The sequence below is a fragment of the Colwellia maritima genome, assembly GCF_022669015.1.
GTDB classification, from domain to species: domain Bacteria; phylum Pseudomonadota; class Gammaproteobacteria; order Enterobacterales; family Alteromonadaceae; genus Colwellia; species Colwellia maritima.
In genome coordinates this window covers 1845487-1903157 of sequence record NZ_JAKKSL010000001.1, presented here as the reverse complement: position 1 = coordinate 1903157, position 57671 = coordinate 1845487, and the positions used below count along the sequence as shown (strand labels likewise).

Sequence of the window (57671 nt, the reverse complement as noted above, 5' to 3'; positions counted from 1 at the left end):
TTCACATAGCCTTTAACGATTTAAATTTATGACCTTATTCGATACCAATTTTATTAAGAAAGTCACCAAACTTGCTTGGCCAATATCCTTACAAAGTGTTTTAGTCACCCTACTTGGTATGGTAGATATTATTATGGTATCACACCTAGGTGACAGTGCCGTTGCTTCGGTGGGAATTAGTAACCGAATATTCTTTGTATTTCTCATTATCATCACAGGAATTGCCTCAGGCGTTGGCGTAATGTCATCGCAATATTTTGGTGCTTGTCAGTTAAGTAAAATCAAACGAACCGTACTGATGGCTATAATTTTTGCCATGGTTGTCGTGTTACCTATTGTGATACTTAATTGCTATTTTGCATCGAATATATTGGCGGGCTAGTGCTGACTCAACTATTATCATGTTAGGTGAGCAATATTTATGGATAACCTTTCCTAGTTTATTTTTTATTGCGGTTATCATCATTTTTGAAAATGCGTTACGAGGAACCGGGCAAGTTAAATTACCCATGGTATTTAGCGCCTTAGCCATTGCGTTAAATGTTGTATTAAATTACTGGTTCATCAATGGAGGCTTAGGTATTGATGCTATGGGTGTTAAAGGTGCTGCTTGGGCAACCACAATTGCTCGACTATTTCACTTAGTTGTTATTGTATATACATTGAAAAAAATAGCACACCCCATTTTTCCATCCCGTGATAGCTTTGACCGGCTATATAGTCTATCAAAATGGATAAAATTCGCCCGACTGATCTGGCCAATGATGATAAGTTTTGGTGTTTGGTCGTTAGGCACGTTTGCCTATCAATTAATCTATGGACAAATGGGTACGCAAGAGTTGGCGGTAATGAGCATATTAACCCCCATTGAAGGTGTACTGATCGCCTCTTTCTTTGGTTTTGCCTCCGCATGTTCAATTGTTGTAGGGCAAAAGCTAGGAGCAAACAATTTTAATGCAGCATGGCAAACCGCAATTATATTTGCTATCGGTGCACCAATAGTGACATTTTTTCTAGCGCTATTGTTATATTCATTTGAAGATCTTATTTTTCAACCTTTTCAGTTAATGTCTTCTGATACGTTAAAACTCGCGGCAGAAATATTTTTACTACTCATTTTTGGTACCTGCATTAAAGTATTTAATATGACACTATCTATTGGTGTTTTACGTGCAGGCGGTGACAACAAATATTGTTTGCTGATAGATTCTATTGGTATGTGGGTAGTCAGTATTCCATTAACATTACTCGCCGCATTCTATTATCAATGGCCTTTATTTTGGGTAGTAGTCACCGCGTATTCTGAAGAAATATGTAAAGCCCTGTTGTTTACATTGCGGATGCGACAAAAAGGTTGGCTAAAAAACTTAACAACTGAATAACTGAATAACTAACGCAAAAATCCGTTACTTCGCCGGGTTAATAGCGTCGTAACGGATTTTATTTCAGGGTATTAACTTCGAAGTATTAACATTGCGAGGGAATTAAGCTTACTTATAAAATACCAACTCCCCTTTTAATTGAATCCATTAATGGAAAAATGGGTTACTTATTCTCTTGATAGAAATGTATTAAGCCTTTAGTAGAGCTGTCATGGTTTTCATTGATTTGCCCTTTCTCTAGCTCCGCTTGAATATTGTTGGCAAGTCCTTTGCCTAATTCAACGCCCCATTGATCAAATGAACAGATTTGTAAAAGAATACCTTGTGTAAATATTTTATGCTCATACAACGCAATTAAGCTGCCGATAGATCGCGGTGATATCCGCTTCATTAGAATAGTATTGGTGGGTCTATTGCCTTTGTGTACCTTGTGCGGGGCAACTTTATTAATATATTCAGCGGTTCTGCCTTTCGCTTTTAAATCTTCACGGACTTGCTGTTCGTCAACACCTTGCATTAAGGCCTGCGTTTGTGCAAAAAAGTTAGCCATGAGTGTTTCATGATGACCTTTTACCGGTGTAACACTTTCAATTGAACCGATAAAATCAGCAGGCACAATATTATTGCTTTGGTGTAAATATTGGTAAAATGCATGTTGACCATTAATGCCAATTTCTCCCCAGATAGTCGGTACTGTTGGGTAATCTATTGTTTCACCATTCCAAGAGACAGATTTACCATTACTTTCCATTTCAGCTTGTTGTAAATAAGCGGATAACATATGTAGTGATTGATCATAAGGCAGTATTGCTTGTGATTGAGCCCCTAAAAATGTACAGTTCCACAAACTTAGTAAAGCCAAAATAACCGGGGCATTTTGCTCTAGAGGTGCTTCACAAAAATGATTGTCAATTTCATGCGCCCCTTCTAATAATTGAATAAACTGTTCAAAACCAAGATCAATCGCAATAGGTAAGCCTATGGCAGACCACAATGAAAATCGTCCGCCGACCCAATCCCACATATCAAAAATATTTTCTTCTTTAATACCAAATTCGGTGGCATTTTTCTTATTTGATGATACCGCAACAAAGTGTTTAGCAATAGACGACTCATCAAACGAAGCCGCAACTAGCCAACGCATGGCTGTTTTAGCATTCGTCATAGTTTCTGTCGTGGTGAACGTTTTACTCGATACAATGAATAAGGTTTTTTCCGGGTTTAAAGGTCTTAATACATTCGCTATTTGCGTGCCATCTACATTAGAAACGTAATGCACATTTATACTATGATCACTGTAAGGTTTAAGTGCTTCAGTTACCATTTGAGGACCTAAATTTGAACCACCAACACCGATACTTACCACATCAGTAATACGTTTTCCTGAATAGCCTTTCCAATGACCTTGGCGTACTTTATCAGTAAAGTTTTTCATTTTATTTAAGGCATTTTGTACATCTTCATTGATGTCGTTGCCCTCAAGTAAAATGGCTTTTTGTGAGCGATTTCGCAAGGCAACATGTAATACAGCTCTATCTTCGGTTGTATTAATACGTACACCTGAGAACATTTTTTCTCGCCACCTTCTAAATCACATTCTTTAGCCAAAGCTAACAACTTGTCCAAGGTGTGTTCGTTAATCAAGTTTTTTGAATAATCGAGCATAAAAGGTGACAGTTTTATAGAGAACTGGTCAAAACGTTGCGGACTCTTTTTAAATAAGTCACTCATGTGTTGATTTTTCATCTCTTTGGCGTGAGCAACCAGTGCTTGCCGCTGTCTAACGAAGTTCTAGATTGAGATTGCATATTAATATTTCCAATGTGGTATCCATTGCATGTATTAAGTGAACTACGGTTGATAGTAGTTCACCTACTTAATGAAACGGATTGTAATGTTAATTTTACTCGATTGATAACAACATTGATCAATCTAAACGGCTTGGTTTTTCTCGATAACCGATAAAGTTGTTGCAATCACTTTTTCAGTTGTAAAACCAAAATGAGTTAATAAATCAGCACCTGGTGCTGATTCACCAAACGATGTCATTGCGATAATCTCACCTGCTCTACCAACATACTTGTGCCAAAAATCCGCATGCGCCGTTTCAATTGCGACAACAGATATTATTGCTGCTTTGGTAATACGCTTTCTTGATAGGCTTTTGACTGTTGATCAAAAAGCGTAGTGCTTGGCATAGACACAACACGAATCTTTTTACCTTGTTCAGCTAAAGCTTTTGCCGCGTCAACCGCAATCCCCACTTCTGATCCTGTAGCAATTAAAATAGCATCAGGTGTTCCGCATAAATCAACGAGTGTGTATCCACCTTTCTCAATCGCTTTAACTTGCGTTGTATCACGTGCTTGGTGAGGTAAATTTTGACGACTGAAAATTAACGCACTTGGACCACCTTGCTTTTGTACAGCAAGTTTCCAAGCAACCGCAGACTCAACGGCATCGCATGGACGCCATGTTGTTAAATTAGGGGTCATGCGTAAGTTAGCGATTTGTTCAATAGGTTGATGAGTTGGACCATCTTCACCTTGTCCAATAGAATCATGGGTATAAACAAAAATATTTTGAATGCCCATTAATGCTGACATACGAACAGCATTACGTGCATACTCCATAAACATTAAGAAAGTACCGCCATAATTGATGAAACCTCCATGTAATGACAAGCCATTCATGATGCCACTCATTCCAAATTCACGCACACCGTAAAAAAGGTAATTACCATCAGCATCACTTGCCGAAATACCTTTCGAACCAGACCATAGCGTTAAATTTGAACCCGCTAAATCGGCAGAGCCTCCTAATAACTCAGGTAACAAAGAGCCATATACTTCAATTGCATTTTGTGATGCTTTACGACTGGCAATGTTTTGACCTTGTTTTTGGCAAAGGTTGATATATTGATCCGCTTTTCGTTCAAATTGCTCTGGTAATTTTTCTTCAATAACCCGACGAGTAAATTCTGTTGCAAGCTCAGGGTAACTGGCTTGATAAGCTGTGAATAATGTTGACCATGCTAATTCTGCTATGTCGCCTTTGCTTTTAGCATTCCAACCCTGATAAACATCTTCTGGAATATCAAAAGGTGCGTGTGGCCAGTTTAAAAATGCTCTCGTTGCTGCTATTTCATCATCACCTAAGGGGGCACCATGACAGTCGTGTGATCCTGACTTATTTGGCGAACCAAAACCTATGGTTGTTTTACAGCATACCATGGTAGGTTTATCGGTTATTTTTTTAGCTTCTTCAATTGCTTGATTAATGGCAACGGGATCATGACCATCAACACTGCGAACAACATGCCAACCATAAGCTTCAAAACGTGTGGTGTATCGTCGGTAAACCACCCTGCTACTTTACCGTCAATTGAAATACCATTATCATCCCAAAAGGCGATTAGTTTTCCTAAACCTAAAGTGCCTGCGAGTGAACAAACCTCATGAGAAATCCCTTCCATTAAGCAGCCATCACCTAAAAAGCAATAGGTGTAATGATCAACAATATCGAAATCTGGACGGTTAAAATGTGCTGCCAAAGTTTTTTCAGCAATAGCCATACCAACGGCATTTGAAATACCGGCACCTAATGGGCCTGTGGTTGTTTCAACACCAACAGTGTAACCATACTCTGGATGACCAGGGGTTTTAGAATGTAGTTGTCTAAAGCGTTTTAATTCATCAATAGGTAAATCATAGCCACTTAAATGTAATAGTGAATAAATTAACATAGAACCATGACCATTACTGAGCACAAAACGATCGCGATCTGACCAATTAGGGTTCGTCAAGTTATGCTTTAGATGATCATTCCATAATACTTCTGCAATATCTGCCATACCCATAGGTGCGCCGGGATGTCCTGACTTTGCTTGTTGTACTGCATCCATAGTTAAAGCGCGAATAGCATTAGCGAGATGCTGCCTTGAAGACGTCATGATGATTTCCTTTGATTTATATAGTGATATTAATATTGTAATTGCTCAGTGGATGCGTATGAACCACCAAGCAATAGGGTTGAATAACGCGTATTGCGCGAGTATTCATAATGCAATTTAGTGCTAAACACCTAGTTAACTAGTGCGTGTTAATTAGTGCGGTAACCATCTCTTCTAAAATGGCTTGGTCTTTTGCAAAATTACGAATGCCTTCAGATAATTTTTCAACAGCCATAGCATCTTCATTATGCTGCCACGCAAAACTAGATTCAGTCAGTGCGGTTATTGCCTCGCGCGACTGTGTTGGGATTTTTCTTGCATCTAACTTAGTTTCAAGACAAGCTTCAGTTGCTTGTAGTTGTGTTAGTAATGCAGGTGAAATAGTTAATAAATCACAACCTGCTAACTCAATAATTTCAGACGTGTTTCTAAAACTTGCTCCCATGACAACAGTTTTATAATCATAGGTTTTGTAGTATTCATATATACGAGTAACAGACTGCACACCTGGATCATCAGCGCCAATAAAGTCTTTCCCTTCTTGAGTGATTGCCTCTTTAGCTTTATACCAATCTAAAATACGACCAACAAAAGGAGAAATTAAGGTAACATTAGCTTCTGCACAAGCAACCGCCTGCGCCATGCTAAATAACAATGTTAAGTTACAAGCAATGCCTTCTTTTTCTAATTGCTCTGCCGCTTTAATACCTTGCCATGTAGAAGCTAGTTTAATTAAAACACGGTCTTTATTGATACCGGCTGCCTGGTAAAGGTCAATTAATTTACGACCTTTCTCAATACTTGCTTCTGTATCAAACGATAATTTAGCATCAACTTCTGACGAGATACGACCTGGTACATGCTTTAATATTTCGCAACCAAAGTTCACAATTAATTGATCACATACATTGTCAATATCTGTTTGGCCATCTACCGTTGATTTTTCAATGGCATCATCAATCAAGTGTTTGTACTGTGGTAGTTTTGCTGCTTGTAAAATAAGCGAGGGATTAGTGGTTGCATCAACGGGGTTTAACGCTTTAATAGAGTCTACATCTCCACTATCAGCTACAACTTTGGTGACGAGTTTCAATTGTTCTAATAAATTCATGTTACTTAACCTTAAATCGGCTTAATTAGTACTAGTGATAAAAGGATGCTAGTGATTATGATTAACCACTAGCAATCCTTACTGTTAGTTTGCTAAATTTGCTTATTAACCAGAATTCGGTTTATAAATTAAACGTAACGATTAACAATGTTTTCTAGTAACTCTTGACGACCAGAAACTTGTTTAGGGCTAATATTTTCTTCAAGAACTAACTTAGATAAACTTTCAAGGCTTTGCTCACCAGACATGATGCTTTGACCTAATTTACCTTTCCGGCCGAATTTTCGTAACGTTCGTCAACAAATTTAGTTAAAGGCGCATCTTCAATTAATTTAGCCGCGTTAACTAAAGCTTGAGCCATAGTATCCATACCACCAATGTGACCAATGAATAAATCATCACGTTCACATGATTGACGACGAAGTTTAGTATCAAAGTTAAATCCACCAGTGTCTAAACCACCCGCTTTAAGGATTTCGTACATTACTAACGTACATTCAGCTACGTCGTTAGGGAATTGGTCTGTATCCCAACCGTTTTGCATGTCGCCACGGTTAGCATCAACACTACCCATGATACCTTCAGCACAAGCAACAGCAATTTCGTGATGGAAACTATGACCTGCAAGCGTTGCATGGTTAGCTTCAATGTTTACATGTACTTCACCGGAATACCATGCTTGTGTAAGAAACCGGAAACAGTCGCTGTATCGTAATCGTATTGATGCTTAGTAGGCTCTTGAGGCTTAGGCTCAATTAATAACTTACCTTTAAAACCAATTTTGTTTTTATGTTCAATAACCATTTTAAGGAAACGAGCGTATTGCTCGCCTTCTTGCTTAAGGTTAGTGTTTAATAAAGTATCGTAACCTTCACGACCACCCCAAAGTACGTAGTTTTCACCACCTAAACGATGTGTAACATCCATAGCATGCTTAACTTGAGCAGCAGCATATGCGTAAAGATCTGGATTAGGGTTAGTTGAACCACCCGCACAAAAACGTGCATTTGAGAATAAGTTAGCTGTTCCCCAAAGTAATTTAACACCTGTGCGATCCATTTCTTTTTCAAAAATGTCAGCAATGTGATTAACATTTGAATGGAATTCTTTTAAAGAATTTCCTTCAGGAGCAATATCTGCATCATGGAAACAAAAATAAGGAGCACCTAGTTTTTCGAAAAATTCGAAAGCAACTTTTGCTTTTTGTTCAGCAAATTGTAATTGGTTACCTGTAGGTTGGATCCAAGGACGATCAAATGTACCTTCACCAAAAATATCGAAACCAGTTGAACAAAAGTTGTGCCAATAACAAGCAGCAAAACGTAAATGTTCTTTCATTGTTTTGCCAAGTACGATTTTGTTTTCATCATAATGACGAAAAGCTAGTGGATTAGTGCTGTTAGCACCTTCAAATTGAATTTTTTTACGTTGTTAAAAAATTGTTCACTCATGGTTTTCTCCTAATTAATACGGTCTAAGTGTGCTAGTTAAATAATTGTTTTTACAATATGAATACGGTTAAAAGTGTGCTTTTAAACTTTGATAAAGTTGTTGATATTTTTTGTGTTGAGCTGTGTAATAGTTTTGCATTGTACTGTCGGGTTCTATAACAAAATCTACTTCACTCGCGATACAAACCTCACTTGGAGCTAAGTTAGTAACACCAATTTTAGCAAGACGTGCGGCACCGAAAGCAGGCCCAACTTCAGCACCTTTTCGGTAGGTCAATGGAGTATTAAGTACACTTGCAAGAATTTTTCCCCAAAGGGCACTACGAGCACCACCACCGATAACAGAAACTTGATCAATTTTAGTACCTGCAGCAATCAAGGCTTGTTGCCCGTCAGCGAAAGCGAAAGCAACGCCTTCTAATACAGCTCGACCTAATTCAGCGGCACCCGTATTGTGGTCAAGACCAAAAAATACACCTTGTGCATTTGGATTGTTATGTGGCGTACGTTCACCTGATAGATAAGGTAGAAAAACCAAGTTTGATGGTGAAGTGAAATCGAGTTTAGCAACTTCGTCGAGTAAACTTTTTTCATCACTAAAACCCGTTAATTTTGTAACCCAGGTTAAACAACTGGCAGCACTCAATACCACTGACATTTGGTGCCAGGTATTAGGAATACAATGACAAAACGTATGCACCGCACTATCAGGGTTAGGGTTGTAAGTTTCATTTGCTACAAAGTAAACACCCGAGGTACCCAGTGATAGAAACGCTTCATTAGGATTAATAACACCTATACCTGCAGCGCCTGCTGCGTTATCACCGCCACCGGAATAACAGGTACTTCATTCATACCCCATTGCTTAGCTATATCCGCACTTAAGTGACCGGTGATCTCAGAGCCTTCGAATAATGCCGGCATTTGCTCAAGCGTTAAGCCCGTAGCGTTTAGCATCTTCGTTGACCATTGTCTTTTTTCAACATCAAGCCATAAGGTACCAAAGACTGTCTGACATATCAGAGGCAAAATCCCCCGTCATCAAAAAACGTAAGTAATCCTTAGGTAATAATACTTTAGCTACTTTATTAAAGTTTTCAGGCTCATGCTCTTTTAACCAAACAAGTTTAGGTGCGGTAAATCCTGGCATTGCAATATTACCCGTAATAGCTCGGCTATTAGGTTCAACTTGCTCAATTTCTTTACATTGCGCTTCACAGCGACCATCATTCCACAAAATTGCAGGTCTTATCACTTGGTTTTCATCATCTAATAATGTTGCACCATGCATTTGACCAGACAAACCAATCGCCTTTACTTGTTTTAAGTTTGCAGCATATTTACTTTGCAACTCTGCTATAGCTAGTTGTGTTGCTTGCCACCAGTCACTAGGGTTTTGCTCTGACCACAATGGCGCGACGGCTAACATCTAGTGCTGAAGAAGCTTGTGCAATTAAACAATCACTATCATCAAGAATGATAACTTTTACACCTGATGTACCTAAATCAATTCCTAAATACATAATTATTCTTTTGTTGTGTTATTTGTTAGCGCTAACATTATCATTGTGAATTTATCTTGGCAATGCTTTTTTGTCTAATAAATTACGCTTTCATCCAATAAAATTGGTTTTTATTACCCTTTTACGATGATTGATTTCTATAAAAAATTTTCATAAATAATTTTATTAAGTGATAAAAACATTGGCTACCCGACTGTTTTCAAAGTAATCTCAGACTATTAAATATATAATTTACATACGCTTTTTAAAAATAACCATACTAATTGGGATAACGGTATTTTTAATTTCCAATTATTAGTTGTTAAATGTAAGTAGGTTGTATTAGTATAGTTACATATTGTTAGCGCTATCAACAATTAAAATATAAGTTTACGGACGTAAGTTGCGTAAAAGTAAATGATTCATGCTTTTGTTATGTTTTTATTTTTGAAAGGTTGTTGTTTTTTATTCTAAATAGATAAGTTTTTTGAGTAGGTAATTAAAATGGGTGATAAGAAGATATTACGTTGGGGCATTGTAAGCACAGGAATAATAGCCCAAAGCAGTTCTGCCAAGATATGGCTTTTGTCTCTAATGGTAAATTGGCCGGTGTGGCGGCAAGAAAACTAGAAGATGCAGAAAGTTTTGCCCAAAAATACGACATTGAGAAAACGTATCAAGGATATCAAGCCCTGTTTGATGATCCCGATATTGATATTGTATATATTGCCACCCCACATAATTTTCATTACCAAAATGCTTATGATGCATTGAAAGCCGGAAAATCTGTTTTATGTGAAAAACCAATCACTATAAGTAGCGAGGAAAGCCAAAAACTATCGTTATTTGCTAAAGAGCAAGGCTTATTCCTAATGGAGGCCATGTGGACATATTTTTTACCTGCTATTCAGCAAGCCAAAAAATGGGTGAAAGAAGGACAAATTGGCAAGGTAAAACACATTAAAGCTGATTTTGGTTACCCTATGCCTTATGACAGCCAATCTAGAGCGTATAACCGAGATCTTGCCGGTGGCTGTTTATTAGATATGGGTATTTATCCTCTTGCCATTGCTAATTATTTTACCGATGAACCAATGACTAACCTACACGTTAAGTCACATTTCGCCCCGAATGGTGTTGATAATGATGTCATTATGTTAGCCGACGGTGAAACAAGATTAACATTAGCAACGTCATTTCAATGTAAATTACCTAATTTGGCCTATATTATCGGCGAAGATGGCTACATCGTTATCCCTGACTTTTGGCGAGCAAGTGAATGTTCCCTATATAAACTTGATGATGAAATAGATAGCTTTAGTGATCAAAGAGACAGTATTGGTCTCAATTATGAAGCAAATGCGGTAGGTATTGCGATACAACAACAGTTAATTGAGCACCCTTTAATGACTCATGAAATGAGCTTGCGCTTACAGAAACAGATGGAACAGGTTAAAAGTCACTTTTAATCTTAGTCACTTTTAATTTAAGTTAATTTCAACCTAAGTTAATTTAAATCTAAGTTAGGTAAAGACTATATCGCTGAGTTTTATGTTTAACCCATGAATTTTTAAACCATTAATATTAAAACAATAATAGAATCGACTCGAATGAACATAAAAAAAACAAAATCAATACTCGTTATTTTTATAACAACACTCTTTACGATAACAACGTTAGTGGGTTGTATGTCTTATGAGGTTACCTCGCACGACGAGAAAAAACAAAAAAAACAATACCCTTTTAAAAATACTAGTTTACCTATTAAAACGAGAGTAGATGATTTAGTCGATCGCTTAACTTTAGATGAAAAAATCGCACAGATGTTTGACAAATCGCCGGCTATCGACAGGTTAGGCATTCCAGAATATAAATGGTGGAATGAAGCATTACATGGCATTGCTCGGGCAGGTAAAGCGACAGTATTTCCTCAAGCAATCGGTTTAGCTGCCTCGTTCAATGAGGCACTTGTACTTGATGTTGCTACGGCAATTTCTGACGAAGGTAGAGCGAAACATCATGCTTTTTTGAAGGAAGAAAATAACGCTATTTATACGGGACTGACGTATTGGTCACCTAACATCAATATCTTCAGAGATCCAAGATGGGGTCGAGGACAGGAAACCTACGGAGAAGATCCTTTTTTAACTAGCCGCATTGCAACTAATTTTGTCAATGGCTTACAAGGAACAGATAAGCATTATCTCAAATCTGTTGCAACAATAAAGCATTTCGCCGTACATAGTGGCCCTGAGTTTTCTCGTCATAGTGATGATTATCATGTTTCGGCAAAAGACATGATGGAAACCTATATGCCGGCATTTGCACAGACGATTAAAAATACTAAGGTATCATCAGTAATGTGTGCTTATAATCGTGTAAATGGGGAGCCTGCTTGCGGCAGTGATGAATTATTACAAACATTACTACGTGATAAATTTAACTTTGATGGTTATGTTGTGTCTGATTGTGGTGCTATTGCTGATTTTTATGATGAAAAATCACATCATATTGTTGACAGCCCCGCAGAAGCAGCCGCAAAAGCTGTACAAAGTGGTACAGATTTAAATTGTGGTGACAGTCACGGCAATACCTTTGCTGAATTAAAATTAGCAGTAGCGCAAGGGCTAATTAAAGAAGAAAAAATAACCCAGGCAGTTAAACGACTATTCTTAGCACGTTTTAAGTTAGGAATGTTCGATCCAGCTAAACAAGTGCCTTACGCTAATTTAAGTTTAGAAACAGTCGGTTCAAAAGAACACTTAGCACTCACGCAAAAAGCGGCTGAACAGTCGTTAGTGCTGTTAAAAAATGATGGCACATTACCCTTAAAGAAAGACACCGTTGTAGCGTTAATAGGGCCAAATGCCGATAACAAAACTGTTTTAATAGGCAATTATTTTGGTAAGCCTATCGAAACAATTACCCCAAGAAATGCCATCACCAAGATGATTGGCAGTGAAAATGTACATTTTGCTACTGGCTCAAGTTTAACCGGTAAAGTTTATAGTCATCACCAACCTATTCCCGCTGAGTTTTTTTATCATAAAGACTACAAAGGAAATATTAAGCCCGGTTTAATGGCTTCTTACTATGATGCTGCTCATTTTAGTATTCAGCCTGCCCTTAAAAGAATCGATGCTAATATTGATCTTCATTTTAACAAATCACCAATTGATGGTAAGAACATTAATGAATTTTCAGCTAAATGGCAGGGAATTTTAAAGCCAAATCACACTGCTCATTACGAATTTTCTACCCAAAATATTAAAGTCACTCTTGATGGTGAAGAGATTACAAATGGCATGAAATTGCAGGCCAATAAAGCGTATGCCTTTGAAGCCCAATCGACCATCAAAAATTATTGGCACAGTAATGTGATAGAACCTGAAATACAACTTTCTTGGTTAGATCAAGATGAAAACCTAGCGCAAAAAGCAATTTCAGCAGCAAATAAGTCAGATGTTATCATTTTTGTAGGGGGGATCACCGCAAACCTTGAAGGTGAAGAAATGCCTTTAGAAATTGACGGTTTTTCCCATGGAGATCGCACTCATATCAACTTACCCACAAGTCAACGTTCACTACTTAGGACGTTATCAAAAACAGGTAAGCCATTAATTTATATAAATTTAAGTGGTAGCGCGATTGCGTTAAATTGGTTGGATGAACACGCTTCTGCTATTATTCAGGGCTTTTACCCTGGAGAATCAACAGGAACTGCATTGAGTCGACTTATTTTTGGCGAGTTTAGTCCTTCGGGTCGACTTCCTGTGACTTTTTATCGTTCAGTTGATGATTTACCAGATTTTAAAAATTACGCCATGGATAACCGTACCTACAAATACTACCAAGGCGAAGTGTTGTACCCATTCGGGTTTGGTTTAAGTTATGCCAAAATTGGCTATAAAGACATGGCTATGTCTATCTCAGACACTAGAGAATTAACGGTATCAGCACAAGTGAGCAATAAATCAAATTTTGATGCTGATGAAGTTGTCCAAGTATATTTGTCAATGCCTGATGCCCCGGTAAAAACGCCCATACGCCAGTTAGCTAACTTCAAGCACATAACCTTAGCTGCAAACAGCACACAACACTTATCAATAAACATAACACCAGAAAAATTAACTTATATTGATAATCTTGGTGTGTCTCAGCCTTATCATGGTCGTCTTCAAGTGTCGGTTGGATCTGGGCAAGGTATTAAATTTAATAGTGACAACGTATTAAAAAATAGCATTAACTTATTATAATTATTATCTGGAGAACAGAATGCAACAAGAAGTATCACAGTCAACTGAACAAGTTGCCCAAGCAAAAGATTCTGCCGAACAGCAAAATATACTACTCATTGTACTAATTAGCTGTGTTGCAACGATTGGCGGATTTTTATTTGGTTTTGACAGTGGCGTTATCAACGGAACAGTTGATGGTTTACAACTTGCCTTTAACTCAAATAGCGTAGGTACAGGCTTCAATGTTGCAAGTATGTTACTTGGTTGCGCAGTAGGTGCTTTTGCTGCAGGTCGCATGGCTGATAAATTAGGCCGTAAAACCATTCTCATTATTACCGCTATATTTTTTATTATTAGTGCCTGGGGCTCAGGTGTTTCGATAACCTCCCTTGAGTTTATTTTCTACCGTGTTATTGGCGGCTTAGCCGTTGGAGCAGCATCAGTTTTAGCGCCGGCTTATATTAGTGAAATAGCCCCCGCACAATATAGAGGAACCTTATCATCAATCCAACAGGTTGCTATTATTACTGGTTTATTTAGTGCTTTTGTCAGTAACTACTATTTGGCTGGTTTGGCAGGTACATCAGTACAAGAATTATGGATGGGATTTGAAGCATGGCGTTGGATGTTTTGGATTGAACTAATACCTGCCGTTTTATTTTTAGTAGCACTATTATTTATACCCGAAAGTCCTCGTTATTTAGTAATGAAAACAAAAAATGAACAGGCTAAAACAGTATTAACGCGTTTAATAGGTTCGAAAGCTGCAACTCAAAAACTCCATGAAATTCAAACGTCATTAGCGGCTGATATGCACGAGCCTAAATTAGCTGATTTACTTGATAGCAAAACCAAACGAATCCGAAAAATAGTTTGGGTAGGAATTGGCTTAGCAACATTCCAACAACTCGTTGGGATTAACGTTGTATTCTATTACGGTGCAGTATTATGGCAAGCTGTTGGTTTTTCGGAATCAGATGCTTTACTGATTAATATCATTAGTGGTGCTGTGAGCATTGCTGCCTGTTTTATAACCATGTTCATGATTGACAAAATAGGTCGAAAACCCTTTTTAGTTTTAGGCTCCGTTGGCATGTCTATCACCTTGGCGATATTGGTTTTTGCATTTTCTCAAGTCGGCGTAGATGAACAAGGTACATTAGTGATAGGGACAATGGGAACTACAGCCCTAGTGGCGGCTAATGCCTATGTGTTTTTCTTTAATTTATCATGGGGTCCTGTTATGTGGGTAATGTTAGGAGAAATGTTTCCTAACCAAATTAGAGGATCAGGCCTTGCGGTAAGCGGTTTTGCACAATGGACAGCAAATTTTGCTATCACCATGATGTTCCCAATTATGTTGGCTAGCGTTGGTTTAGCCGCAGCCTATGGCTTTTATACAGTTTGTGCATTTATTTCCATTGGCTTTGTGATCAAATTTGTTCATGAAACTAAAGGAACCGAATTAGAACACATGGCAGGATAACAAATGACAAATATTAAAAAAACAACACACGTGCTTTCATTTATTTTATTGTGTTTCACAGGCGTATTACACGCAGCACAATTTAACGTGCTACTTTTTACCAAAACCGATGGGCGGCATCATAAGGCCATTAACGAAAGCGTAACGGCATTTGAGCAAATGTCTAAAAAGTATCACTTTGATTATCAATGGCATGAAGATCCAAGCCGATTTAATGATGAAAATTTGCAGCAATTTGATCTTATTGTTTTCTTGTTAACCACAGGCGATGTATTAAATGAAGAACAACAAAAATCAATGGAGCGTTTTATTCAATCAGGTAAAGGCTTTGTTGGTATTCATAGTGCTTCAGATACCGAGTACAATTGGCCATGGTATACGCAGTTAGTCGGACGTAGTTTCATCATTCATCCGGTGATACAAACAGGAAAAATTACCGTACTAAAACCTGATTTTCCCGGTTTAGAATTAATGCCTAAAAAATTCTTCTGGACAGATGAATGGTATGAATTTGGTAAAGAAAAAGCAAAAAACTTAAAATATTTATTGTCTGTTGATGAAAAAACTTATACACCCACAGCTGATTGGGGAACCGTGAAGGGCACTGGTATGGGTGATTTTCATCCTATCGCTTGGTATCATAAATTTGATGGTGGTCGCTCTTTTTATACGGCTTTAGGCCATATAGGCGTAAGTTATCAAGACCCCTTATTTCAAGCTCATTTGTATGGTGGAATGTATTGGGCAGCAACGGGAAAAGGCTTGTAAAAACACATCACTAATTGTCAATTTGACTATTATTGATGTATGTCATAGTATTTACCTAAGCTTATTTTATATTAAGCTTAGGTTAGCAGTAATAAGTGTTCAATCTCCCCCTTGAACTAATCTATTTATAGTATTTGCTTGTTACTGCTAACTGCCCTTTTATTCTCCTTAGCTAAAACTCAAATTGATTCATTTGTCTGTTTTAAGATTATTCAAAATTCCCACAAAGCTAACTAGTAATTAGCCAACTTACTTGTTATAGTCATATCAACATTAAGTTATTTATAGATAACTTGTAGAAAAAAATGATGAGTCTGGATTATAAATAATAGGCTGAAATTATTGCTAATAGGAATAGAGCAATTACATTTATTGAATGGCTAAGTGGTACATATGCAATCTGAAATAAAAAATATTGTCATTGTCGGTGGTGGAACTGTCGGTTGGATAGCCGCGGCTTAATTGCGGCTAAGCACGTTCAAGCCAATACGACCTTATCTTCCCCTATTTCGGTCACGGTTATTGAATCGCCTAATGTACCTACTATTGGTGTTGGTGAAGGTACATGGCCATCAATGCGCGAAACATTAAAAAAAATAGGCATTAATGAAGCTGATTTATTTTCATGTTGCGATGCGAGTTTTAAACAAGCATCAAAATTTGTTCATTGGGAAAACTCACAGGTTGCCTTAAATAACACCACAGTTAACAATCAAAATCACAGTTATTTTCATCCTTTTTCACTCCCAGTGGGTAACAATCAATTCGACTTGGGTGCACAGGTTGGCATGCATTCTCCTGATCAGCCTCTCCCTTTTGCCCAACAAGTTTGTTATCAGTCCATTTTGTGTGAACAAAACTTAGCACCTAAACAAATAACACTAAAAGCGTACGATTATATTGCAAATTATGGTTATCACCTTGATGCAGGTAAGTTTTCACTATTATTAAAAGACCATTGCATAAAGCAACTCAATGTAAAATATATTTCAGCACACATTACTTCCGTAAATAATGATACAAATGGCGATATAGCCTCGGTATCTACTCAAAATAATGGCGATATTCAAGGCGATTTATTTATAGATTGCTCTGGTGCACAATCTTTATTATTAGGTAAACATTTTAACATCCCATTTTGCTCTCAAAAAAACACTTTATTCAATGACACCGCCTTAGCAATTCAAGTACCTTACGAACATGAAAATTCACCTATTGCCTCTTGCACACTGTCTACCGCACAAACATCTGGATGGATTTGGAATATAGGATTGCAATCTCGTTGTGGTGTTGGTTATGTTTACTCAAGCCAACATACAAGCGATAGTTCGGCAGAAGATGAACTTGAACAATACCTAAACTCATTAAATAAAACCAAAAACAACGCGAACACTTCAATCAGAAAATTATCGTTTACCCCTGGTTATTATGAAAAATTTTGGCATAAAAACTGTGTTGCAGTGGGTATGTCTCTTTGGTTTATTGAACCCCTTGAAGCTTCCGCATTAGCGATGATTGAACAAGCAGCCCAAATGATCAGTGAACAATTACCTGTCACTAAGAGCACGATGGCGATAACGGCTAAACGTTTTAATAAGAAGTTCATAACACACTGGCAACAAATTATTGAGTTTTTAAAGCTACACTATGTATTGTCTAAACGTGACGATTCAGAGTACTGGGTAGACAATAGAAACCCGGAACCATTCCCGACTCGTTGCAAGAAATGCTTGAATTATGGCAATATCGAGCACCATCATCATTTGATATTGCGCACAGTAATCCTTTGTTTCCTGCGGCAAGTTATCAATATGTTTTATACGGCATGCACTTCAACACCCGGGCGTGTAGAGAAAATAATGAACAAAATGAAACTATACAGCGGGCATTAGCCGACGTTCAACATAAACGACAACAATTATCTAAGGTGATGGAGTCAAACCGATCACTGATAAAAAAATCAAGCAATATGGGCTAGCAACTATCTAAAACGTACTATTATAAAAAGCTAGTAAACTACGGCAGCAACATAACAAAACAACGATAAGTGAGGCCTTCCATGGCAAACCATGTACTACTCAATAACATTGAACATAAAGAATTAAAAATTAACAGTGAGCGTTCAGCCGCTATGGGAGATAACGTATGGTTCGCCCAAACGTTTCCTATGGAATTTAGAAGTGCACAAGCTCATTATCCTATTTTGTTTCAAAAAGATAATAACACTGGGCAGTTTATGCCTGTCACCTTATTTGCTTTTGAAAATAACGATAATTTGTTTTTAAAAGAAGGTAAATGGGACGCCACGTATATTCCTTTAGCTGTGCAACGTATGCCTTTTTATATTGGACAACAAAACGTAGTTAATGATGGTGTAACCGAGCAACAACGTGTTATTACACTTGATCTTGACTCGCCTAAAGTTAATACCGAACAAGGTATTAACTTATTTTTAGAATATGGCGGAAATAGTGATTATCTTGAACATATGGCAAATGTTTTAGAGTCTTTACATGTTGGTTTACAACAAAACAACGACTTTGTTGAACTATTACTTACATGCGAGCTACTTGAATCAGTCACACTTGATATTGAATTAAATGACGGGAGTAAAAACCAGTTAATTGGTTTTTATACCATTAATGAAGATAAGTTGAATAGTTTACCTCAAGACACCTTAGCGAAATTTCACAATAGTGGGTTTCTTGAAGCAATCTATATGGTGCTTGCGTCACAAGCCAATATACATGATTTAGTTGCCCGAAAAAACCTACAATTAGCGTCTTAAGTGAGTGTAATTAAATAACTTACTTAACAAACACAAGTTAGTTGTCTTTAGGTTCAACGTAATATGTTAACGATTAAAAATACAGTTAAAACACTTTTTGATATAACACCTAATAATATTAGTGAAGCAATATTAACATCTGACGTGCCTTTAATTCTAAAAGGTTTTGGCGACAGTTGGCCTATTGTAAAAGCAGCTAAACAATCAAATAAGCATGCAGTTGACTACCTAAAAAAAATGGAAAATGGCACTCCAGTTAACACCTGTTACTTAGAACCTAAAGAACACGGTCGTATTTTTTATAATGACGACATGAGTGGTTTTAATTTTCATACCACCCCACAAATATTAAGTGACGTGTTAACTGATATATTAAAACAAGCCATAAGCGATACACCTAAAACAATTTATATTGGCTCAACCAGTATTAAACAAATATTACCTAGCCTAGTAGAAGAAACCTTAGCATCTCCCTTATTGTCTAATGCTATCTATAACATATGGTTAGGTAATAAAAGTAAGGTGGCTGCGCATTTCGATTTTTTACAAAATTTAGCCTGTTGCGTGGTAGGAAAAAGACGATTCACCTTGTTTCCACCTGCGCAAATAAAAAACCTTTATTGTGGGCCTCTAGATAAAGCTCCCGGTGGTCAACCCATTAGTATGGTTGACTTTGATAAGCCAGACTTTGAGCAATTCCCCCGATATAAACAAGCAATAGACTCTGCGGTTATTGCTGAACTTGAGGCGGGCGACGCTATTGTATTACCAAGTATGTGGTTTCATCACGTTGAAGGGCTGAGTGATCTCAACGTGTTACTCAATTATTGGTGGAGAACAAGTCCGACTTATATGGGCAACCCAACAGATTCGTTGCATCACGCAATATTAAGCATCAGGGATTTACCTAAATCACAGCGAAAGGCATGGAAACATTTATTTAATCATTATGTGTTTGACCACCATGAGAACGACTTTGCCCATATAAAAGACAGTGCAAAAAGTATTCTCACTAGCCCATTAAATGAAACGCAAGCACGCATATTAAGAGCTAATCTACAAAATAAATTACGACGCTAAGGTCATTAACAACCAAAGACAGAGTATTTAAAACAATTAACACAGTAGGAATTACATCATGAATTCATCAACAATTAAAAATGTTGTTATTGCAGGCGGTGGTACAGCCGGTTGGATGGCAGCAGCAGCATTTGGTAAATTACTAGGTAAAAATTTGAATATTACACTAGTTGAGTCAGATTTAATTCCTACCGTTGGTGTCGGTGAAGCAACGATACCTACCCTGCATATTTTTCATGATCTTTTAAAAATCAACGAAGCCGAGGTAATGAAGGCAACTAATGCAACCTTTAAGTTGGGTATCTCGTTTGAAAACTGGCGTGATGTCAACCAAGATTACATTCATTCATTTGGTTATTTAGGGCAAGGTTCTTTGGCTGCTTTGCTTTCAACACTTTTGGGTTAAAGGCAAACAACAAGGCATGGTAAGCGAGATAGGGGACTATTGTCCTGAACATGTAGCAAGTAGATTAGGCAAGTTCGCGGTAGTGCCAAACCAAGATCGTAATCATGCCTACCACCTTGATGCAGGCTTGTACGCTAAATTTTTAAGAAATCTAGCCGAAGCTCATGGGGTTAAACGTGTTGAAGGTAAAATAACTCAAGTTAACCAACATGACGAAAATAACTTTATCAAGTCTATCGGTTTAGACAATGGTCAAGTTATTGAAGGCGATTTGTTCATTGACTGCACCGGTTTCAAAGGTATGCTAATAGAAGAAACCCTGCATACAGGCTACGAAGATTGGAGTCACTGGTTACCATGTGATAGTGCCATCGCGGTACAAACAGAAATAATAAAAAAACCGGTTCCTTATGTTCGTTCAATTGCACACAAGGTCAAATGGCAATGGCAAATTCCACTACAAAGTAGAATGGGTAATGGTTTTGTTTTTTGCAGCAAGTACATGTCAGATGATGATGCCAAAGCAACCCTACTTGATAATATAGAAGGCAAGTTACTTAATGACCCCAGAGTCATTAAATTTAGAACAGGAACTCGTCGTAAACACTGGAACAAAAACTGTGTTGCTATAGGGCTTTCCGGCGGTTTTATTGAACCTCTTGAATCAACCAGTATCCATTTAATTCAGCAAAGCATCATTCGACTAATGCAAAACTTGCCTTCAAAAAATATGGAGCAATCGAATGTGGATGACTTTAATAATAAAATGCGGTTTGAAATTGATAATATTCGAGATTTTATTGTGCTTCACTATCATGTAACTCAACGTGCCGACAGCCCATTTTGGCGTTACTGTAAAAGTATGGATATTCCAGAAAGCTTACAACAACGCATTAATTTATTTGTCGAAAATGGTAACGCATATAAAACTGAGCGTGAATTGTTTGGCGAAACATCGTGGATACAAGTGATGATAGGACAAGGGTTGATGCCTAAAAACTACCATCAAATAGTTAACATGATGTCTGATAGCGAATTAAAAAACTTTTTAGAAAACATAAAAACAACAATAAACCGTCGCATAAATACTTTTCCTGATCATAACGAGTTCATCAATAATTACTGTAAATCAACGGTAGTTTAACAGCAATGATTAAGGTAAATCGTCAAGCAACACTTAACATTGAGTATATCGGACAAGATAAGACGCCTATTCTTATTATTGACAACTATGCTGACAACCATAATGAATTAGTTGATCAGGTGATAGCACACGCTCAATTTATACCTGATGAGGTAACCAACTACCCAGGCATTAGGTCAGCAATACCAAAAGCGCTAGTTGTGGGATATTTGAAACCACTAATCGAAGTATTATATCGCGTATATAAATTGCCGGATTTGTTACAACCCAATCCCATTGACAATTATTTATCATTAATAACCAAGCAACCAAATGAGCTTTCGGCTATGCAGTCATGGCCACATTTTGACACGCCTAACCCAAATCTAATTGCCATTATTCACTATATGAACAAAGGTACTCACGGCGGTACCGCTTTTTTTAAACATAACAAAAGTGGATTAGATCGTATTAATAATGACAATAAAGAGACTTACTTAAAATTCGCTCAAGCATACTTTCAATCATCCACTTTACGCGAGCTGAATTACTGTAATGAACAACATAACGAATTTACCTGCTATAAAACTGTGGCATATAAACCAAACCGCTTAATTGTATTTCCAGGACAATTACTTCACTCCACACTCGTTAATGCCGCAACAGACATTAATAGTGATCCTATTACAGGCAGATTAACGGCTAACTTATTCCTCTCATTTAAATAAGCATAGATTTAAATAAACATATACCTATGTAACATGATTGAATAACCGTTTTATTATAATATTCATTGAAACAAAAAGTCAGCAGCTTATTTTGCTAATATCACTGAAATATCATCAATATATTACTCTACGACTGCAGCAGGCCCTTCAATATAAACGTAGGCACTAACTTCATTACCAACAACAGTATGAGTGTATGAACCGGTTAATTGCATCCACTCGCCATCAGTTGCGGTTATCGTATTAACACCAACTAATGCTCACCGTCATCATCCGTTAATTTTACCGTTAAACCCACAGTGTCAGAGCTAAGGTTAAGTAATAAAACAGTAAAAATAATATCCTAAGTAGTCTTACATAAAAAAACCGATAGATTATTAGCCTATCGGTTTCTAGTAACGTAGTTAACAATTCATGCTAGAAGGAAAACCTTGCGCCTACAGCGTAACGTGCTCCAGTTTGTGTTAACTTATAAGTAAGACGTGTATCACGACCGTATTCGTTAGTAATGTTAATACCTTCAATAAATACAGTTAGACCTTCAACCGCCGCCACATCATAACTAACATTAAAGTCTATTTGAGAATAGGCTTCAGTATAAATAGGTGCGGTTAAATCCCCGTTTACACGACGTTCATTTAAGAACTCATCACGCCAGTTATAAGCTATACGAGCTTGAATGCCATCTTTATCATAAAAAGCTACAATGTTCGCGGTATCGCTTAATCCAGTTAATGCTGCGGTATCTTGCAAAGAGTTATTGTCATAAGCAAGGCCAGAATCAGTCAAGGTATAGTTGAAGATACCACCAAAGCCTGAATCGCCAAAGATATGTTGAACGTTAAATTCGATACCGTCAATTGTCTCTTCATTATCACCATTAACAGGTACATTTAGTCTAAAGTTAGCGATATTATCTGTTGTCGGGTCACCAATGATTTTACCTCCATCTAACAGACCATCTTCGTCAAAATTTGGTTGAACATTTGGATCATCAGCGTAATTTGTAAAGATATAGTCTCTGATCTCTTGGTTTGAAGCATTGGCACCTAATGCCGCCGTTGCTGCTCTAAACTTCTCACCATCAAGTGGATTAGGAAGATTAAATATTGCTGAATCAACCGTACCCGTTGTTATCCAGTTAGTAACATCTTTTCTAAAATAACCTAATGAAACATAACTACCTTCGTCATAATAATACTCAGCAGAAACATCAAAGTTTATCGATTCTAATGGTTTTAATGCGGGGTTACCTGAGTTACCTGAATAACCACTTAAACTCCCCCCCGTATTAACCGTTGTTCCACCTTGTAATTGATTATAAGAAGCACGAGAAATAGTTTTACCTGCTGCTGCTCTTAATACAATATCGTCAGTAAGCTCAAGGTTCACACTGATACTTGGCAATAATTGACTGTAATCCGCAGATTGATGAAGCGACTCAATTCCGGTAACACCAGTTACAGACGTTGCCGTATCTTCATTCCATTCAATACTACTATACCCTGGTGCTGATGCTTTTGAATCAACATCAGTTGTTTCATAACGTAATCCAAAGAATGCACTAAATGGCATATCATTGATTTCGCTAATGTAACTAACTTGCGTAAAATATGCGGTGGTTTTTTCTTCAGTAAAGCGGTTTGTATCTGCATCCCAATTTGTTGATGCACAGAAGTGTCCTTCGCCATTAGGACCTGCTGATGCGCCTGCCGGTGCTTTACAGTCACCCCATAAACTATCAACATTGGCTACTGGATCTGCAAATTCTGCAGCACGAATTATCTCGTCAAAATCAGCAAAATAGATGGTGTTAAACAAATCATAATCAGATTGTGTTGGTGTACCTTCAAAATTACCCGATTTAGCATCAAATTTATCTAAGATAGTATCTTCGCGCCAATTAATATCAGCAAAATCACCTTCTACACCAACGCCACCCCAATCGGCACGCTGAACTTGCGTATGACGGTAGTGGTTATTAACTGTATTAACTGACACACCAAAATCAATACTGACTTCATCATTGATTACGTATTCGCCTTTTACTTGAGTTTGTTGAATCTCAGAAGAATATTTATCATTAGCAAACCAAATACCTGATAAACGCATAGTTTCTGGTGTAAATGATTCAATATTACCCGTTGCGATCCCTGGAAGATCACCCGTTAAATCTAAACCTGTGCGAGTTCTTGTATATGATGGTAATTGCAGATTATTACGCGTGCCATGGCGAGGATCTGTCGCTTGCATGCTTGCTTTAGAGCTATGATGATCTAAAACAAGGTTTAAATCGTCATTCACTTGCCAATCAATATTTAAACCAATTGAATCAGTTTTTTGTTCATTCCCCCACGAACCTACAGTTAATGATGTATCAGCAAAATCAGCATCACTATTTATTTCATAAATCTCAGAGTAAATTAACGGCACAGCATTTGGAGAACCATCCCATACTGACTCACTGCGATCACCTGCATAGTTAAACCATACTGAAGCATCGGTATGTTGCTCTTCAACAGTATTACGAATTAATGTGTAATCTAATGTCGTGGTTAAGTTTTCAATAGGCTTAAATTGTAATACTAACTGACCATTAACACGTTCACGTTGGCGTTCTTCAAAAACATAGCGAGGTTGTTGTGGGTTTGAATAGTTACCACTGGTTGGTCTGTTTGTACCACCGTCTGCGCCTGCAGGTACACCGCCCCAACCGGTATTACTATAGTCACTAGCTCTATAACCTTGGTCTTGGAAAAATTGTTGCATACCACTTTCACGTTCTTGATAACTACCCGAAAGTGAAATACCAAACTTTTCATCTGCAAATGTTTGTGAGTACAAACCACTGATTTCTGGCGTTGTACTACCTTGATCAGTTGAAGAATCGTTTACAAATTTGGTACCGAATGAAGCTTTAGTACCAGGGGACTGTAAAGGTTTATGTGTTTGTAAATCGATAGTGGCACCAATACCACCAGAGGTAACACTTGCATTAGATGTTTTATATACCGTAACACCTGATACACTTTCAGAAGCAATATTCGCAAAATCAAATGTTCTATCACCAGTAGTTGTCGGTAATTGACGACCATTAAGAGTAATTAAGTTTTTATCTGCGCCAAAACCACGCACTGTAACTTTACTACCTTCACCACTGGCACGGTCAATTGAAACACCCGTAATACGCTGTAGTGATTCAGCTAGGTTTGTATCTGGAAACTTACCCATGTCTTCAGCGGAAATCGCATCAACAATACCATCAGAACTTCGTTTTACGTCCATTGCACGTAATAAACTACCACGGATACCTGTCACGGTAATAATTTCTACATCTTTCGCTTCATCTTCTGCCGCATACCCCATCGTTGCAACAGTCATTGAACTTAGTGCAGCTAGGATGGAGGTAGTTAATATCTTTTTATTAAACATTTTATTAGTCCCCTAATTTTTATATTTATCTTTATATTGTCAATATGACAATTACATTTTTAGCACATTATATTCAATATGACAATAAGGTATTTTGACTATATATGACTATTTTTTATTTATTTATTCACGTTGAGACCAAGAGTCTTTACGCTATTTTGTGTAATAATTAAACTTATAATAGGAAATTCAATACATTAAAATAGAGCAAATAACCTATATATCAGGTTGAGATAGTCACACCTATTAATGTCTTATTGACTATATCTTTAGCAAAGAAAATTTTTTAGTTCTTCTCGTATGCATCTACTGTTTGAATTCTTCCATTTTCATCATGAACCAATTCTGTCATTTTTACACAACGCAAGTGAGTTTGGCCGCCCGACAAACTACTATCATGATAAAATAAATACCATTTACCTTCGTAACAAGTAATAGAGTGATGATTCGTCCAACCTAATACGGGGTTTAAAATAACACCTTGATAAGTAAAAGGACCATAAGGTGAGCTACTGGTAGCATACGCTATTTTATGAGTATCACCGGTAGAGTATGAAAAATAATAAACACCGTTATATTTATGTACCCAAGGACCTTCAAAAAATCGACGATTATTATCATTTACTTTAATGGTTTCGCCATTATCATCAATAATAACTACATCTTTAGGCTCTTCAGCTAATTCAACCATATTAGCCGATAGCTTCGCCATTTTCGCCGGTAAAGCCGTTTCATTTGGTGCAGGGTATTTATCGGCTTTACTAAATTTACCCTCATGCCAGTTTTGTAATTGACCTCCCCATAAACCACCAAAATAAAGGTAATAACTACCATCATCATCTTCATAAACAGCGGGGTCTATACTGAAAGTACCTTGAATATAGTTAGGTTCAGCGGTAAATGGTCCTGTTGGTGATTTACTACTTGCTGCGCCAATTCGAAAAATTCCGTCTTCGTCCCTAGCAGGAAAGTAAAAATAGTAGGTACCATTTTTATGTGCGGCATCAGGTGCCCACATTTGTTTACTTGCCCAAGGAACATCATCTATTGATAAAGCTACGCCATGGTCTGTTGCACTAAAGTCATCTTTATCAAGCGAAAGCACGTGATAATCGGTCATTGCAAAATGATCGCCATCATCATTAATACTGTTATCCGACTCAACATCATGAGACGGATAAACATAAATTTTACCGTCAAACACATGTGCTGATGGATCAGCAGTGTAAATGTGTTTTACCAGTGGGTCGCTTTTGTTCTTTAATGCGTTGGCGCGCGCTAAGTCTTTCAGCTGAATTTTCTCCGCATGACTTAACGTTTCAAGTACGCCTGTTTTTTTTTGTACTGAATTCGTCATAAAATCTCCTATGTCCGAATGAACTATTAAAATGACCAAATAATTTAGTACTAACCTTTAGTACAAACATTGAGTAACAAAGGTTTAGCACTAAATCATGGTTGTTTAAAGATACGGTTTTTCTCTATATTACGCTGTGATTTTTGCTTGAATATTGATTACTTCAAGTTCAGTTAATTTGTATTGTTTAATCAGCAATAAGCTCACGATCATACAAATAACGGGTATACCGGCAAAAGGCGAGCAATATACCGTTAAGTGTGTCAGCAGTTTGTGTTTGATTAGGCACATAGTTGTAACTAGCTAGTATCCGGCCGGCCAATGCGCCACCAATTGCAAAGCCAAACTTAATCGCTAACAAATGCCCTGAAAAGGTAATAGCAGTAAGACGTTTACCTATTTTTAACACACCGTAATCAACAGTATCGGCCACCATAGAAAACATAATGGGCGTTATCATCATATGCGCAAAATTGGCAACAAAATAAAGAATGAATATAGCGACTATTTGGCTTGAATCTACAACATAGAAAAGACTATGCGAAATGATCACAACCACAATAGCAACTTGAAATAGCACCTTTTTCTCAAAATACTTCGTTAAAAAGTTAGTAGATACCGCCCCTAAAACCGAACCTATTGCGGCAACCGTTAAAAAGGAAGAAATGAGTGACTCTTCACCCACATAATATTTTATATAATGAGGAGCAACCGCTGCGCGGATGCCAATAAGTATTAACGTTACTAAACTAATGGCAGCAATAATCACCCATTGATCATTTTTGAAAAGCGAAAAGAATTCAGTAAACACACTTTTACGATTATTTTCTACCGGTGGAAGTTTAGCTTCCTTGGTCATTTTGAAACAAAACACAAAACAGATAGCCGCTAAAGTGCCCATAAAGGCCATTGCTAAGGGATACCCTATTCTGTCATTACCTTCACCAAAATATGCGACAAGTTTCGGTAAAGCCCAAACAATAATCACCAATGCAGCCATTGCCATAGCAAAACGGTATGACTGTAATGAAGCGCGTTCTTTAGGTGAATCAACCATCACACCACCTAAAGCGCCATAAGGAATATTAATGGCGGTATAACAGGTCATTAATAAACCGTACGTTATATACGCGTAAACGAGTTTACCCGTGGCATCAAAATCTGGCGTTATAAAAGCTAAACAAGCTAATACGCCATAAGGTACCGCTAAAAATAATAAGTATGGACGGTACGCTCCCCATTTTGTACGAGTTCTATCGGCAATACTGCCCATAATTGGGTCAGTAAATCCGTCGAACAGTCTAACAGTAAGTAATAAGGTCCCCGCTGCTGCTGCTGATAAGCCATAAACATCGGTGTAAAATATCAGCATGAAATTAGCAACCATTTGGAAAACAATATTGCTTGCCGTGTCACCTAAGCCATAACCAAATTTTTCTTTAACAGTTAATTTGTTTTTTTCGTTTTGCATGGATACTCCAAATACAATTTTATAATGATTTAACCATTGATATAGTCCAAAATACTATATGCAAATTATTCAGATGTAAACAGGTATATGTTTAAGCGGAGGATTAAAACAAAAAAAGACAACGAATGTTGTCTTTTATGGTAAAAATAAATAGTGAACTAAAATTCGAATGTAAATCCAAATTCTTTCAGTTTTTCATAGACATTGATATCAAATCTATACAAGGTTGCCGCGCGGTGAGCTACTTTTTTTTGTTTTTCTTGGCAGTTAATTAATAAATTCATTTTTTGAATTTTACGACGAAAATTAGGCTTATCTAAGGTTTTATTTAAGATTGCTTCGTATATTTCTTGCAATTCAAGTAAGGTGAATTTTTCAGGTAATAAATTAAAACCAATAGGTTCATGGCGTACAATATATTTTAAATAATTCAAACCTGCCGCTAAAATATCGCCATGGTCAAACATTAAATTGGGTAAATCATAAACATCAAACCATTCACATTCAAAGGCATTTTCTCCAGTAATTAATTTAGTTTCTTCGTGCCTAACTAACGAATAATAAACAATGGTTATAATCCGACTTGTGGGGTATCTATCAACTGCACCAAATGCGCCAAGCTGATCAAGGTAAAGATTATCGACATTCGTTGTTTTTTTTACAACACGTAAAGCCGCATCTTCTAAATTTTCATTTTCCCTAACCCAATGACCTATTAAACCCCATTTATTAATAGCTAATCCACGATTATACTTAACCAAAAGCACTTTTAATTTGCTTTCATGTAAAGTAAAAATAAGGTTATCAACGGTTAAATTACGTATACAATCTTCTGGTATGGTTTCTTCCGCAAGTGAAGCGCTCGCTAAGCTAGATGTATTATGATGCATAATATTACTCTTGATTGACCCTATACATTAAATAATTAAGATAAATGTGTCATTTAAATTTATGTATTTTTATTTAAAGCTATAACTAATAATAGTATATAAGACTATTTGTAATGGCACGTAGAATACATTCTACCCTTCCATAATGCAATATTTCGTTAGGATAACATGCAAATACGTTATATTTGGCAGTACACAATATAGTGAAGTACTTATACCAATCTCACTAACTATGTGATCATTTCAACTTGCCAAAATCAACAACTACTTCGCTATTTATTTAATAATTAGAACAACTCGTTATTGAAATAATTCCTTTTATTTGGCAATTTTTTCTACATATAAAATAGATCACTTAATTAATGAAACTGGTATTACTTTAACAAACAATGAATGACGGTCCACCACAGAAACGTCCCTATTAATATTCCACTTATTTATTGTAGTTAGGCATTATTTCATAAGGAAATTTCAATGTGTTCAATTTTGAGGCAACTAACACATCAAAATGATCTATCTGATCTGTTAACTGATAAGACAATGACCAGAATCCATCCTTAAATACACCTCCTTGTAAAGGAAGCATCTCGTTACCATTTTTTAAAACTGCAATCATATTAATTAGGTTAGGAGCTTCAACTCGATAGGTTGTGTGTGGTGTTTGTCCGTTAGTAATTTTCACCCTACTTATTAAAATTTCGTGGTTGTGAAGCGTTTGTTTAAAATCAGGCAAACCAACATTAACAGTCTCGATACGCTGAGGTAAATTAACCTTTATTTCGCCTGATAACTTACCCATAGGCTCTTTAGGCTTAAGCTTTAAACCTATGTTGACACTATCAGATAAGACTTGTGCTTTGTCAATTTCTGTATGTGGGATGTACTCAGTAATAAAGTTGTTTTTTATGCGATACCATGCACTGTTTTTAACGTAATAAGAAAGTTTCTCGTTAATACTATGAGCCGTTAACTCGATTGCTTGTAGATTAAACGTTAAACCACTAACAAATGGAGAGAGTATTTTTAGTGATGGGTGGCTACCCCAAGACTGCGAATTGTCATGACTTAACATCATGGCAAACGGGAATTGATACAAGTCGCCAACTTTATTGTTGGATAGGTATTTTTCTTTCTCTAAAAATTGCTTAGCATTAGTATCCCCCCATTTTTGTCGTGTCGCATTAGCCCAATCATTTTCATCTACGATAGAGGGCCTTGTAGTTAAGTAATTTACTTTTAACTCAGCCTTCGGGAAAAATTCTTTTTTCTCTATAATAAAGTGCATTTCATGTTCACTGAATGCATTTGAAAAAATTAATCGAATAGATTTAACGTCGCCTTGGTAATGTTGAGTTTTAGCATCACTAGTACCCCAAGAGTAACTCTGTGATAAAGCTTCACCTTTTGCATTTAATCCTTGTATTTCTATCAAATGCTTTTGCGAACCACTTACGGCATAAGACACACTTTGACGATCAAATTCGTTAATAAAAAATCTAAAACCGTGTTTTTCAAAGCCGGCACCCTTTTGAAGTGGTAAATCAATAGTCTCAATATTTACAGGAGCAGAAAAAGATAAAGCCCCTTTAACATTGGCAACATCTGAGAAGTTATAACCTTCTGATAAACGAAGTGTTTTCTGTGCATACGCCTTTAAATTTGTCGTATTAAATCCAGAACTCACATCATGGTTACTACCTCGGTAACCTAGGTCTTTAACACATCGCTCATCCCTTAACAGGTTATTACCCGCCTTATCATTTACAGAATTTACTTTAAGTGTCAGCTTAGCTTTTGAAAGATGCCACCACCCTTCAATTTTGGGTACATTCATGTTTCCTTCAATATTCAACTCAGTTAGGTTTAACTCCTCGTTTATATTTACTGAGTTCACAGAGACAGCTAAAGGTCCATCAACAAAAGATGGCTTGGCATCAAATTCGGCTTTTTTGTAATCAGGTAAGGCAATTAATTTATCATTAATTTTGTAATCCCACTGTGAATTCATTAATGATTCTGGAGAAACCTTTTGAGATGTTGATTGCGAATTACCGTTAGATGAAAATGCTTTCATGACTAATTCAGACCAAACATCAGTTAATTTAGGAATGTCATCTTCACTAAGCTTTAGTGTAGTTATAAGTGAACCTTTAGCATTTTCAATATTAATATTATCGAAAAAACCTGCTAAGGTTTCAGATATCTTTGATGCGTCACCTTTAGATTCCATGATGAATTTATTAGCAGATAAATATTTTTCATCAGTCCAAGCACTATTGGCATTTATTTGTGAACCTAAAGAGATTGTTTGTGATAAAAGGTTTATGTCTAGTCCAAAAAACAAAGCAGATACCTCTTCGTTTTTACTCATCACTTTTTTAATTATATGGGCACTCATACCTTCGGCTGTTTTTGATGTGTCTTTAGGTACGAGGACACCAAAGACTTATCGTTTTAGTGTCTCTATATTGACGCCAACTTGATAATTCCATCTCTGAAGACGCTTTATCTTGCAATCTATTTACAATCTGCCCAAGTCGATTCTCATCTGTTGTTATCACAAGCCATTGTTTACTAAAATGAAGAAACCACTCTTGTTTTATCTGCTTTGCTAATTCGTCAGGGCACATAAATACAGTGTCATCATCTCGCTCAATTAACTTGTATGAATCATTCGATAAATTTTCAATAATATAAAACTTATCAATTGAAGACTGTGTTATCGACCATTCGAAATCGCCGTACAACATAATACTGGTTGCAGGTTTTTCCCCCGTATTTACAGAAAAAATAAAATGATCCACTGAATCTTTGAAATTACTTTCTCCATTGTAAAGTTCATCAAAGGCATCTGTACTTAATACTGGTAAATCAAGTGATTTAGGATCGTGAATAGCATTACCTAATACATGTCTTACTCGCTCATTGTTAACATGCCCTAGTATTACAACATCTTGCATAGCTAAGGCATTTTCTCCATCGTTATGACCTGGTCAACTAAATTCAGTCACCCTAGTTAAGCAACCATTTTTAATTCTTTATCAGCTAGCTCAAATTCATTTGGACTTTGGTAATCCAGATAAGAATGAAGTCTATGACTGTTGTACCACATTGTTATATAATTCAATATATCTTGCTGCGCATCATAACGTGTTTCATAGTTACGCCAGTGAACACGTTCTTGTTTTAAACTGCCGAAGAAGCTTTCGGCAACGGCATTATCCCAAAGAACAACCTTTTTTACTCATACTCCCAACAAAACCATTTGATTTGAGCAATCGACGATATTGATGACTCGCATATTGAACACCTTGATCTGAGTGAACTATCAATCCTGCTTTGGGTTGTCGCTGCCAAATAGCCATCGTTAACGCATCACAAACAAGCTGTGCTTTCATTCTCGAACCCATACTCCACCCAACAACTTTCCGTGAATATAAATCAATCACGACGCATAAGTACAACCACCTTCCGTTGTCCAAACGTACGTGATATCACCTACCCACGCTTGGTCTTGAGCTTCTACGGTAAAATTCTGCTTAAGCTCATTTTGATAAATAGGCTTGTTATGATCGCTGTTCGTTGTTGCCTTGTATTTCTTTTTATAGCGAACCCAGACATTTGCTTCTTTCATTAACTGAGCTGTTTTTCTTCGACTTACAGGAAAGCTCAGTGTATTGAGTACCTTTTTAATGCGTCTAGCACCATAAGTATTGTCACTAAATTTGGCAATGTCTTTGATCAACTCAATCATTTCTTGATGGTCTAAATCATCAGATTCACTTAATTTACGTTTTTGATAACTATAATAATTATTACTTTTAACACCCAGTACATGGCACATTAAAACCACAGGCCAGATCTTCTTATGTTGGGCAATAAACGAATACTTTACTTCGTTTCTTTTGCAAAGAAGACCGTCGCTTTTTTTAATATTTCGCGCTCCATTTCGAGACGCTTCACTTGCGCTTTTAAGTTGCGGATCTCTTCTTGCTCAGGCGTTAGTTTTCCATTACCACGAAAAGCATGCCCATCATCATTCTCAGATTCTTTTATCCAACGACCAAGCATGTTTGGGTTAACTCCCAAATTTCTAGCGGCTTCAGCTTGTGAATAATTTTGTTCTATCACTAAAGCGATGGCATCAAGTTTAAATTCTTTTGAATATTTTTTACGTTTTGTCATTTCAATCTCCAGTTAAGTCTATTATTCCTTAACTGGGGTAGTCGAATCAATTAGACCACGTCATTAACATGTTCAGGAGGTGGCGAACTTAACCAGTAAAAGATGAACCCGAAAAAGCATATTGCTAAAATTGTTATCAGTAAGACTAAAACTTTAAATTTGTGCATGGTTAACCTTAGTTATTTCTATTGAGTTATATTTGTTTTTATTATTAGTATGCACTTTAACAGGCTAATGCTTTGAATAACAAAGAATAAAAAATACATATTTTTATTCAATACATTAAAGGTTTTTGTTCACTCAATTTAATATCCCGTGATAAGGAGTAAAGAGTTATAATAATATTAAAGAACATCTACTCTAAAGAGCAACACAGACCTTCCCAGATCCAATCGATGAATTTTCCTTTATCTCTAAAACAAGCCCAAGGTCTGCCTTATAGAGTAAATAAAAATTTGCTTTTTGTAGGGGATATTATCAACTGCTTAATCGCAAGATTTACGATGTTAATTCGATAAAGAAAATAATATATCTTCCAGTTAGTTCGAATTTAACTTTTCTTTAAAATTTTCATTTGAATGTAGCCAAATAGGGGCTGTCATTTCTTGCAAATACAAATATTTAACCGTGTCATTTAGCTGTAATCGTGCATCTTTCCAATCATGCCATTGGAAACCAAGTCTGTTTGAGTGATAAACCCAATCCCAATTGATATAACTAATGGCTTTAATTTCTGGGTTTTTAGCAACCATGTCGAAGAATGGGCCAAACCAAGTATCCCGCCTTTTTGTCCTTCTTCAACGCCTACATAACGTGGTGTGGTTTCGCCGATCATCACAGGTTTACCGTGTTCCGCAGCTTTTTTATAAAACTGGCCTAACCAAGGGTTAGTGATTTCTTGCGGTGAAAATATATCAACGGCCCACCAGTCAACATAGTCATCTCCTGGGTAATATTTCATTAATTCTTCAAAGGATATAAAACCTGCAGAGCCCCCTGCTGCACACCATACCGTCACAACATCTTGCATTTTGCGGGCACGCACTTTATCGGTTATACGTTTAAATGTAGCGACAAAACCGTCCACGTTATAACCATTCCACGATCCTTCAAATTCGTAACCAATTCTTAAATATGCAGGTACGTTTAGTTCGTTTAATCTGTCAAGAAAATGGTCGATATTTTCATCAAATTCACCTGCGGCCACGCGAGTCGCCATGCCAATACCTTTATCGTTACCACCGTTAAAGCTGATACCTATTTGTTGAACAGTTTTAAAGTTTACGTTTACGGTTGAGCCTTTAAGCGCTTGGTTATACCACCTATCGATATTTGCTTTATCTTTGGTGATACCTACATAACTCATGTAAATAAGTGGTTGATTATTTTCTGGGAATAACGACGAATATTCTGCAAAACTGTCTGTGTCTTGACCTGCACCATGGATAATTTGAGACCTAGGTTCCGGCTGGGCACCAAAGTAAGTGCGAGGCATATATTTGGTATTCACGTTAGTTGTATTACTAATGCCGCCATCTTGACTACTTTCAGTTATAGTCGAGTTTGTTGAAGATCCACAGGCCGCTATAATGCTTGCCAAAAAAATCACAACTAATGTATTTTTTTTCATTAAATATCCCTTGGTAACTAGGCCGTTATACCGTTTCATTTTAATAGACGTGAAGACGTGAAAGCATAAACTAGATAATGAATGTGTTCAACAAACTAGTAAAGCGAAAGCAGATAGTCACTTATAAAGTAACTAAAACGAACAAAGAAAAGGCTTGTTTTTCGTGCCTTACACCTTTTAACAAGCTACTATTACCGTTAGGCATAGTATTATGAGGATTCGATAATGAAAATGGTATATACCAATGAAAATCACTTGATTACAAACAATATTAAGAACCTCATTGAAGCGCAAGGCATTAATACCTTTATAAAAAATGAGTTTTCACAAGGGGCGGTTGGAGAAATATCCGTTTTTGATTCTTGGCCTGAAATTTGGGTTTTTGATGACTCCGATTTTGAACATGCTAACAAAATTGCTAAAGCATCACACAGTGGTGGTTCAGATGTTGATTGGGTTTGTAATAATTGCTCGGAAAAGAATGATCCTTCATTTGAAATATGTTGGAATTGTCAAAGTGACAACTCTTAACAGCATACCTTGATAAAAGCAAAAGTTATAAAATCTTATATGTTGAAATAAATTTTACAGTATATTTTAACAATGATAGCATCACTTCAATCCATCTAGAGGTATTAATTTACATAGTCAGTCTTTGTTATCCATAGCCTACTTTAGGTTAGGGCTAGTAAATACTCATCTGTTAACCTTTAACTAGTACTATTTAGTTTGAATTAAATTCACAACGAACCTGCTTATTTTTTAGTTAATTGACTGTCATATTTTTTTACACATTTTAATTTTCGTTTAAAAAATCAACAGCAACCATATGATTTAAATAACTTAAAATTTATGGCAACATAATTGCATTAACTAAAGCATTAACATATTTATTAATTTTATAAGGTTATTGTTATGCGCAAACTAATCATGCTTTTTGCTTTTATACTGCTACCTACATCACAGGTAATGGTCGGCCCAATAGCAATCATCAATGGATTATCTAATACGAGTGAAGTTGATACAACTACCTCTATTACTACCCAACTAAATACACTACACCAAAATGTAGGAAACTCAGTAACAATATTTGACCTAATACCAAAGAGATTTATCACTTTATGATCAAGTTTGGGATATTAGATTTTCAAATAATTATGCTTTAGATGCTACTCAGCAAATGAACTATCTTACTTACTTACAATCTGGTGGTGGTATGTTTATTATGGGTGAAAACTCATCTTTTACTGCACGTAACAACAGTATTTTCTCTTTAATCAATGCTGCAGGTGGTGGTTCTTTAGCATTCAGCAGTAACGTAACATCGACACAGACTGTTAATGCACCATTTACTGGGCCAAATGCTGTTACAAATGTAACCTATAATGCTCCTGGTGGCGCTAATGGTCATGGTACAGGCAGTTGGATTACTAACTCAGGCAATATAGGTACAGGGATAGCGTGGGGAACTGGTGATTTATCAAATGCCACGGCCGGAGCCTTAACCACTATTTTTGATGTTAATTTTATGCAAACAACCGCTGATTTAAACAGTCAAAATTTAACTAAAAACCTGATTGGATTTATTGATACACAAGTAAACCCAGATCCTACATCAGTACCAGAGCCATCAACCTTTGCTATTTTTTTATTAAGTATGATTGGTTTAGCCTCTCGCCGATTTAAATAAAAGATTAATATTTTCTTAAAAATTTTTAATACTAAAAAACACTAATCATAATGATTAGTGTTTTTTTTATTTCTGATGCTTAATATTGATAACCATAATATAAAAAACCAAATATACTCATTCAAATATACTTATTGTAGGATCGTAAATAACTCCTTTAGGAAAAAGAATAACTATGGCTAAAGAGCTACACAAACTCATTTTTTTAGTGACCATCCTGTTTTTACTGTCGAGTTGCTCAACTATAAATATTGACTACGAGGAGCCTACTGTCGAGTCGGTTTCTTTTAAAATTTTGCCTGCCAATGGTTTAGAACAAAATTTTGAAGTAGGCTTGAAGTTAGTCAACCCTAATAAGTTTGAATTGCCATTTAATGGAATTAGTTATCAACTAAGCGTGGCAGGAAAAAATTTAGCCCAAGGTGTTGCCTCAGATATTCCAACTGCCGGTGCTTACGGTGAGTCACGCTTTACCGTACCTGTTTCAACTAATTTAATTAAAGGGATCAGCGTTATAAAGGCGCTAATAGATAATAAAGGACAAAACATTAACTACCAACTAAGAGCTAAAATAGATATCGATATCCCTTTTGTGCCAAAATTAACCGTCATTCAAGATGGTATTATTCCATTTGGCCAGAAAACGCAATAATGAAGCTTATAGCTACATAGATAATAGATAATCACCTCTTAGTGAGGTGTTTTATAATTTTATATCAAGGAGTTACCACATGGGTGGAATAAGTATATGGACTATTTTAATAATCTGGTTAATACCGATTATAATCATTGCTAAATCGTCTAGAGCTACTGGGGGCGAGAAAGTCGCTTGGTTATTAGCCACTATTTTTATCTCATGGTTTTCATTTGTTTTTTACTTGCTATTAGCCCCTATAAGCAATAAAGAAACACATCAAAAATAAGCTAATTGGTTACTATTCCCTCACTCATTTATATATATAACCACAGTGGTGACTATAAAGAGAAAGCAGACCTAGTTCTTATATTTTTTACATGACTGCCTTTTAACAAAAGAACAAGGAATGATAACCTTTTGTGGTGGTGTTTCATTGTCGCTAATGTTATTTAATAATAATTTAGCGGCCTCTCTACCGACTTCATATGGGTTTTGGGTGATGACCGTAATAGGTACTTTTAAATATTCAGCCATAGGAAGCTCATCAAAAGCTAATAATGATACATCATCAGGTATCGAAATATTCTCTGTATTCAAAGCCGTTAACAATTCTGTGGTAATAGGCAAATGTTGCGTAAAAAATACCGTTGGGGGATTAGCGGCAGCAAGCATACTTTTAGGCGTCTGTTGAAAACCTGTTTTACGGTGCCAGTATTGAATTAATTGCTCATCAACAGGAATTTTATATTTATCTAAGGCGTCGGTATAACCTAGATAACGGTCTTTTCTTGATTTCATACTTTGAAAATCTTGAGTCAGAAAACAAATTCGCTGATGCCCCAATTCAATTAGATATTCAGTGGCTTCAAACGCCGCTTTTCGATAATCAGATACAATAATATTTTTTTCATTGCCATCATGTTCAAGTTGAAAATACACAATGGGCAGGCCGTTATTAATATATTTATCAATTAATTTTGTATTCTGGCCTGTTGAAGCAATAATTATTCCGTCTACACGTAATTGGTACAATGTCTCTAAAGATTTCGCTTCAATATCAGGGTCAACATCAGTGTTATAGATTAAAACATTGTATTCACTTTTTTTACAGTAGTCGTCAATTCCTCTGAGGGTTCTACTTGTATAAAATCCTGTAATATCTCTTACTATTACGCCTATTGTTTTTGTCTTATTCATTTTTAGACTACGGGCAATAGGGTTTGGAACGTAATCAAGCGCTTCTATTGCCGCTTAATACGTTCTTTTGTCTTTTCTGACATGTAATCAAAGCGCCCATTTAGGTATTGAGATACCGTACTTTTTGAAACACTGGCAAGCTGTGCAACATCAATTAATTTTACTTTTTTTGCATTTATATTTTTCTTTGAGGGTCAAAATATTCGAATGTTGACATTTTGCAACATTATGATAAATTAATCCACTAAACCGATTTAGTAAAATAGTTTATTATTCGTTATCAATTACTTTGATAAACTAATAAAAGGCAAAAAATAGTGGAAATTTCGAATATAGAATACCTAGTGATTGTCGGGTATCTCCTGCTGATCATTATTGTTGGTCTTGTTTTCAAAAAGTTTTCTGCCAATACCGATGACTATTTCAAGGGTGGTTGTAAGGGTACATGGTGGCTAGTTGGTAGTAGTGCTTTTATGAGTGCTTTCAGTGCTTGGACTTTCACTGGCGCCGCGGGTATTGCCTATGAATCGGGCTTTTCCGCGATGTTTATTTTTTTTGGTAATGTGCTTGGATTTTTCGTGAACTATTTGTTTATGGGTCCTTGGTTACGACAAATGCGAGTAACAACCTTCCCTGAAGCTATAGCAGGTCGTTTTGGCGAGAAAACTCGCGATTTTTACGCCTACTATGAGGTGCCGATACGTATTTTATATTCGGCCATGGCACTTTACGGCTTAGGCATCTTTTGCTCAGCAGTATTTGGCTACGATATTAATTACGTTATTGTTGTTTGTGGTGTTGTTGTTCTTCTATACTCCGCAACCGGTGGTCGGCGGGCTGTGATGGCTACTGACTTTTTACAAGGTTTAATATTAGTGCCGCTTACGCTAATTGTTGCCTATCTTTGTTTAGATGCGCTTGGTGGGATTGATAATTTATTTGTAACGATTGAGGATAAAGGTTTAACCGAAGAATACAGCATGATTAACTCCGCTACCCTCTTCGGCGGTGCTTATACATGGGGTCGGGCTAGTGCCATGATGACAAAACAATTTATCGTATTTAATTCGATGAATGCAGCGCCACGTTACTTTTCAGTTAAAGATGGGCGAGAAGCAAAAAAAGCAGCTTTGCTTTGTTCGGTTTTAATGCTCCTAGGTAGCTTTATTTGGTTTTTACCCCCATCACTGCTCGCCTTTTATACCCTGACTTAGTGATGGCATTCGACATAGCAAAACCGGCTGAAGCAAGTTATGCCGTCGCGAGTATTAGCTTGTTACCTGTAGGGCTCATCGGCTTGATAGTTGTCGCAATTCTTGCTGCGACAATGAGCTCCATGGATACAGGACTCAATACGAATGTCGCGATATTGATCAAAGATATTTATCCCAAAATATCACGCAGATTACGGTGGCAAACTAAAAGAGAGTCAGAGCTATTAAACTATGGGCGCACGTTGACTTGGGTAATGGGCTTTATGATTGTACTTTTAGCGCTATATTTTGCACAACAAGACGGTTCAGGAATATTTGAAATAATGCTGCAAGTCGGCACGTTACTTTCCATGCCAATTACCATTCCGTTGCTCTTAGGCATGTTTATTCGACACACACCTTGGTGGGCTGCGCTTTTCTCTATCGGATGTGCATTGATTTTCTCTAGCTTAGCTTTTTTCGAGATACCCCTAAGCTACCTTGGTTTTTCACAAGCCTTTAGTGATAGCTTCGAATGGAATTTTCAGCAACAATTTTTCGGTGTCTTAGGTTCGGGAATATTTGGCTTTTTAGTGTCGATACTTTTTTCACCGAATAAAAATTCAGCTCATCGCCAAATGGTTGACAAGTTCTTTACAAACATGAAAACACCTATCAATTTTGAAAAAGAAATTGGTGAAAGTAACGACCTCAGTCAACTGACCGCTATCGGGCGTTTTGGCATAGCAGTCGCCGGTTTTATTGCGTTGATGTTACTCATACCAAATCCGCTAGAAGGCAGAATAGTTATTCTGGTACTAGCGGCAATAATCGGGGTAATCAGTGTATTAATGCTTAAAGCAGGTAAGCAACCCGTTATTACGACTCACAATAACGCATCACAAACAAAGTGATAAAGCTTATTTTCTCGAAAACTGACTTTCTCTTTCTATTTATCACGTTTGATTACAGGAATGAACAATGAACTATTTACTTATAAACGACCAAACTTGATGTTTTAAAATCTCAGCTCAAAAGCCATCGTAAAGAACATTTAACGCGGCTTTTAGAGCAATGTCGTTTGTATGAAGACGAAGTTTTATCAACAGAACATCCTCACACTAGTATTACCTATATGGGCATGGCTGCTGCCAACTTGAGCTTAGCTTATTTGTTGACCGAACAAGACCATTATTTGCAAGAAGCCAAACGTTGGATTTTTACTGCGGTAAATTACGATGTATGGGGTTATGGCTTTTTGGTAGATGTTGACCTTAGTGCATCATGGATGCTGTATGGTTTGGGGCTTTCTTATGATTGGTTGAAAGAGTATTTAACTAAAGAAGAGCGTCACAAGTTTCTTGATAAGTTGATTCTGCAAAGCAATAAGATATTTGATTATGGACAAGAAAACTTAGGGCATTGTTGGTCGACTAATTATTGGCAAAATCATAACTGGATTAACTATTCTGGTTTATTGACCACCGCCTATGCAATACGCTCTGAGCACCAAGGCGCGCAAGTGTGGATTGACGAGATCAAAGACAATTTCGAAAAAGTGTTTGAATATCTTCCTGAAGACGGTTCGAACTACGAAGGAACGGGATATTGGCGATATGCCATTAACTTTTTCCTCTCTGCTGCTGATTATATTCGCCAAGATGGCGGACCAAATTATTTTGACGCCGGCTTTTTAAAAAATTCATTCGATTATCGTCTATATCAGTCTGCGCCAAACTGGGAAGAAAACATTAACTTTGCTGATGTACATGACAGAAGAAGCTCTCATTCCATTGCGGCTTATTACAAAATCGCATCAGAATACAACAATGAGCAAGCGCAATGGTTAGGTGAAATGGTACGAACCAAGTTTCTATTTAGAGAGGCTTATGAAAGTAAAATTTTCCCTGGTATTTTGCCTGAAGCCTTCTTAGAGTTAATTTGGTTTAATCCTGCGATAGCGCAACAATCCCCTGATGCTCTCCCCCTAACTAAATACTTCCCTGACCTTGGTCTAGTAGTTATGCGCTCTAGCCGGGACACAGAGGCAACGCATCTTTCATTTAAATCAAGTCCTCCAGGTGGTCATAAGCAATGGAAACTTAGTCGGGAATTAGACAAGAAGAATAATTGGAAAACACGTAGCTTAACTCATTACCATGTTGATTTTAATCATTTTATTTTAATACACAATGATGCATCTTTGGCTATTGATGAAGGTTATAACCGTACTTCTAAAGCTGAGGTGCATAATTTAATTACGGTTGACGGTACTGGCTGTGTTGGCGAAAAAATATGGGGCGAAGGTGATTTAAGTAACTCTGAATTGTTTGACTTAAATTGCAAAGGTATTCATAACGTATGGCGAGATGTGCCTAAAGATGCCATTGCAAAAATTGAAGCTTTTTCTAATGATAATGGCTATACCTATGCAGTAGGTGAATCTAGCAAAATGTATTACCCAGAAATGGAATTAACACGTAATGCACGACATATTATTAATAGCGAATGTGGCTATTTTATATTTTTAGATGAGCTAGAAAGTGAACTAGAACATACGTATACCTGGCGTATGCATTCTGAAAAGTATGCGAGTCAGGTAAACCAAAACCAGTTTGAAATTATTAATGGTACGGGGGCGCTTAACGTATTTACCGTGTTCCCGGAAGCGCGTATCACTAACGTTGATGAAACACTCGTTGAAGAAGTTATGACACCGCAACGTCCTGATGATATTCGTCGTATCAGTTTAAAAACATTATTAATTGAGAATGCTGAAAAAAGTAAGAAGAGTTATTTTCTTAATGTGCTTCAACCTAAAGATACACTTCAAGGAAAGCTGAGTAATGATATTTCAGTTCAGTCTATCAAGGGTGATGGCTGTTTTGGTGTTGAAATCACCTCGAAAAATCATATTGAAACCTTTATTTTTTCTAATGAAAACAAGATAGCCTACCAAGAGATTGAATCTGAATCAAAATGGATATCTGTTGTAAAAGACAAGGTTTGGTAATGTAGTTAAAACAATACGTTATGATGGTGTGTATTAGATGTTTAGCATGATTAGGGGAATATTGAAATGTTAGAAAAATTCAGTTTAGTAGGTAAGGTTGCTTTAGTTACCGGTTGTAAACGGGGTATTGGCAAAGCCATTGCGCTTGGACTTGCAGAGGCCGGAGCGGATATCATAGGGGTATCAGCCAGTCTAGAGTTACAAGGCTCTGAAGTTGAAAAAGAAGTAACCGTGCTAGGCCGTAACTTTAAAGGGTATCAATGCGACTTTTCTAACCGCCAAGCACTGTATTCATTTATCGGTAAGGTGAAAGAAGACTTCCCACACATTGATATTTTAGTAAATAATGCAGGAACTATCCTACGCGCACCGATAGATCACAGTGATGAGCTTTGGGATAAAGTAATTGATGTTAATTTAAATTCTCAATTTATTTTGAGCCGTGAAATTGGTAAAGATATGGTTGCTCGAGGTGCGGGTAAAATTATTTTTACGGCCTCTTTATTAACCTTTCAAGGTGGAGTAACAGTTCCCGGATATGCTGCTAGCAAAGGTGCTATAGGGCAACTAGTCATGGCACTATCAAATGAATGGGCCGGTCAAGGTGTGAATGTTAATGCTATTGCACCTGGCTATATAGATACTGATAATACTGAAGCGCTACGCAATGATCCTGAACGGTCTGCCGCCATTTTGGCGCGTATTCCCCAAGGTCGTTGGGGTAAGCCCGAAGACTTTAAAGGGCCCGCGGTATTCTTAGCTTCTGAAGCCGCAAGCTATGTAAATGGTGCAATATTATTGGTTGATGGTGGATGGATGGGGAGATAGTTTTAATATTAATGATTCATATTTAATAATGACCTATCTACTTGCCCACACTTCACCTCACTTATTTAGATATTGTATGTGTTTTTCATGATAAAGGTTATTTTGGGATGAGAACCATTTCGTATGTTCGACGTAACTTTGCATTAGCATGGCCACTTGCTTTTAATGCATTGCTCGTACAATCGATGTTGATGATTGATACCTTGTTAGTGGCACCTTTGGGAGAACTTCCCGTTGCCGCTATGGGCATTGCCACTACCATAGTCGCCTTTGTGTTGGGTCTTGAAATCGCTATTGGTAATGGTATTCAACTACTGGTGGGTAGAGCTTTTGGCTCTGATAACAAGGCCGAGCTAGTAGTGGCTTATTGGTCTGGTCTGCTAATTAACGTTTCTGCATCATTATTTTTTCTATTTATCTTAACCTTTTGGGATACTGATTTAATCGCTGTTATTACTGATGATAATGACTTAGCCCTGTTTGGCGAATACCTATATATCAATCACAAAATATATCATTTTGATCACCGCATACACCCAAGTTTGTACTGCTTTTTGTAATGGCCGAGGCAATTCAAAAGTGCCACTAAAAGGCTTCATGATTGAATTACCTGTTAATGCATTACTTAGTTATTTTTTGATAAATGGCTTTGCTGAGTTTAAAGGGCTTGGTTTAGAAGGTGCGGCTTGGGGAAGTTTAGTTGCTATTTTTTTAAGAGCAACATTTTTTTATGTTGCTTTGCGTGCTGATGATAACGTAGGTTTGACTTATCCTAAAAACAGACATTTTTGGAGTGAAATTGGTCCACAATTCAGCGAAATTTATCCTATTGCCGCTAATTTTTTTGTCCTCTCGGTTGGGGCTACTGTTTACCAGTTATTGTTTGCTCAATTGGATCTTTTTTCATTTGTGGCCATTACTTTAATTTTTCCTTGGTTGCGCGCAGGTACGCAATTTCCCAACGCTTGGGCTCAGGCTTCGGCAATTAGTATTAGTCAGGCTTTGGGTCAAAAAACAACAGGTGATTTAACGCGTTTTGTCACTAGTTGTACACAAGTTGGCATGACGTTGTCGGTCATCATTCTTTGGGCTTTTCTTTGTGCTCAGTCAATGTATTGAATTTGTTTATCCAGAGATAGAATCTGAAACACAAACTGCGTTAATGATCATCGCACCGCTTTATATCGTTCTACCAATTATTCGCGCCTATAACACGGTTGCCGGTAATATTCTTCGTGCGCTAGGTAATAGCAATTTAGTACTTAAGATTCATTTTGTAACACAATGGCTAATATCTCTTCCCGTATGCGCCCTATTAATTCTTTATTTTGATGCTTCAATTTTTTGGGCTTTCGCAATGATCCCCATAGAAGAGTTACTTAAAACGATCCCATTTTACCGTTACAAGCAAGCATATATGAATCGGTTATAAAACAAACTGAAAGCATTAATTAATCTCGTTAATGACATTTGATACTAGTGGAAAACAGTATTCCCCTTCCTAACAACACATGCCGCTAATCAGCGGTTAAAATCTATCTGCTCTACTGAAAGCCATAATGTTTGGTCATAAAAAGCAACTTCTGCAACAAGCTTGTATCCACTAACCGTATAATACCACCTAAATTACTCGACGTTTTAAAATATATAGATTGCTATTTCTATTGCTATATTGAAAAAAACTCATAACGGGGTTGAACTCGATAAACTTGTATCTTTGTACCATATTATCAAGCAACTATTTGTTAACATAGTTCTTTATGCGTAGTATTTTAAAATTTAATTAGGTGAATTTTTTAAGATCGCTAGAATTAATAACAAAAAACTCAGGGGCTAGTATTAGCAATACTAGCCCCTGAGTTTGAAATTTTACAGCGTTAGATTAAAATCGGTAACTGGCTCCAAAGGTAATACGACGTTCTGTTAAACCTTGATAACAAAGTAGCCCTCCTTCATTAACACAGGATTGTGTAATATCTGACTCAGTGAGGTTGACACCTTCAATACCAACGTTCAATTGTTCATTAACATCGTAACTAATGCTAGCATTAAGCTGCCCTCTGTCTTCTTGCACAACTGGGAATCCCCATGGGAAACTAGAAGTACTACCAAAATCTTCTGAACGATACGCTTCACGCCATGTATAACGTGCACGAGCCGAAAGACCATACTTTTCATAGTAAAGCGTAAAGTTGTAAGCATTTTCAGATAAATCTGTCAGTCCTTGTACACGAGTAACATTAATATCTTCAATACCCGTAGTTAAAGCAAAAATATCATTGGCGCGACTTGTTGCAGTGTCGAATGCCTCACCACCAGAGAACTCTTGTTTAGTATAGTTAACAATTGCACCAAAACCAGATGCCCAACCTAAGTCTTCTTCAAAACTAGAAAGATCATACTGAACAGCAATTTCTATCCCTTTTTGTGTGGTTTCACCCGAGTCGTTGATCGTAGTAGAAAATGGCACACAAACCCCTACCCCTGTAGTAGGCCCAAATACATTAATATCCGCAATCGGGTTGAAAATCCCGCCACCTTCACAAGGATCGGTGATATCACGATATCCAGTTTCTGAATCTTCATATGGGTCCTCTTGTTGTTTAACATGAAGATCGCTACGTTTCTTATGAAAAATACCAACGCTCAATACACTCGCTTCAGCAAAGTACCACTCAGCAGAAAGATCAAATGATGTCACTTCTTCAGGTACCAAATTTGGATTACCTATCGCAACAGCAGGGTTTGGGCTAGTAGAGAACGTAAATGATGTTGACAAGTCGTCAAAATCAGGACGGCGAATGTCTTTACCCCAACCCGCACGTATAACCATATCGTCTGTTATATCGGCAACTACGTTTATGCGTGGCAATAAGAAATCATAGCTACCTTTACTTGTAACCTGTGACACCAAGTCATTACCATTAGCATCTGTGGTTGTTGAATTACCAACAGACTTTACTTCGGTTTCTATGTAACGTAGACCAAAATTTCCACGGAATATACCTTGTTCAAAATTAGCTTGAGCATAAAGAGCATTGGTCTCCTCTGTAATATCAAAAAAACCATCGGAACTTGAAGTAGGTGCATTGATTGGTACTGAACCACCAATAGTATCAATAGCCGTTTGTATAATAGCCAAGGCGCCATCAGGATCAGAGGCAACAAGTTCGGGGTTAAGCTGAAGGTAATCGCGAACATATAATGCTCTACCATCAGCCTCATTAAAATTAGTAGGGCCTGCAACAAGTAATTCGGCGAAGAGATCACCCGATGGACTATCGGACATATTTCTTAACCCTACGCTGTTGGTAATGGTATCTTGAACGCCGGAGGTTTTACTATAGCGGTAACCAAAATCCACCGAGGTTACAACCGTATCTAAATAATAACTAAAATCCAGTCGAAAAGCGTCTTCACTGTTTTCTGCTGAACTATTACCTATGGCGACATCACGCAGAACAACGTTTGCGGGGTCAAGTAATTGCGCACTTGTTGGTGCATTTGCTTCACCAGATGCAATAGCAAAAGCTAATGAACCTCCCGTGAGATCATACTCAAAAGGTGTACCATTTTCATTTGAACTGTTAGATGCCACATTGGGATTGATAAAGTTAAGTGTTGTGTTAAAACTCGGGGTAGTCGTATCAGAATTTGACGATGAAGCTTCGACATTTATTTTAAGATTCTCACCTTGCCATTCACCACCAATTCTAAATATTTCACTTTTTGTTAAGCGCGAATTGGTATCACCTGAGAATCGTAGATTTGGATCGGCATCACCATCTTCAACTGGGATAACGCCCTTAACTGCGGCTTGAATACTACCAAGATCCTGACCATCTATTGTGCCAAAATCAACTGTTTCAAACTCAGTTGGTATCGAGATATTTCTTAGATCACTTACGCCTGATGCTTGAATTCTTGAACTTTCTTCTCTGCGTTCTTGATCATTAATAATCGCATCAAAATAGAATTTGGTATTATCGTTAGGCGCCCACTCTAATGAAGTAGAAATATTTATAGTTTCAGATTCATAGTTATCGTAATCTTGAACAAAAAATTGAATGGGTAAATAATCGAATGATTGGGCGCTAGCAGCACCGCTATTGGATGCAACCGAGTTATCTCGATCCGTTCTAGGGCGGAATGCCGTTGCTTCTTGCTCAGCATAGTTAGCACTGACAACAAGCCCAAATTTACCTGAATCTGTATCCCAGTTGTCTCCGAAAGTACCAGAGAATCTAGGTTGTAAACCGCCATCAGTTGAAAGACTGCTATCTTCACCTTGTACTCGGAAAGTAGCTAACGTTTCACTCAACTGAAGGGGACGAATCGTTCTTAAATTGATGGTGCCACCCACAGATCCTTCAATGGTTTTTGCTTCAGGTGCTTTAATCACTTCAACAGCAGCGATAATACCGGAGACACATCTTCAAAATTAATTCCACTTCGCCCAGTACCAGAGCCTACAGTTGATACTCCGTTAATTTCAGTTCGATTGGCGTTTGTACCACGAATTTGTACTCCTGTACCCACACCCGCAGTTCTAGTAATCTGGATGCCTGTAACATTCTCTAGAACTTCCGCTAGGTTTTGGTCAGGCAATTTACCAATATCAACTGCTTTTATTACCTCAACAAGGTTACTTGCATCACGTTTTTCTAAAAGTGCACTCGTTAGTGACTTGCGTATACCTACAACCTCTATCACCTCAACGTTGTTATCATCTTCTACTGATTGCTCTTGTTGCGCTGTAACAGACGGAGCAACAAATAATGTGGCAATAGCGGCACTATAAATCGCAGAATATGATCTGCGATTTCGAAGAGTAGCGCTTATTTTATTAAGTTTGATTTTCATAAATTCCCCTTTTTACGACATGCTGTTTTGTATGATTGTTAATGTATAAATTTTATTATTATTTTCTAAGTCAATTTATTAAAATACGAGTACATAAAATCGATTTACTAAACCGATTTATCTTTTAAGCGTAGCATATAATCTTAAGATGTCAATAACGAATATTTAATGATATTGCTACATAAAACACATAACAAATGAATGCGGTAGTTACTAGGAATTGTATAATTAAAATACTATATTGTTGAGGGAGGCGCGTATGGTTTAGACGAAAATGATTACGGCTACCCTACGGTACAAATCACGCTAATGGTAACGTTTAGGTAGTGGATAGCCTGGAGTTATCTCGCACTTAGTTAAGAAAGACTTACTAGTAGCATTTGTTAGTTAAGAATATTTATCACTGCCTCTTTAACGATACTGTAAGTTGATGATTCAACAAAGCCAAGTGAAAATTTTTGTGGTTTATTAAGAAATTTTTCTTTTCCGCTACGACCAAAGCCAAACACTGTCATATCGGGTCGGCTAACATAATTATCAGGATATTCATCGTCTTCATGATGTAGTAAATACAACATACGGGCACTCTTTACATCGCCAAAAGCTATCCATTCAACTGACGTTTTTTCCCTTGAAAATAAGTCACCTACAAACGGTTCACTGATTAACTGCTTTTCACTGTTACTTGAAGAAAACCAAAAGTCGGTATCATCCATTTCACCATAGGGCACACCTTCATATTGCACCCAATACTTATAACCAACACTCACCTTGGTCATGGTGAAATCTAAACGCTCTGGATAAAAATCCCATTGCCCTTGCCACTGCTGATTTTCCGAAGTAAAAATGATACGCACGTGTTGATCTGATTCAATATCTATTACGGAAGTTGATAAATCGGTTCCGACATTAAGCGCATGAAAGTAATTCCCGTCTTGCTTATGAATAGCATTTGGAAAACCACGATACTCGCCCTTATGCCCTGATCCTTTTGCATTGTGAAAACCAATCCAATCTACATCATCACTATCAAGCATACTTGATAAACCACCACCGTCTTTTTCTAGGTAGTAAGTTGCATTTGTGGTAGTGATGATATAGCTAGACACACCGCCTGCTGACTCATCAATACCGTATGTAAGCCTTACTATTGGCTTTACTTCCCTTTGATGATTTTCAATCGCGCACCCATAGATCAATAACACGGTGCATGATAATAAAACTAAACGTTTAGCATTTTCTAGTCGTGATAATTTCATCGATAATTCCTTTTAAATATTTGGTCATAATATAAATTGAATAAAAAATTACCAAAGGTATCAGTAACGTTTTATTCAATCCTGTAACCGATAACTATGCTTAAAAATATAACTAAGCTTTAAACAAAAGCTATAGTTAAACAAAAAATAAACGTTAACTTATCGTTAAATCGGCCGTTAATGCTGTTTTTAACTCTGCCTTTGCACTTCTCTTAAGTAAGATTCCAATACCTAAAATAATAAGTGCACAACAAACAAAAATTAAACGTCCCCACCATGGGTTAGGTATTAACGCCATAAAGACAATACCTGTGCCCATATACATCACCATAGAACCTAATTTATTACGTTGTTGACGGTCATAATCATCTTGCTCGCCATCTGCAACAATTGGTGTAACTAAGTCTTTAAAGAACGCATCTGTTTGCGCTTTATATTGATCTTTATCTTCTTTATAGAACAATGATGTTAAACAGAAAAAACCGGCCGTTATGACTAAATGTGCGCCTATGGTTAATATTAAGTTCATGTCTGTTGCTTCTCTTGAGGTAAATTCAGGTATGCCAATAAAACCAGAAAATACATCAGGTGTTAGTACATTCATCACAAACCAAGAAACAAATAAACCAATTAACACGGTAACCCATGGCGCCCATGAGGGGGTTTTCTTAATAAACAATCCGAAAATTAATGGGATAAGAATTGGAACTTGGATCATTACTGAGAAAGACATCATCAAATCAAACAAACTTAGCTCTTTTAGTGATTTGAAAAATAATGCCATAACAATAACTAGCAAGCCACTGACAAAACTTAATATTTTACCCATTTTCAACAAATGTGCATCATCAACAATTTTGTTACGCTTAGCTAAAAACGGTTGATAAATGCTACGAATAAAAATACCCGAATTTTTATTTAGCGCCGAATCCATTGACGACATAGACGCGGCGAATAAGGCAGCAAGTAATAACCCAACAGTACCCATAGGCATAGCATTTCGTGCAAACACTAAATACACAGCATCGGCTGCCTTATTGCCAAGTTCAGAATAAGCAGCAGCAGCATCGGGGTATAAAATGGCTGACGCCCAAGGCGGAATAAACCAAATAATACTACCAACTCCCATTAAGGCCATAGCCAGTAGTGATGCTTTTCTGGCGTTAACAGTGTCTTTCGCATTTAAAAAACGAAATGAATCATTTAAGTTCATGATCGTTATTAACTGCTTGGCAAGGAAGAATACAAAAGTGCCTACCAATAGCAATCCATAGTTCATATCAGGACCCATGACAAAGTCTGACGGAAAGTTAGTAACCACTCAACAGGACCGCCTACCATCACTAGTGCAACAATTGCACAAGCAACCGAAACTACAGCAACGACGAGTGTTTGTACAAAATCAGAAGCAACAACACCCCATGCCCCCGACAGTACTGAGATAAATAATACCGCTAAGCCAGTGGCAATAATGGTAACATTAATATCCGCTTCAAATACCGCACTGGTAAATACACCTAAGGCATTCAGCCAAATGCCTGCATTTAAGAAACTGAAAACAATTAATGCACAAGAGAAAAACAATTCATTTTGGCTACCAAAACGTCGTTTAATTCCCTCTGTTGGGGTATCTACACGCATTTGACGAAAACGATGAGAGAAAAATGCCCAACCACAAAAGTAAGCAAAGGTATTAGCAAAAAATACTAAGCTTACAGCAAAACCATCGGTAAAAGCTTTGCCTGCGGCGCCAGTAAAAGTCCACGCTGAAAATTGAGCCATAAAGGCGGTTGAACCTACCATCCACCACAGCATTCTACCGCCGCCACGAAAGTAATCACTTGTTGATTTAGCTGCCATCTTTTTGAAGGTAAAACCAATACCTACAACTAAAAGGAAATAACCAACTATTACTGCGTAATCATAAACCATGTTATCAACCTTTATTAAAGCTTACTTACGTCTACCCAGTAATTATTTTTCCGAATCAAGTCAATAAGTTCTTTGGTATTGACTACCTTCTTTAAAGGTTTGATAAGGTGATACTTTTTCTCCATGGATATCTTTAACCATTTCACGAATAAGATAACGCCAATTTCTTTCGGTATCACCTTCAACATTGGGAACATCGGCAGCTATATCTGTTGGCAATGCTTTTTCTAACCATTCATTTTTATCGCCACCGTTATGTTCACCATAAAGGTAAAGAGGACCCGCGCCATAATGACCTTTAATATAAATAGCCCCCTTGCTACCATAGAAAACGATATGATCTTCATTGAAACGAGGATGAAGTCCTCCATGTTTGAACATCACAGATACAGGCTTTTTAGCAAACTCACTTTCTAACTGAGCGAGCACGGTATAAGACCATTCAACGTTAGATTCACCCCATTTTAATGAGGGATCATTCACATCTTCTGGTATAAAGTCTCGACGGGTTTTAAAGTTATGAACACCTTCAACAATAGGTGCCCTACCTAAATCATCACGTACTTCCCCCATAATAGATAATATTTTTTCTCCCACGACAGAGGTAACAAGTGACATCATGTGGGTAAAGTTATTATTGAGACGCCCACCACCGTCTTCTTGTCGATGCGACCAACCGAAAGGAATATCTCGTTCTAAATTAAAATGAGAAATACACTCAACCTCCAAAGGTTCGCCAATGGCTCCTTCTGCCACTAACCGTTTAGCGTGTAATATTTCTGGCATGTATCTGAAGCTTGAGGCGAAAGCAGTTTTTACACCTTTTGCTACGGCTAATTCATATAACTCTGTTGACGTATCGCCATCAGCAGTCAGTGGTTTATCACAAAAAATATGACACCCAAAAGCAATTGCTTGTTTAATAGGCTCTACATGTGCCCCTCCAGGTGTTGCGATAGAAACCACATCAGGCTTACAATTTTCAAGAGCTTGTTGCCAATCTGTACCTGCATACGGAATACCCATATCTTGTGCCACTTTATGAACAACACTTTCCGTTCTGCCTACCATACCAACAACTTCTGCGCCAAGATATCTGAAGGCTTCAGCGTGACCTTGTCCTGCAAAACCAGTACCGTGAACTAATACTTTTACTTTATTACTCATGATTTTTCCTAATACTTTAACATTTAAATAAATGCCTTTATCTCTATGTAAGAACGACTATGCTTCTCTACCAACACCATCAATTACCAGTTCCAGAGCGTTCCATCTTCTAATCGACTTACCGGTAAATATGAACGCTTATATGGATACTCAGCTGCCGCTTCTTCATCAAATTCAACACCTAAACCCGGTGCCTCACTCATCATGCCCATGCCATTTTCTAAAGTGAATTTGTGTTTAAAAATGCGATTTAACTGTTCATTACCAAAACCAACAAACTCCTGAATACCAAAATTAGGTGCCCAAATATTTAAATGCATATGTGCGGCAAAACATATTGGTGATAAGTCAGGCGCGCCATGTGGTGCAGTTTTAACATTATATATACTGGCAAAATCAGTAATACGCTTAAGTGCAGTAATACCACCGGCATGTGTTGCGGCTACACGAATATAATCAATTAATTGATTTTGAATAAGGTCTTTACAGTCCCAAATAGTGTTATAGGTTTCACCAATCGCTAACGGTGTGGTAGTGTGATGACGCACAAGTTTGTAGCTGTCTTGATTTTCTGCTATAGCGCCATCTTCAAGGAAGAATAAATTATAAGGCTCTAATAATTTCCCCAATTTTGCCGCTTCAATGGGGGTTAAACGACTGTGAACATCGTGAGTAAAATGCACTTCATAACCAAAACGTTCACGGGCTTTTTTAAATAACTCAACAATTGAGTTAAAGTATTTAGCTGTTGACCATTCTTCCTCTGGCGGTAATGGCCGACTCCCTTGTAACTCAAAATAATCTTTTTTATCGCCAAGTACACCGTAAGTAACTTTTAAGCCGGGAATAGCCGATTGTAAACGAACGGCTTTAAAACCATTATCAATATGCTCTTGAACTTTATCTAACGTATCATTAATACTTTCACCGTTTGCGTGTGCGTAAAAAGTAACACCCTTACGGCTTTTCCCGCCTAATAATTGATATACAGGTAAATTAGCAACTTTACCTTTAATGTCCCAAAGAGCCATATCTATAGCCGCAATTGCTGCCATAGTAATAGGCCCTTTGCGCCAGTAAACGCCTTTGTATAAGTATTGCCAAATATCTTCAATTTCTTGAGGGTCGCGACCGATCAAACAAGGAGCTACATGTTCTTCTAAATAAGCGACAACCGCCATTTCTCGGCCATTTACTGTTGCATCGCCTAAACCATAAGTACCTTCGTCAGTAATTACTTTCACGGTAACGAAATTTCTTCCGGGGCTACAGACAAATACTTTAATTTCTCTAATTTTCAACTTATCTCCTCACTCTTTACAACAATAAACAGCTACTAACATGATGAGGCAAACTGTTTTACTAAGTTAATTAGCTGTGTTAATTAGCTAACTAACAAAACAGCGAAACGATTTACTAAACCGATTTAGTTAATTAGTTTAGCATAGTAAAAAGGGATGTCAACATTAGAGTATTTGAGGTTTTTATAGATAGATTTTATGGGTAACGGATCCGATAAAAATTGTGTTAAAGTTATTCGTACTAGCTTCCACTTTAGTTATTTAACACACTAATATGGCTTTGATTTTTGACGTTAACCCGCAACAAGGACGCTAGTTTAGTGGGAAGCCATTATGTTTAAACAATCATTCGACTATGGAGTATGTATGATAGATTTTGAGAATTCATCGGTTTTTAAGTTAAAACCTATAGAACCAGAAAAAGTGAGAGAAGATTTCCATAAGTTTATGATTGATGGAGAGTCTATTTTTGCCGCATTTAAAAGTATTAGAGACCAAGTTGTTTTTACAAATAAAAGAATTATTGCAGCTAATGTTCAAGGTATTACGGGCTCTAAAGTAGATTATACCTCTTTACCATACAGTAAAATTCAAGCTTTTTCAGTTGAGTCATCTGGTACCTTGGATTTAGACTGTGAAATTGAGGTTTATTTAAGTGAGCTAGGCATGGCTAGATTTGAAATTAGTGGCTCGTTTGATCTTATACAATTTAATCAATATATCAGTCAATATGTCCTTGACTAAAGAGTAAGTTAATTACGTTAGCATAGCTCATCGGTCTATCAACAATGAGAGTGATCCTCTAAACTTTTTATTGAAGATTATGGCGGTAATTCATTAATTATCGTCCAACACAGATAAGTAATGTCATAAATAGTTATACCAATTTCATTAATTAAGTGATCTATTTTATACGTAGAAAAAATGGCAAAATACAAGGCATTTATTTCAATAACGAGTTGTTCTTATTATTAAATAAATAACGATGTAGTGGGTGATTTTAGCAAGTAGAAATGATCACATAGTTGCTGAGATTGGTATTAGTTAAATAGTATAGTTAATTCTACTCTACTATTTAACTCTTCAGTATAAGTATTAAGTATTAACTACGGCCGTTTTATTTTTAGTAGCGAAGTGGCGCACAAATATTATAATTAACGATATCAATCCACCTAAAACAGTACCTAAAACAACGATTAATGCCCGTTTTGGTTTTGCCTTTTCTTCAGGGACTTGTGCGGGATCAACCGTTTTCAATACATATTCGGTTTTTACTTGCGTTAACATCATATTTTTTGTTTGTTCTTCTATTAACTGATAAAACACAGTTTCCATGGATGCTACCTTGGTTTCTTTTAATTGTGTAGTTAAATAATTAATAGAGTCCTGTGCTTCTTTTTTGTCTTGCTCTCTCATGTATTCATTTACATCATTAACTAACCAAGTTAACCATTGCTGTGCCATGAACGGCGAAAAATACTCGAGATCTATTGTAATCATTGAACTACTTTTATCTTGAGAAACACTGAGTAGGTTAGAGAACACGACAAACGCTTCCCAATAGGATGGTTCCGCTTTTTTTGGTAGTTTTACTTCTCGTTTCCATTTTTTATTATCTGGGTCGTAAATCGCTTGATCAATAATCAAGGTATTTGTAGTCATGTCCCAACCTTCGGCAGCCATAAGCGGTACAAGTAGTTCATATTTCGCAATAAACCGTTGGATAAATGACCGCGACTTTATTATTTCTAAAGCCAAATCGGTTTTATCACTTTGTCCTGCCCCTAAATTGATACCTGCCATACTAGCTAGACCACCAAACTGCCCTGCTAAAGCTGATAAACCGCCTGCGCCGGCTTCGTTTGATACTGGAGCTACTATTGTAGAAGCTTTATAAATATTGGGTTGAGCAAGTGCATAAAATATAGTGGCTATGGCAAAAACAATACTGATAAGGATAATGGTTAATTTTCCTGCCCAGATAACACGCCATAATTCATCTAAATTGATTTCATCTGATTTCGACTGATTTTGCTGCATTTGCATGAGTAACATTTGTTGTTGTAACACAGCATCAGTTGTGAAAGTATTTTCGACGGGATTGGCATTACCTTGGGGTGCTTGATGTTGCTTATCTGAGTGTTTAACTGAACTATCCGATGATGTATCGGTTGCACTATCCGTTGAACTAACAGTAGCGTTATCAATTGAGTTATTATTTATGCTTTTATCTAGGTTATTTGACACTTAATTTATTCACCAATCCAATATTTTATTATTTGTTAAGCGCTCAATATGTTATTTAATCTAATACAAAAGAGCAGATATTAACGTTACGATACTTACATAACAACACTAAAACCAAGATACCTTGCTCATGCAAATATCAAGGTGTTTTGTTGGTGTTATATAAAAACCAACACATAACATTCCTAACGTAAGCTGAGTAGTTTTAACTACCGTATTTTCTATTTTTTTGTCAAAAAATCGATGTACCAAGGCATAGCTTTATCAATACCTTGCTGTATTTTAAACTCTGGCTCAAAACCAATCATATTTTTTGCTTTAGAAATATCAGCTTGCGAGTGACGTACATCCCCTGCTCTAAAATCACGATAAACTGGAGGATTTTGATATGATACACCATTAGATTGTAAAGCGTTTTTCAGACTATCAAATAATTCGTTTAATGTTGTTCTATCACCCAAAGCAACATTATAAACTTGATTTTTACCACTTAAGTCAGCCGTTGCCGCTAAAATATTCGCTTGTACTGCATTTTCTATAAAGCAAAAATCTCGGCCGGTTTCGCCATCACCATTCACATATATTGCTTGGTTTTCGATCATTGCCGCAGTCCATTTAGGAATGACTGCAGCATAAGCACCGTCGGGGTCTTGTCTTTTACCAAAAACATTGAAATAACGTAAACCTGTGGTATTTAATCCATAGGTTTTATTAAAAACATCAGCATAGAGCTCATTAACATATTTAGTAACAGCATAGGGTGAAAGTGGTTTACCGATATTTTCTTCGACTTTAGGCAACGTTGGGTGGTCACCGTATGTTGAACTAGAGGCTGCATAAACGAAACTTTCTACTTCAGCATCTTTTGCCGCAACAAGCATATTCAAAAAACCAGTGATATTAGCTGAATTAGTTAATATAGGATCAACGATGGAGCGAGGCACTGAGCCTAGAGCCGCTTGATGTAGAATATAATCGACACGGTTATTTTTGGTTCCAATTGCTTTAATACAATCTTCACTTTGTCGAATATCGCCTTCAATAAAAGTGAAATTTTTCCATTGCTGCGTTGATACCTGTGTTTGTACTTCATCTAAATTATGCTGATGACCTGTAGCAAAATTGTCTAACCCTACCACTTTTTGATTTAACAATAAGAGTGTTTCTAATAAGTTAGAACCAATAAAACCCGCGCAACCGGTTACCAACCACGTTTTAGAGTTAGCCATTAATTGTTGTTTTATTTCTGTATAACGAGTCATTATTTATTGCCTTGTATTTTTCGATTACCTGTTTATTGCCCCAAAATAGACGATACGCTAGCCAACGGGGATTGCTTAATATTCAACAATTATAAGCGAATA

General features: G+C 37.0%; 33 protein-coding genes and 12 pseudogenes (1 of these 45 running past the window's edge). 23 read left to right on the top strand and 22 right to left on the bottom strand.

The features are described 5' to 3' along the window. Positions 1-28 precede the first annotated feature (28 nt). A pseudogene (locus tag L3081_RS09255) lies at positions 29-1382 on the top strand (MATE family efflux transporter). 163 nt (positions 1383-1545) lie between these two features. Here the strand turns inward: L3081_RS09255 and pgi are convergent. From pgi to xylB, 5 genes and pseudogenes are all read right to left on the bottom strand, one after another. Further along, positions 1546-3128: pseudogene (gene pgi / locus L3081_RS09250) on the bottom strand (glucose-6-phosphate isomerase). A gap of 186 nt (positions 3129-3314) precedes the next feature. Beyond that, positions 3315-5334, bottom strand: a pseudogene (gene tkt, locus L3081_RS09245) (transketolase). Positions 5335-5473: 139 nt separating this feature from the next. Next, complete coding sequence (tal, locus tag L3081_RS09240) at positions 5474-6445, bottom strand: transaldolase (RefSeq protein ID WP_242285100.1); 972 nt, start codon at positions 6443-6445, stop codon at positions 5474-5476. 128 nt (positions 6446-6573) lie between these two features. After that, positions 6574-7896, bottom strand: a pseudogene (xylA, locus tag L3081_RS09235) (xylose isomerase). Positions 7897-7963: 67 nt separating this feature from the next. Beyond that, positions 7964-9419, bottom strand: a pseudogene (gene xylB, locus L3081_RS29000) (xylulokinase). Positions 9420-9925: 506 nt separating this feature from the next. On the opposite strand from xylB, the gene L3081_RS09220 reads away from it, so the two are divergent. The 9 genes and pseudogenes from L3081_RS09220 (at position 9926) to L3081_RS09180 (ending at position 22015) form a co-directional block, all read left to right on the top strand. Continuing rightward, the gene (locus L3081_RS09220) at positions 9926-10867 is read left to right on the top strand and encodes a Gfo/Idh/MocA family protein (RefSeq protein WP_242285090.1); all 942 of its coding nucleotides are present in this window, start codon (positions 9926-9928) and stop codon (positions 10865-10867) included. A gap of 141 nt (positions 10868-11008) precedes the next feature. Then, positions 11009-13654, top strand: coding sequence for a glycoside hydrolase family 3 C-terminal domain-containing protein (locus L3081_RS09215; protein WP_242285088.1), 2646 nt, complete (start codon positions 11009-11011; stop codon positions 13652-13654). 19 nt (positions 13655-13673) lie between these two features. Further along, a complete protein-coding gene (locus L3081_RS09210) occupies positions 13674-15122 on the top strand; it encodes a sugar porter family MFS transporter (protein WP_242285086.1) in 1449 nt (482 codons plus the stop codon). A 3-nt stretch (positions 15123-15125) separates the two neighbouring features. Next, the gene (locus L3081_RS09205; RefSeq protein ID WP_242285085.1) at positions 15126-15890 is read left to right on the top strand and encodes a ThuA domain-containing protein; all 765 of its coding nucleotides are present in this window, start codon (positions 15126-15128) and stop codon (positions 15888-15890) included. Between the two features lie 393 nt (positions 15891-16283). Then, positions 16284-17868 (top strand): annotated as a pseudogene (locus L3081_RS09200) (tryptophan halogenase family protein). Between the two features lie 81 nt (positions 17869-17949). Then, positions 17950-18678, top strand: a complete 729-nt coding sequence (locus tag L3081_RS09195; RefSeq protein WP_242285081.1) for a SapC family protein — start codon at positions 17950-17952, stop codon at positions 18676-18678. Positions 18679-18741: 63 nt separating this feature from the next. Continuing rightward, positions 18742-19758 carry a cupin-like domain-containing protein gene (locus L3081_RS09190; protein WP_242285079.1) on the top strand — a complete coding sequence of 339 codons (1017 nt, stop codon included), beginning with the start codon at positions 18742-18744 and terminating at the stop codon, positions 19756-19758. A gap of 58 nt (positions 19759-19816) precedes the next feature. Beyond that, positions 19817-21308 (top strand): annotated as a pseudogene (locus tag L3081_RS09185) (tryptophan halogenase family protein). Between the two features lie 5 nt (positions 21309-21313). Next, positions 21314-22015 carry a DUF6445 family protein gene (locus L3081_RS09180; protein ID WP_242285077.1) on the top strand — a complete coding sequence of 234 codons (702 nt, stop codon included), beginning with the start codon at positions 21314-21316 and terminating at the stop codon, positions 22013-22015. Positions 22016-22432: 417 nt separating this feature from the next. Here the strand turns inward: L3081_RS09180 and L3081_RS09175 are convergent, their stop codons facing one another. From L3081_RS09175 to L3081_RS09140, 8 genes and pseudogenes are all read right to left on the bottom strand, one after another. Next, a complete protein-coding gene (locus tag L3081_RS09175; RefSeq protein WP_242285075.1) occupies positions 22433-25447 on the bottom strand; it encodes a TonB-dependent receptor in 3015 nt (1004 codons plus the stop codon). Between the two features lie 286 nt (positions 25448-25733). Further along, on the bottom strand, positions 25734-26804 hold the full coding sequence (locus L3081_RS09170; protein WP_242285074.1) for a glycoside hydrolase family 43 protein: 1071 nt from the start codon (positions 26802-26804) through the stop codon (positions 25734-25736). Between the two features lie 187 nt (positions 26805-26991). Next, entirely contained in the window at positions 26992-28275 is a 1284-nt protein-coding gene (locus L3081_RS09165) for a glycoside-pentoside-hexuronide (GPH):cation symporter (protein ID WP_242285073.1), read from the bottom strand. A 158-nt stretch (positions 28276-28433) separates the two neighbouring features. Next, positions 28434-29165: an NUDIX hydrolase gene (locus L3081_RS09160; RefSeq protein WP_242285072.1), complete on the bottom strand. Its 732-nt coding sequence runs from the start codon at positions 29163-29165 to the stop codon at positions 28434-28436. A 433-nt stretch (positions 29166-29598) separates the two neighbouring features. After that, positions 29599-31563 carry a hypothetical protein gene (locus tag L3081_RS09155; RefSeq protein WP_242285071.1) on the bottom strand — a complete coding sequence of 655 codons (1965 nt, stop codon included), beginning with the start codon at positions 31561-31563 and terminating at the stop codon, positions 29599-29601. A gap of 25 nt (positions 31564-31588) precedes the next feature. Further along, positions 31589-32125: a hypothetical protein gene (locus L3081_RS09150; protein ID WP_242285069.1), complete on the bottom strand. Its 537-nt coding sequence runs from the start codon at positions 32123-32125 to the stop codon at positions 31589-31591. A 56-nt stretch (positions 32126-32181) separates the two neighbouring features. Continuing rightward, a pseudogene (locus tag L3081_RS09145) lies at positions 32182-33350 on the bottom strand (IS3 family transposase). A gap of 634 nt (positions 33351-33984) precedes the next feature. Next, positions 33985-34980 carry a glycoside hydrolase family 26 protein gene (locus L3081_RS09140; protein WP_242285067.1) on the bottom strand — a complete coding sequence of 332 codons (996 nt, stop codon included), beginning with the start codon at positions 34978-34980 and terminating at the stop codon, positions 33985-33987. Between the two features lie 225 nt (positions 34981-35205). Between L3081_RS09140 and L3081_RS09135 the strand changes: the two genes are divergently transcribed. The 5 genes from L3081_RS09135 to L3081_RS09115 all read left to right on the top strand — a co-directional run bounded on the left by L3081_RS09135 (position 35206) and on the right by L3081_RS09115 (position 37593). Continuing rightward, positions 35206-35511 (top strand): putative signal transducing protein, encoded by a 306-nt coding sequence (locus L3081_RS09135; protein ID WP_242285065.1) that lies wholly within the window; start codon positions 35206-35208, stop codon positions 35509-35511. A 384-nt stretch (positions 35512-35895) separates the two neighbouring features. Continuing rightward, positions 35896-36105 (top strand): hypothetical protein, encoded by a 210-nt coding sequence (locus tag L3081_RS09130; protein ID WP_242285064.1) that lies wholly within the window; start codon positions 35896-35898, stop codon positions 36103-36105. A 55-nt stretch (positions 36106-36160) separates the two neighbouring features. Beyond that, positions 36161-36670: a PEP-CTERM sorting domain-containing protein gene (locus L3081_RS09125; RefSeq protein ID WP_242285062.1), complete on the top strand. Its 510-nt coding sequence runs from the start codon at positions 36161-36163 to the stop codon at positions 36668-36670. A 175-nt stretch (positions 36671-36845) separates the two neighbouring features. Next, positions 36846-37322: an LEA/WHy family protein gene (locus L3081_RS09120; protein WP_242285060.1), complete on the top strand. Its 477-nt coding sequence runs from the start codon at positions 36846-36848 to the stop codon at positions 37320-37322. Between the two features lie 79 nt (positions 37323-37401). Next, positions 37402-37593 carry a PLDc N-terminal domain-containing protein gene (locus tag L3081_RS09115; protein WP_242285058.1) on the top strand — a complete coding sequence of 64 codons (192 nt, stop codon included), beginning with the start codon at positions 37402-37404 and terminating at the stop codon, positions 37591-37593. A 71-nt stretch (positions 37594-37664) separates the two neighbouring features. On the opposite strand, the pseudogene L3081_RS09110 reads toward L3081_RS09115, so the two are convergent. Further along, positions 37665-38683, bottom strand: a pseudogene (locus tag L3081_RS09110) (LacI family DNA-binding transcriptional regulator). Between the two features lie 138 nt (positions 38684-38821). Between L3081_RS09110 and L3081_RS26695 the strand changes: the two are divergent. The 7 genes from L3081_RS26695 to L3081_RS09075 all read left to right on the top strand — a co-directional run bounded on the left by L3081_RS26695 (position 38822) and on the right by L3081_RS09075 (position 44970). Continuing rightward, on the top strand, positions 38822-39718 hold the full coding sequence (locus L3081_RS26695; protein WP_338027205.1) for a sodium:solute symporter family transporter: 897 nt from the start codon (positions 38822-38824) through the stop codon (positions 39716-39718). Next, positions 39673-40611, top strand: coding sequence for a sodium:solute symporter family transporter (locus tag L3081_RS26690; RefSeq protein WP_274620387.1), 939 nt, complete (start codon positions 39673-39675; stop codon positions 40609-40611). The genes L3081_RS26695 and L3081_RS26690 overlap by 46 nt, the downstream gene beginning before the upstream one ends. A 167-nt stretch (positions 40612-40778) precedes the next feature. Next, positions 40779-42710: a DUF4962 domain-containing protein gene (locus tag L3081_RS29350; RefSeq protein WP_476728547.1), complete on the top strand. Its 1932-nt coding sequence runs from the start codon at positions 40779-40781 to the stop codon at positions 42708-42710. A gap of 66 nt (positions 42711-42776) precedes the next feature. Beyond that, positions 42777-43538: a 2,5-didehydro-3-deoxy-L-galactonate 5-reductase gene (locus L3081_RS09090; RefSeq protein ID WP_242285057.1), complete on the top strand. Its 762-nt coding sequence runs from the start codon at positions 42777-42779 to the stop codon at positions 43536-43538. Between the two features lie 107 nt (positions 43539-43645). Next, positions 43646-44098, top strand: a complete 453-nt coding sequence (locus L3081_RS09085; protein ID WP_242285056.1) for an MATE family efflux transporter — start codon at positions 43646-43648, stop codon at positions 44096-44098. Next, the gene (locus tag L3081_RS09080) at positions 44058-44657 is read left to right on the top strand and encodes a polysaccharide biosynthesis C-terminal domain-containing protein (RefSeq protein WP_242285055.1); all 600 of its coding nucleotides are present in this window, start codon (positions 44058-44060) and stop codon (positions 44655-44657) included. Before L3081_RS09085 ends, L3081_RS09080 begins: the two co-directional genes overlap by 41 nt. Then, the gene (locus tag L3081_RS09075; protein ID WP_242285053.1) at positions 44638-44970 is read left to right on the top strand and encodes a hypothetical protein; all 333 of its coding nucleotides are present in this window, start codon (positions 44638-44640) and stop codon (positions 44968-44970) included. The genes L3081_RS09080 and L3081_RS09075 overlap by 20 nt, the downstream gene beginning before the upstream one ends. Positions 44971-45420: 450 nt before the next feature. On the opposite strand, the pseudogene L3081_RS09070 reads toward L3081_RS09075, so the two are convergent. The 5 genes and pseudogenes from L3081_RS09070 to manD form a co-directional block, all read right to left on the bottom strand. Beyond that, positions 45421-48401 (bottom strand): annotated as a pseudogene (locus tag L3081_RS09070) (TonB-dependent receptor). Positions 48402-48784: 383 nt separating this feature from the next. Then, positions 48785-49660 (bottom strand): hypothetical protein, encoded by an 876-nt coding sequence (locus L3081_RS09065; protein ID WP_242285051.1) that lies wholly within the window; start codon positions 49658-49660, stop codon positions 48785-48787. Between the two features lie 154 nt (positions 49661-49814). Beyond that, a pseudogene (locus L3081_RS28160) lies at positions 49815-51592 on the bottom strand (sodium:solute symporter family transporter). Positions 51593-51652: 60 nt separating this feature from the next. Then, positions 51653-52759 carry a Gfo/Idh/MocA family protein gene (locus L3081_RS09050; RefSeq protein WP_242285045.1) on the bottom strand — a complete coding sequence of 369 codons (1107 nt, stop codon included), beginning with the start codon at positions 52757-52759 and terminating at the stop codon, positions 51653-51655. An 83-nt stretch (positions 52760-52842) separates the two neighbouring features. Further along, positions 52843-54060 carry a D-mannonate dehydratase ManD gene (gene manD, locus L3081_RS09045; RefSeq protein ID WP_242285044.1) on the bottom strand — a complete coding sequence of 406 codons (1218 nt, stop codon included), beginning with the start codon at positions 54058-54060 and terminating at the stop codon, positions 52843-52845. Between the two features lie 366 nt (positions 54061-54426). On the opposite strand from manD, the gene L3081_RS09040 reads away from it, so the two are divergent. Continuing rightward, a complete protein-coding gene (locus L3081_RS09040) occupies positions 54427-54804 on the top strand; it encodes a PH domain-containing protein (RefSeq protein ID WP_242285041.1) in 378 nt (125 codons plus the stop codon). A gap of 351 nt (positions 54805-55155) precedes the next feature. Here L3081_RS09040 and L3081_RS09035 read toward each other — a convergent pair whose 3' ends face one another. The 3 genes and pseudogenes from L3081_RS09035 to tviB form a co-directional block, all read right to left on the bottom strand. After that, positions 55156-56307 carry a Wzz/FepE/Etk N-terminal domain-containing protein gene (locus L3081_RS09035; protein WP_242285039.1) on the bottom strand — a complete coding sequence of 384 codons (1152 nt, stop codon included), beginning with the start codon at positions 56305-56307 and terminating at the stop codon, positions 55156-55158. A 221-nt stretch (positions 56308-56528) separates the two neighbouring features. Beyond that, on the bottom strand, positions 56529-57569 hold the full coding sequence (locus L3081_RS09030; protein WP_242285032.1) for an NAD-dependent epimerase/dehydratase family protein: 1041 nt from the start codon (positions 57567-57569) through the stop codon (positions 56529-56531). An 89-nt stretch (positions 57570-57658) separates the two neighbouring features. Continuing rightward, a pseudogene (tviB, locus tag L3081_RS09025) lies at positions 57659-57671 on the bottom strand (Vi polysaccharide biosynthesis UDP-N-acetylglucosamine C-6 dehydrogenase TviB) (it continues 1267 nt past the right edge of the window).

Bases quoted from the DNA above. Each gene is read 5' to 3' on its own strand.
- L3081_RS09170 (WP_242285074.1), bottom strand. From the start codon at position 26,804: ATGACGAATTCAGTACAAAAAAAAACAGGCGTACTTGAAACGTTAAGT.
- tal (WP_242285100.1), bottom strand. From the start codon at position 6,445: ATGAATTTATTAGAACAATTGAAACTCGTCACCAAAGTTGTAGCTGAT.
- L3081_RS09165 (WP_242285073.1), bottom strand. From the start codon at position 28,275: ATGCAAAACGAAAAAAACAAATTAACTGTTAAAGAAAAATTTGGTTAT.
- L3081_RS09030 (WP_242285032.1), bottom strand. From the start codon at position 57,569: ATGACTCGTTATACAGAAATAAAACAACAATTAATGGCTAACTCTAAA.
- L3081_RS09065 (WP_242285051.1), bottom strand. From the start codon at position 49,660: ATGAAATTATCACGACTAGAAAATGCTAAACGTTTAGTTTTATTATCA.
- L3081_RS09040 (WP_242285041.1), top strand. From the start codon at position 54,427: ATGATAGATTTTGAGAATTCATCGGTTTTTAAGTTAAAACCTATAGAA.
- L3081_RS09085 (WP_242285056.1), top strand. From the start codon at position 43,646: ATGAGAACCATTTCGTATGTTCGACGTAACTTTGCATTAGCATGGCCA.
- L3081_RS09135 (WP_242285065.1), top strand. From the start codon at position 35,206: ATGAAAATGGTATATACCAATGAAAATCACTTGATTACAAACAATATT.
- L3081_RS09150 (WP_242285069.1), bottom strand. From the start codon at position 32,125: ATGCAAGATGTTGTAATACTAGGGCATGTTAACAATGAGCGAGTAAGA.
- L3081_RS09125 (WP_242285062.1), top strand. From the start codon at position 36,161: ATGAACTATCTTACTTACTTACAATCTGGTGGTGGTATGTTTATTATG.
- L3081_RS09175 (WP_242285075.1), bottom strand. From the start codon at position 25,447: ATGTTTAATAAAAAGATATTAACTACCTCCATCCTAGCTGCACTAAGT.
- L3081_RS09205 (WP_242285085.1), top strand. From the start codon at position 15,126: ATGACAAATATTAAAAAAACAACACACGTGCTTTCATTTATTTTATTG.
- L3081_RS09155 (WP_242285071.1), bottom strand. From the start codon at position 31,563: ATGAGTGCCCATATAATTAAAAAAGTGATGAGTAAAAACGAAGAGGTA.
- L3081_RS09195 (WP_242285081.1), top strand. From the start codon at position 17,950: ATGGCAAACCATGTACTACTCAATAACATTGAACATAAAGAATTAAAA.
- L3081_RS09210 (WP_242285086.1), top strand. From the start codon at position 13,674: ATGCAACAAGAAGTATCACAGTCAACTGAACAAGTTGCCCAAGCAAAA.
- L3081_RS09160 (WP_242285072.1), bottom strand. From the start codon at position 29,165: ATGCATCATAATACATCTAGCTTAGCGAGCGCTTCACTTGCGGAAGAA.
- L3081_RS09215 (WP_242285088.1), top strand. From the start codon at position 11,009: ATGAACATAAAAAAAACAAAATCAATACTCGTTATTTTTATAACAACA.
- L3081_RS09180 (WP_242285077.1), top strand. From the start codon at position 21,314: ATGATTAAGGTAAATCGTCAAGCAACACTTAACATTGAGTATATCGGA.
- L3081_RS09120 (WP_242285060.1), top strand. From the start codon at position 36,846: ATGGCTAAAGAGCTACACAAACTCATTTTTTTAGTGACCATCCTGTTT.
- L3081_RS09090 (WP_242285057.1), top strand. From the start codon at position 42,777: ATGTTAGAAAAATTCAGTTTAGTAGGTAAGGTTGCTTTAGTTACCGGT.
- L3081_RS09130 (WP_242285064.1), top strand. From the start codon at position 35,896: ATGCGCAAACTAATCATGCTTTTTGCTTTTATACTGCTACCTACATCA.
- L3081_RS09190 (WP_242285079.1), top strand. From the start codon at position 18,742: ATGTTAACGATTAAAAATACAGTTAAAACACTTTTTGATATAACACCT.
- L3081_RS09050 (WP_242285045.1), bottom strand. From the start codon at position 52,759: ATGAGTAATAAAGTAAAAGTATTAGTTCACGGTACTGGTTTTGCAGGA.
- L3081_RS09140 (WP_242285067.1), bottom strand. From the start codon at position 34,980: ATGAAAAAAAATACATTAGTTGTGATTTTTTTGGCAAGCATTATAGCG.
- L3081_RS09115 (WP_242285058.1), top strand. From the start codon at position 37,402: ATGGGTGGAATAAGTATATGGACTATTTTAATAATCTGGTTAATACCG.